This window comes from Aquipuribacter sp. SD81 (genome assembly GCF_037153975.1).
Taxonomy (GTDB): domain Bacteria; phylum Actinomycetota; class Actinomycetes; order Actinomycetales; family JBBAYJ01; genus Aquipuribacter.
This window is the reverse complement of record NZ_JBBAYJ010000017.1, coordinates 1-56745: the sequence shown is the minus strand read 5'-3', so window position 1 is coordinate 56745 and position 56745 is coordinate 1. Positions and strand designations below refer to the sequence as shown.

Annotated in this window: 53 protein-coding genes (1 of these 53 only partly in view); 23 read left to right on the top strand and 30 right to left on the bottom strand. The window is 76.6% G+C overall.

Annotation, left to right across the window (positions count from 1 at the left end; genetic code table 11):
* The 8 genes from WAA21_RS11595 to ychF form a co-directional block, all read right to left on the bottom strand.
* Nucleotides 1–530 carry the start of an HNH endonuclease signature motif containing protein gene (locus WAA21_RS11595; RefSeq protein ID WP_336922967.1) on the bottom strand. 874 nt of this gene lie to the left of the window's left edge, so 530 of the gene's 1404 nt are visible here — the first part of the coding sequence; the start codon lies at nt 528–530; its stop codon lies off the left edge, out of view.
* A gap of 255 nt (nt 531–785) precedes the next feature.
* Nucleotides 786–1841, bottom strand: coding sequence for an ABC transporter ATP-binding protein (locus tag WAA21_RS11590; RefSeq protein ID WP_442893272.1), 1056 nt, complete (start codon nt 1839–1841; stop codon nt 786–788).
* Nucleotides 1838–2989, bottom strand: a complete 1152-nt coding sequence (locus tag WAA21_RS11585; protein ID WP_336922966.1) for an ABC transporter ATP-binding protein — start codon at nt 2987–2989, stop codon at nt 1838–1840. The genes WAA21_RS11590 and WAA21_RS11585 overlap by 4 nt, the downstream gene beginning before the upstream one ends.
* Complete coding sequence (locus tag WAA21_RS11580; RefSeq protein ID WP_336922965.1) at nt 2986–4044, bottom strand: ABC transporter permease; 1059 nt, start codon at nt 4042–4044, stop codon at nt 2986–2988. The genes WAA21_RS11585 and WAA21_RS11580 overlap by 4 nt, the downstream gene beginning before the upstream one ends.
* 55 nt (nt 4045–4099) lie before the next feature.
* Nucleotides 4100–5626: an ABC transporter permease gene (locus tag WAA21_RS11575; RefSeq protein ID WP_336922964.1), complete on the bottom strand. Its 1527-nt coding sequence runs from the start codon at nt 5624–5626 to the stop codon at nt 4100–4102.
* Nucleotides 5627–5910: 284 nt separating this feature from the next.
* Nucleotides 5911–7686 (bottom strand): ABC transporter family substrate-binding protein, encoded by a 1776-nt coding sequence (locus tag WAA21_RS11570; protein WP_336922963.1) that lies wholly within the window; start codon nt 7684–7686, stop codon nt 5911–5913.
* 227 nt (nt 7687–7913) lie between these two features.
* Entirely contained in the window at nt 7914–8735 is an 822-nt protein-coding gene (locus WAA21_RS11565; protein WP_336922962.1) for a TSUP family transporter, read from the bottom strand.
* Between the two features lie 365 nt (nt 8736–9100).
* Nucleotides 9101–10198, bottom strand: coding sequence for a redox-regulated ATPase YchF (gene ychF / locus WAA21_RS11560; RefSeq protein ID WP_336922961.1), 1098 nt, complete (start codon nt 10196–10198; stop codon nt 9101–9103).
* A gap of 84 nt (nt 10199–10282) precedes the next feature.
* On the opposite strand from ychF, the gene WAA21_RS11555 reads away from it, so the two are divergent.
* The gene (locus WAA21_RS11555; protein WP_336922960.1) at nt 10283–11491 is read left to right on the top strand and encodes a DNA recombination protein RmuC; all 1209 of its coding nucleotides are present in this window, start codon (nt 10283–10285) and stop codon (nt 11489–11491) included.
* Between the two features lie 185 nt (nt 11492–11676).
* On the opposite strand, the gene WAA21_RS11550 is transcribed toward WAA21_RS11555, so the two are convergent.
* Together WAA21_RS11550 and WAA21_RS11545 are read right to left on the bottom strand one after the other, a co-directional pair.
* Nucleotides 11677–11928, bottom strand: coding sequence for a hypothetical protein (locus WAA21_RS11550; RefSeq protein ID WP_336922959.1), 252 nt, complete (start codon nt 11926–11928; stop codon nt 11677–11679).
* A 59-nt stretch (nt 11929–11987) separates the two neighbouring features.
* Nucleotides 11988–12971, bottom strand: a complete 984-nt coding sequence (locus WAA21_RS11545) for a 4-hydroxy-3-methylbut-2-enyl diphosphate reductase (protein WP_336922958.1) — start codon at nt 12969–12971, stop codon at nt 11988–11990.
* Between the two features lie 24 nt (nt 12972–12995).
* On the opposite strand from WAA21_RS11545, the gene xseA reads away from it, so the two are divergent.
* Nucleotides 12996–14294, top strand: a complete 1299-nt coding sequence (gene xseA, locus WAA21_RS11540; protein WP_336922957.1) for an exodeoxyribonuclease VII large subunit — start codon at nt 12996–12998, stop codon at nt 14292–14294.
* Nucleotides 14291–14632 carry an exodeoxyribonuclease VII small subunit gene (locus WAA21_RS11535; RefSeq protein WP_336922956.1) on the top strand — a complete coding sequence of 114 codons (342 nt, stop codon included), beginning with the start codon at nt 14291–14293 and terminating at the stop codon, nt 14630–14632. Before xseA ends, WAA21_RS11535 begins: the two co-directional genes overlap by 4 nt.
* Here the strand turns inward: WAA21_RS11535 and WAA21_RS11530 are convergent.
* On the bottom strand, nt 14560–15228 hold the full coding sequence (locus WAA21_RS11530; RefSeq protein WP_336922955.1) for a DUF4245 family protein: 669 nt from the start codon (nt 15226–15228) through the stop codon (nt 14560–14562). The two genes, WAA21_RS11535 and WAA21_RS11530, sit on opposite strands and share 73 nt — an antisense overlap.
* Nucleotides 15229–15373: 145 nt before the next feature.
* On the opposite strand from WAA21_RS11530, the gene WAA21_RS11525 reads away from it, so the two are divergent.
* Nucleotides 15374–16315: a carbohydrate kinase family protein gene (locus WAA21_RS11525; protein ID WP_336922954.1), complete on the top strand. Its 942-nt coding sequence runs from the start codon at nt 15374–15376 to the stop codon at nt 16313–16315.
* A 23-nt stretch (nt 16316–16338) separates the two neighbouring features.
* The gene (locus WAA21_RS11520; RefSeq protein ID WP_336922953.1) at nt 16339–16962 is read left to right on the top strand and encodes a carbonic anhydrase; all 624 of its coding nucleotides are present in this window, start codon (nt 16339–16341) and stop codon (nt 16960–16962) included.
* Nucleotides 16963–16970: 8 nt separating this feature from the next.
* Here WAA21_RS11520 and WAA21_RS11515 read toward each other — a convergent pair whose 3' ends face one another.
* Nucleotides 16971–17444 carry a methyltransferase family protein gene (locus tag WAA21_RS11515; protein ID WP_336922952.1) on the bottom strand — a complete coding sequence of 158 codons (474 nt, stop codon included), beginning with the start codon at nt 17442–17444 and terminating at the stop codon, nt 16971–16973.
* Between the two features lie 47 nt (nt 17445–17491).
* Here WAA21_RS11515 and WAA21_RS11510 point away from each other — a divergent pair, with 47 nt between their 5' ends.
* Nucleotides 17492–18958 (top strand): class II fumarate hydratase, encoded by a 1467-nt coding sequence (locus tag WAA21_RS11510; protein WP_336922951.1) that lies wholly within the window; start codon nt 17492–17494, stop codon nt 18956–18958.
* 136 nt (nt 18959–19094) lie between these two features.
* Here the strand turns inward: WAA21_RS11510 and WAA21_RS11505 are convergent, their stop codons facing one another.
* Nucleotides 19095–20003: a hypothetical protein gene (locus tag WAA21_RS11505; RefSeq protein WP_336922950.1), complete on the bottom strand. Its 909-nt coding sequence runs from the start codon at nt 20001–20003 to the stop codon at nt 19095–19097.
* Nucleotides 20004–20379: 376 nt separating this feature from the next.
* Between WAA21_RS11505 and WAA21_RS11500 the strand changes: the two genes are divergently transcribed.
* From WAA21_RS11500 to WAA21_RS11485, 4 genes are all read left to right on the top strand, one after another.
* Complete coding sequence (locus WAA21_RS11500) at nt 20380–21471, top strand: ABC transporter ATP-binding protein (protein ID WP_336922949.1); 1092 nt, start codon at nt 20380–20382, stop codon at nt 21469–21471.
* Nucleotides 21472–21476: 5 nt separating this feature from the next.
* Nucleotides 21477–23153 carry an ABC transporter permease gene (locus tag WAA21_RS11495; RefSeq protein WP_336922948.1) on the top strand — a complete coding sequence of 559 codons (1677 nt, stop codon included), beginning with the start codon at nt 21477–21479 and terminating at the stop codon, nt 23151–23153.
* On the top strand, nt 23150–24553 hold the full coding sequence (locus tag WAA21_RS11490; protein ID WP_336922947.1) for a protoporphyrinogen/coproporphyrinogen oxidase: 1404 nt from the start codon (nt 23150–23152) through the stop codon (nt 24551–24553). Before WAA21_RS11495 ends, WAA21_RS11490 begins: the two co-directional genes overlap by 4 nt.
* A gap of 75 nt (nt 24554–24628) precedes the next feature.
* Nucleotides 24629–24850 (top strand): hypothetical protein, encoded by a 222-nt coding sequence (locus WAA21_RS11485; RefSeq protein ID WP_336922946.1) that lies wholly within the window; start codon nt 24629–24631, stop codon nt 24848–24850.
* A gap of 55 nt (nt 24851–24905) precedes the next feature.
* Here WAA21_RS11485 and WAA21_RS11480 read toward each other — a convergent pair whose 3' ends face one another.
* Nucleotides 24906–26525, bottom strand: a complete 1620-nt coding sequence (locus WAA21_RS11480; RefSeq protein WP_336922945.1) for a glycosyltransferase family 2 protein — start codon at nt 26523–26525, stop codon at nt 24906–24908.
* Between the two features lie 42 nt (nt 26526–26567).
* On the opposite strand from WAA21_RS11480, the gene WAA21_RS11475 reads away from it, so the two are divergent.
* From WAA21_RS11475 to WAA21_RS11465, 3 genes are all read left to right on the top strand, one after another.
* Nucleotides 26568–27593, top strand: a complete 1026-nt coding sequence (locus WAA21_RS11475) for an NAD-dependent epimerase/dehydratase family protein (protein ID WP_336922944.1) — start codon at nt 26568–26570, stop codon at nt 27591–27593.
* A 77-nt stretch (nt 27594–27670) separates the two neighbouring features.
* The gene (locus WAA21_RS11470; RefSeq protein WP_336922943.1) at nt 27671–28699 is read left to right on the top strand and encodes an extracellular solute-binding protein; all 1029 of its coding nucleotides are present in this window, start codon (nt 27671–27673) and stop codon (nt 28697–28699) included.
* A gap of 5 nt (nt 28700–28704) precedes the next feature.
* Nucleotides 28705–30264 carry a hypothetical protein gene (locus WAA21_RS11465; protein WP_336922942.1) on the top strand — a complete coding sequence of 520 codons (1560 nt, stop codon included), beginning with the start codon at nt 28705–28707 and terminating at the stop codon, nt 30262–30264.
* Here the strand turns inward: WAA21_RS11465 and WAA21_RS11460 are convergent.
* From WAA21_RS11460 to WAA21_RS11415, 10 genes are all read right to left on the bottom strand, one after another.
* The gene (locus WAA21_RS11460) at nt 30224–30691 is read right to left on the bottom strand and encodes an NUDIX hydrolase (protein WP_336922941.1); all 468 of its coding nucleotides are present in this window, start codon (nt 30689–30691) and stop codon (nt 30224–30226) included. The two genes, WAA21_RS11465 and WAA21_RS11460, sit on opposite strands and share 41 nt — an antisense overlap.
* Nucleotides 30692–30713: 22 nt before the next feature.
* Nucleotides 30714–31760, bottom strand: a complete 1047-nt coding sequence (locus WAA21_RS11455) for an aminotransferase class I/II-fold pyridoxal phosphate-dependent enzyme (protein WP_336922940.1) — start codon at nt 31758–31760, stop codon at nt 30714–30716.
* Between the two features lie 5 nt (nt 31761–31765).
* Nucleotides 31766–32371 (bottom strand): cob(I)yrinic acid a,c-diamide adenosyltransferase, encoded by a 606-nt coding sequence (cobO, locus tag WAA21_RS11450; protein ID WP_336922939.1) that lies wholly within the window; start codon nt 32369–32371, stop codon nt 31766–31768.
* A complete protein-coding gene (locus WAA21_RS11445; protein WP_336922938.1) occupies nt 32368–33828 on the bottom strand; it encodes a cobyric acid synthase in 1461 nt (486 codons plus the stop codon). The genes cobO and WAA21_RS11445 overlap by 4 nt, the downstream gene beginning before the upstream one ends.
* On the bottom strand, nt 33825–34829 hold the full coding sequence (gene cbiB / locus WAA21_RS11440; RefSeq protein ID WP_336922937.1) for an adenosylcobinamide-phosphate synthase CbiB: 1005 nt from the start codon (nt 34827–34829) through the stop codon (nt 33825–33827). Before cbiB ends, WAA21_RS11445 begins: the two co-directional genes overlap by 4 nt.
* Complete coding sequence (locus WAA21_RS11435; RefSeq protein ID WP_336922936.1) at nt 34826–35692, bottom strand: ABC transporter ATP-binding protein; 867 nt, start codon at nt 35690–35692, stop codon at nt 34826–34828. Before WAA21_RS11435 ends, cbiB begins: the two co-directional genes overlap by 4 nt.
* A complete protein-coding gene (locus WAA21_RS11430; protein ID WP_336922935.1) occupies nt 35689–36774 on the bottom strand; it encodes a FecCD family ABC transporter permease in 1086 nt (361 codons plus the stop codon). The genes WAA21_RS11435 and WAA21_RS11430 overlap by 4 nt, the downstream gene beginning before the upstream one ends.
* A complete protein-coding gene (locus WAA21_RS11425) occupies nt 36771–37820 on the bottom strand; it encodes an ABC transporter substrate-binding protein (RefSeq protein WP_336922933.1) in 1050 nt (349 codons plus the stop codon). Before WAA21_RS11425 ends, WAA21_RS11430 begins: the two co-directional genes overlap by 4 nt.
* A gap of 288 nt (nt 37821–38108) precedes the next feature.
* A complete protein-coding gene (locus tag WAA21_RS11420) occupies nt 38109–38621 on the bottom strand; it encodes a hypothetical protein (protein WP_336922932.1) in 513 nt (170 codons plus the stop codon).
* 10 nt (nt 38622–38631) lie between these two features.
* On the bottom strand, nt 38632–39579 hold the full coding sequence (locus tag WAA21_RS11415; RefSeq protein WP_336922931.1) for a LysR family transcriptional regulator: 948 nt from the start codon (nt 39577–39579) through the stop codon (nt 38632–38634).
* Between the two features lie 160 nt (nt 39580–39739).
* Here WAA21_RS11415 and WAA21_RS11410 point away from each other — a divergent pair, with 160 nt between their 5' ends.
* Together WAA21_RS11410 and WAA21_RS11405 are read left to right on the top strand one after the other, a co-directional pair.
* Nucleotides 39740–40048 carry a hypothetical protein gene (locus WAA21_RS11410; protein WP_336922930.1) on the top strand — a complete coding sequence of 103 codons (309 nt, stop codon included), beginning with the start codon at nt 39740–39742 and terminating at the stop codon, nt 40046–40048.
* Nucleotides 40049–40145: 97 nt separating this feature from the next.
* Entirely contained in the window at nt 40146–40817 is a 672-nt protein-coding gene (locus WAA21_RS11405; RefSeq protein ID WP_336922929.1) for a GPP34 family phosphoprotein, read from the top strand.
* A 60-nt stretch (nt 40818–40877) separates the two neighbouring features.
* Here WAA21_RS11405 and WAA21_RS11400 read toward each other — a convergent pair whose 3' ends face one another.
* Nucleotides 40878–41693 (bottom strand): UbiA family prenyltransferase, encoded by an 816-nt coding sequence (locus tag WAA21_RS11400; protein WP_336922928.1) that lies wholly within the window; start codon nt 41691–41693, stop codon nt 40878–40880.
* A gap of 17 nt (nt 41694–41710) precedes the next feature.
* On the opposite strand from WAA21_RS11400, the gene WAA21_RS11395 reads away from it, so the two are divergent.
* The 3 genes from WAA21_RS11395 to WAA21_RS11385 are packed head-to-tail and all read left to right on the top strand — an operon-like array spanning nt 41711 to nt 44374.
* Nucleotides 41711–42784 (top strand): type III polyketide synthase, encoded by a 1074-nt coding sequence (locus tag WAA21_RS11395; protein ID WP_336922927.1) that lies wholly within the window; start codon nt 41711–41713, stop codon nt 42782–42784.
* Nucleotides 42785–42794: 10 nt separating this feature from the next.
* Entirely contained in the window at nt 42795–43328 is a 534-nt protein-coding gene (locus WAA21_RS11390) for an isoprenylcysteine carboxyl methyltransferase family protein (protein WP_336922926.1), read from the top strand.
* The gene (locus WAA21_RS11385; protein WP_336922925.1) at nt 43325–44374 is read left to right on the top strand and encodes an NAD(P)/FAD-dependent oxidoreductase; all 1050 of its coding nucleotides are present in this window, start codon (nt 43325–43327) and stop codon (nt 44372–44374) included. Before WAA21_RS11390 ends, WAA21_RS11385 begins: the two co-directional genes overlap by 4 nt.
* A 164-nt stretch (nt 44375–44538) precedes the next feature.
* Here WAA21_RS11385 and WAA21_RS11380 read toward each other — a convergent pair whose 3' ends face one another.
* The 4 genes from WAA21_RS11380 to WAA21_RS11365 form a co-directional block, all read right to left on the bottom strand.
* A complete protein-coding gene (locus WAA21_RS11380; RefSeq protein ID WP_336922924.1) occupies nt 44539–45804 on the bottom strand; it encodes an ROK family transcriptional regulator in 1266 nt (421 codons plus the stop codon).
* 67 nt (nt 45805–45871) lie between these two features.
* Nucleotides 45872–46921 carry an anti-sigma factor gene (locus WAA21_RS11375; protein WP_336922923.1) on the bottom strand — a complete coding sequence of 350 codons (1050 nt, stop codon included), beginning with the start codon at nt 46919–46921 and terminating at the stop codon, nt 45872–45874.
* On the bottom strand, nt 46918–47565 hold the full coding sequence (sigK, locus tag WAA21_RS11370; RefSeq protein WP_336922922.1) for an ECF RNA polymerase sigma factor SigK: 648 nt from the start codon (nt 47563–47565) through the stop codon (nt 46918–46920). The genes WAA21_RS11375 and sigK overlap by 4 nt, the downstream gene beginning before the upstream one ends.
* Nucleotides 47566–47718: 153 nt before the next feature.
* A complete protein-coding gene (locus WAA21_RS11365) occupies nt 47719–48720 on the bottom strand; it encodes a 2-hydroxyacid dehydrogenase (RefSeq protein WP_336922921.1) in 1002 nt (333 codons plus the stop codon).
* A 337-nt stretch (nt 48721–49057) separates the two neighbouring features.
* Here WAA21_RS11365 and WAA21_RS11360 point away from each other — a divergent pair, with 337 nt between their 5' ends.
* From WAA21_RS11360 to WAA21_RS11350, 3 genes are read left to right on the top strand one after another with little or no spacing between them, the layout of a single operon-like run.
* On the top strand, nt 49058–50317 hold the full coding sequence (locus WAA21_RS11360; protein WP_336922920.1) for a sensor domain-containing phosphodiesterase: 1260 nt from the start codon (nt 49058–49060) through the stop codon (nt 50315–50317).
* Between the two features lie 4 nt (nt 50318–50321).
* Nucleotides 50322–52022 carry a class I adenylate-forming enzyme family protein gene (locus tag WAA21_RS11355; RefSeq protein ID WP_336922919.1) on the top strand — a complete coding sequence of 567 codons (1701 nt, stop codon included), beginning with the start codon at nt 50322–50324 and terminating at the stop codon, nt 52020–52022.
* Complete coding sequence (locus WAA21_RS11350) at nt 52019–53776, top strand: DEAD/DEAH box helicase (protein WP_336922918.1); 1758 nt, start codon at nt 52019–52021, stop codon at nt 53774–53776. The genes WAA21_RS11355 and WAA21_RS11350 overlap by 4 nt, the downstream gene beginning before the upstream one ends.
* A 29-nt stretch (nt 53777–53805) precedes the next feature.
* Here WAA21_RS11350 and WAA21_RS11345 read toward each other — a convergent pair whose 3' ends face one another.
* A complete protein-coding gene (locus WAA21_RS11345; RefSeq protein ID WP_336922917.1) occupies nt 53806–54507 on the bottom strand; it encodes a hypothetical protein in 702 nt (233 codons plus the stop codon).
* Nucleotides 54508–54923: 416 nt separating this feature from the next.
* Here WAA21_RS11345 and WAA21_RS11340 point away from each other — a divergent pair, with 416 nt between their 5' ends.
* Together WAA21_RS11340 and WAA21_RS11335 are read left to right on the top strand one after the other, a co-directional pair.
* Nucleotides 54924–56069 carry an inositol-3-phosphate synthase gene (locus tag WAA21_RS11340; RefSeq protein WP_336922916.1) on the top strand — a complete coding sequence of 382 codons (1146 nt, stop codon included), beginning with the start codon at nt 54924–54926 and terminating at the stop codon, nt 56067–56069.
* Nucleotides 56066–56745, top strand: a 680-nt coding sequence (locus tag WAA21_RS11335; RefSeq protein ID WP_336922915.1) for an SCO3242 family prenyltransferase, incomplete at its 3' end; no start/stop codon positions are given. The genes WAA21_RS11340 and WAA21_RS11335, both read left to right, overlap by 4 nt.

Genomic DNA, 56745 nt, shown 5'->3' with positions numbered 1-56745 from the left:
TCGACCGCCCGCGCCGCCAGGCGCCGCAGCTCGGCCGGGGACACCTCCCGCGCCCGGGCGACCAGCCGTTGTTCCACCGCCGCACGGCGGTCCGCGGACAACCCCGGCGGCAGGTCCCGCATCGTCCGCGCGATCACCGCCGCGGACTCCCGCGGCACGTCCCCCTCACTCATCGCCTGCCGGGTCATGGGCAGGAACTCCGCCAGGTCCCGAGCCAGCGCCACGTCCGCGGCCGCCGCGGCGCCGCTCGTCTTCGAGCGGCCCGCCAGCCACGCCGACGTCCCCGACGCACCCGAGGACCCCGCGACGTCGGCGGTGTCCGCGGCCCGCACCAACGCCAGGCGCACCGCCTGCCAGCGCGTGATCAACCGGTCCACCTCACGCAACCGAGCGGCGACCTGCGGCACACCCGCACCAGCCGCCTGCACGTGCTCGATCTGCTCCACCAGCCCGTCCAACGCGGCCCCCGCCGACGCCAGGCGCACCGGCAGCGGGTCCCAGCGAGGGACCTCCACCACCAACGCCGCCATGCAGACACACTATTCGAACACGTGTTCGAACGCAAGGTATTCGGGCACACCAACTGCACCCGCCCATGGCTCCGGTGGCATGCGTCGACGCCGCCGAGCCGCCGAGCAGCCGCCGCCTGCCGGACATCGGTCACGCGCCCAGCTGACCCTTCACCGGCTCGGCACGCGCGGACGCCGAGAGGATACGCCGCGCCAGGACGCCCGAGCCCGCCTACGAGGCGCGCCCGACGCACCCCCGAGCGATCGAGCCGGCCCTCAGAACCCGGTCGGCCCGTCCTCGGGGAAGTGGCACGCCACCCGGTGCCCCGGTGCGACCTCCGCGAGCGGCGGGGTCTCCGTGGCGCAGACGTCCTGCGCCTTCCAGCAGCGCGTCCGGAACCGGCACCCGCTCGGCGGGTTGAGCGGGCTCGGCACGTCGCCGGTCAGCGTGATGCGCTCGCGCCCGCGCTCCCGCGACGGGTCGGCCACCGGCGCCGCCGACAGCAGCGCACGCGTGTACGGGTGCTTGCCGTAGCCGTACAGCCGGTCGCGCTCGGCGACCTCGACGATCCGGCCCAGGTACATGACGGCGACCCGGTCGGAGATGTGCCGGACCACCGACAGGTCGTGCGCGATGAACAGGTAGCCGAGGTTCATCCGCTCCTGGAGCTCCTCCAGGAGGTTGATGACGCCGGCCTGGACGGACACGTCGAGGGCCGAGACGGGCTCGTCGAGCACGAGCATCTTCGGCTCGAGCGCGAGCGCGCGGGCGATGCCGATGCGCTGGCGCTGCCCGCCGGAGAACTCGTGCGGGTAGCGGTTGCCGTGCTCGGGGCTCAGGCCCACGAGCCGGAGCAGCTCCGCGACGCGCTCGGGGCCGGACTGCCGACCCCACTCGCCGTGGATCTTCAGCGGCTCCCCGACGATGTCGTTGACCGGGAGCTTCGGGTTGAGCGAGGCGTACGGGTCCTGGAAGACGATCTGCAGGTCCTTGCGCACGGGGCGCAGCTGCCGGGTCGACATCGTCGTGAGCTCGCGGCCCTCGAAGCGCACCGAGCCCGACGTGGGCGTGTGCAGCTGCAGCACCGCGCGACCCGTCGTCGACTTGCCGCAGCCGGACTCACCGACGATGCCGAGGGTCTCCCCCGCGTCGACCGCGAAGGACACGCCGCTGACGGCCTGCACGTGCCCGACCGTCCGTCGCAGCAGCCCGCCGCCGCGGACGGGGAAGTTCATGACGAGGTCGTCGACCTCGAGCAGCTTCGTGCCCGGCCCGCCCGTCGCGGGGTCGGTGCCCGACGGGCTCGGCACCGGGCTGGTGGTCGTGCTCATGCGGGGGCGCTCCCTGTGGTGGCCGCGTCCGAGCGGAAGATCGCGGTCGCGTCCTCGTAGGTCGCGACCTCCTCCCACCGGTGGCACGCGGCGTGGTGGTCGCGTCGGTCGGTCTCGTACAGCGGCGGCTCGCTCGTGCGGCACTGCTCGACCGCGAGCGGGCAGCGGGGCCGGAACGGACAGCCCTCGGGCAGCTGGATGAGCGACGGCGGCGTGCCCTCGATGGGGCGCAGCCGCTCGCCGATCATGTCGGTGCGCGGCACGGAGCCGAGCAGGCCGGCGGTGTACGGCATGCGGGGCCGGGCGAAGACCTCCTCGACGCCCGCCGTCTCCACCGGCTTCCCCGCGTACATCACGAGGACGCGGTCGGCGATGCCGGCGATGACGCCGAGGTCGTGGGTGATGAACACGATGGCCGCGTCGACGGCGTCCTTGACCTCGAGGAGGGTGTCGAGGATCTGCGCCTGCACCGTCACGTCGAGCGCGGTCGTCGGCTCGTCGGCGAAGATCACGTCCGGCCGGTTGATGACGGCCATCGCGATCATGGCGCGCTGGCGCATGCCGCCGGAGAACTCGTGCGGGTACGACCGCAGCCGCGACTTCGCCTGCGGGATGCCGACGAGGTCGAGCATCTCCTGCGCGCGCGTGAGCGCCGTCGACATCGACACGTGCTCGTGGGACCGGACGGCCTCGGCGAGCTGGTACCCGACCGTCAGGACGGGGTTCATCGCCGTCATCGGGTCCTGGAAGATCATGCCGATCTTGCGCCCGCGCAGCCCGCGCTGCTCCTCCGGGCGCATGCGCAGCACGTCCTTGCCGCGGTAGAGGATGCGCCCGTCGATCTGCGCGCTCTTCGGCAGCAGCCCCATGACGGCCATGCTCGACACCGACTTGCCGGAGCCCGACTCCCCCACGATGCCGAGGACCTCGCGCGGGCGCAGCGCGTAGTCGACCCCGCGGACGGCCTTGACGACGCCGTCGTCGGTCGGGAAGCGGACGGTGAGGTCCTCCACCCGCAGCAGCTCGGTCTCGAGGTCCACCTCGGGCGCGACGACGTCGCCGTGGACCTCGCCCGCCGCCGAGCCGGACCGGTCGTCGGAGGGCGCGGCGGTCGCGCCGCCGGACCTGCGGTTCCTGCCGAGGATCATGCGCGCACCTTGTTCTGGCGCGGGTCGAACGCGTCGCGCAGACCGTCGCCGATGAAGTTGATGGTGAGGGCGATGCCGATGATGAACAGGCCGGGGAACCAGAACAGCCACGGCCGGGTCGCGAAGGCCGTCTGGTACGTGCTGATGAGGCGGCCGAGGCTCGTGTCGGGCGGCTGCACGCCGAACCCGAGGAAGCTGAGCGCCGTCTCCAGCAGGATCGCCGCGGCGATCGTCAGCGTGGCGTTCACGATGATCGTCGAGACGGTGTTGGGCAGGACGTGCCGGGTGATGATCCGGAACGGGCTCGCCCCCATCGCCCGGGCCGCCTCCACGAACTCGCGCTCCTTGAGCGAGAGCACCTCCCCGCGGATGAGTCGCGCGAGGCTCGTCCACACGACGATGCCGAGGAACAGCCCGAGGACGATGGCGGTGCCGTCGGTGCCGCGGGCGACCACGGCGGCGAGGACGAGCAGCGGGATGGCGATGATGACGTCGACGACGCGCATGAGGCCCGTCTCCGCGAGACCGCCGAAGTAGCCGGCGACGGCCCCGACCACCGTCCCGACGAAGGTGGAGACCAGCCCCACGAGCAGCGCGATCTGCAGCGACTGCTGCGCCCCGCGCATGGTGGTGGCGAAGTAGTCGCGACCGACGCTGTCCTGCCCGAACGGGTGCTCGCCCCAGGCGAGGCCGTCGCCGTCGACGAAGGCCGGCAGCACGTCGAGCGTGGGCCGCCCGCCGTCGACGACCGCGCCGGTCGTCAGGTACGACTTGTCCCACCAGCCGGGGATGGGTCCCGCGCCGATGCTCGACACGGCGAGCACCACGATCGCGACGAAGAGGAAGAGCGCGACCATCGCCGCGCGGTGGCGCAGGAAGCGGCGGAGCACCAGCTCGCGCTGCGTGCGGGCCTTGACGCTGAAGCCCTGCTCCTCCGAGCGCTGCGACGGGACGCCGGTGCCGGAGTGGTCGTCGACCTCCCGAGCCGACACGTCGTCCTTAAGCTCGGTCGCGTTCGGGTTGCGGTCCTCGTCGTTCGTGGGCGGGACGGTCATCGGTCCTCCTCCGGTCGCGGGCGGGGGCGGTCGTCGTCGGTCGGGCGCTGGACCGTCACGACAGCCGGATCCGGGGGTCGAGGTAGGCGTAGAGGATGTCCGCCACGAGGTTGAACAGGACGACGAGCACGGCCGTCACGACGAAGAAGCCCATGACCGGGTTCGGGTCGACGTTCCGCAGCCCCGTCACGAACAGCTGGCCCATGCCCGACCAGCCGAAGACCGTCTCGGTGATGACCGCGCCGCCGATGACGGCGCCGAAGTCGAAGGCCGCGAGCGTCGTGACGGGGATGAGCGCGTTGCGGAAGGCGTGCCGGACCGTGACCGTCCGCTCCGTCAGACCCTTGGCCCGGGCGGTCCGGACGTAGTCCATGTTGAGCACCTCGAGCATCGACGCGCGCGTGTAGCGGGTGTACGTCGCGAACGAGATGAGGATGAGGGCGGCGGTCGGCAGGACGAGCGAGGCGCTGCGGTCCAGCCACACCTCCCAGAAGGTGCCGGTGAAGTTCGGCGTGCCCGACCCGATCGTCTTGACGATGCGGCCGTTGACGCGGTCGGAGTAGCCCGAGAAGGCGACGAGCACGTAGTCGGTGAACACCGTCGCACCCGTCAGCAGGGCGGAGAACACCGCCGCGCGGACGGCCTGCGGCCGGTCCAGCCCGCCGAGCAGGACGCCGGCGACGACGCCGAGCGCGATGAGGCCCACGGTGCACAGTCCGATGAGCAGCCACGACGGGTCGCGCAGCGGCCCGGCCAGCAGCGTGGCCCCGATCAGGCCGCCGGCGGTCGCGGCCAGGCTCGCGTAGAGCACGCGCAGGTTGCGCAGGCCCGAGACGAGGAACGTGATGCCCAGCGCCCAGCCGAGGCTGATGAACACGACAAGCACGGGCCCGAGCGCAGGGCGCGCGAACCACTCGACGGCGTCGAGGTAGACGAGCACGCCCGCGGTCGCCGCGGCCGCGACCGCGGCCACCACGAGCCGTCGTCGCGCCGCCCCGCCGAGGACGGCCTGCCACACCGCCGCCGCGACCACGGCGAGCGCGACCGTCACCCACAGGGGGATGCCGGGGTCGGCCAGCCAGTCGTTGAGGCGGATGGCGCCGAACTCCTTGAGCAGCACCGCCACCCAGAAGATCGGCAGGGAGAAGAAGAGGAAGGCGAGGAAGGTGACGACGTAGTCGAAGCCCGTGTACTGCCGCAGCGCCGAGACGATGCCGACCGTGACGCCGAAGATGATCGCGAGGAACGTCGCGGCCGTCACGAGGCGGATGGTCGAGGCCATGGCCTGCGCGAGCAGCGTCGTGACCTCCTGCTGCTCGATGGACTGCCCGAGGTCGCACGCGCCGACCAGGCAGCCGGCGGCGCCGCTCAGCCAGCCGACGTAGCGCTGCAGGACGGGTTGGTCGAGGCCGAGCAGCTCGATGCGCCCCTCGATCGCCGCCTCGCGCTGGTCGGCGTTGGGGATCGGGTAGAGCTCCTCCAGCGGGTCACCGGAGTTCACGACGAGCAGGTAGACGACGAAGGTCGCCGCGAGCAGCGTGAAGATCGAGATGATGACGCGACGCACGACGAACACGCCCATCGCTGGCCTCCTGGTTGTCTCGGCCGGACCCGTCCTCGACCCTCTGGTGGGGGGCTCCTCGGGCGTGCCCGACGGTCTCGCGGCACGGGAGCCACGCCGTCGTGTGTCCCGGTCGTGACCGGGTCAGCCCCGTGCCGTCCGCCGCACCGAGCCTACGTCGTGCGTGCGGGTGCTCGGAACGCCTGAGGGCGTCCGGCACGGGGACGGGGCCCCGCCTGGTGGGCGGGGCCCCGTCCGTCGTGCTGCTGGTGCGGTGGTGCTGCTGCAGTGGCGTCAGACCGACGTCACTGCGCGGTGTTCGCCCACTCCCACGCGTTCCACGTGAGGTCGGCCTGGGTCGGGTTGTACACGACGCCCTCGACACCGGAGGTCGTGGCGAGCAGGCCGGGGAAGGTGAAGCCCGGGATCGTGGCGAGGTCCTCCCAGAGGATCGTCTCGATCTGCGTCACGAGCTCGGTCTGCGCGTCGGCGTCGGGCTCCTGCACGAGCTGATCGAGCAGGGCGTCGACCTCCTCGTTGCAGTAGTAGCCGTTGTTGTTGCCCTTGGGCTCACCCTCGGGGACGCACTCGAACGTCGAGACGGAGCCCGACTTGAGCGGGGAGCCCGCCCACGCGAACTGCGCGACGTCGAAGGCACCCGTGGCGAGCTCGCCGTCGGCCTCGAAGAAGTTCTCGTTGCCGATGTCCTGCACGTCGAAGCCGGCGCCGTTCGGGCCGCAGGCGTCGACGATGAGGGCGGCCTCCTGCTGACGACGCGGGTTCGCGTTGTGGCCGAGGCGCAGCGTGGTGCCCGTGAGGCCGTTCTCCTCGAGGAGCGCGGCGGCGGCCTCGATGTCCTGCTCGGACTGGCCGTCGTAGGCCGCGCCGACGATGGCCTCGTAGTCGGGCTCGAACGGGAAGCTGAAGCGCGCGTTCAGCACCTCGGCCTCGGGGTTGAGCGGGGCGATGAGGTTGTCGATCATGGTCTGGCGGGGGATGCAGAGGGCGAACGCCTCACGCAGCACCGGGTCCGCGAACTCGCCCTGGAAGTTGAAGTCCCAGTGCTCGTACGTGTACTGGTCCTGGCCGGCGACCTCGATGGAGTCGCCGATCGCCTCGAGCTGCGCGAGCAGGTCGGGGCTGGGCTGGGGCGCCATGGCCTGGATCTCGCCGTTCTGCAGCGCCTGGGCCTGGGCGTCCTGCGCGATGAAGCGCGTGACGATGGTGTCGCTGGCCGGCGGCGTGCCCCACCACTCGGGGTTGGCCGTGTAGGTGAGCGACTGGCCGGCCTCCCAGCTGTCGACCACGTACGGGCCGGAGGACAGCGCGGTCTCGGAGTTCCACTCGCCCGGCGCGAAGTTCCAGCCGGTGTTCCAGAACTCGGCGGCCGGGGAGAGGGCCTCGGCGTCGCCGGCGTCGACCGCGGCGATGATGTCCTCGACGCCGCTCTCGCGCTCGAGCACGTGGGCCGGCTTCATGGCGCCGTAGGTGGCCGCGTAGTCGGCGTACGGCGTGTCGTACGTGACGGTGAACGACTTGTCGCCGTCCTCGCAGTCGGGGCGCGCGTGCGACTCGTAGCCGGTGTTGCCGGCGGCGGAGAACTCGGGGAAGCCACCGTTCTGGGCCGCCCAGTACAGGACGGCGTCGTCGCAGTCGATCGGCTCGCCGTCGGACCAGACGGCCTCCTCGGCGAACGTGTAGTCGATCGTCAGCGGGTCCTCGCTCGTGACCTCGAACGTGCCGAACTCCTCGTCCGGCTCGACGGTGCCCTCGGGACCGAAGTACCAGAACCCGCGCAGGACGGGGTTGAGGGCGACTGCGTTCGCGGAGGCGTTGGTCTCGGCGGTGTCCGAGTTGTACGAGAAGATCTCCTGCTCGTAGGCCCACGTGAACGTGCCGCTGCCAGCGGCCTCGCCGGCGCTCGCGCCGGTGTCCGTGGGCTCCGCCGTCGCCGCGTCGCCGCCGCCGGCCGTGGCCTCGCCCTCCGCGGCACCGTCGTCCGACGTCGCGCAGGCGCTGAGGACGAGGGCGGAGCCGGCGAGCAGCGCGATGACCTTCGCGCTTGTCCGGGTGCTGATCACTGGGGATCCTCCATCAGGTTTCTGTCGCCGCACGGTTTCTGGCCGGAACGGCGGGTGACCGCCGAAACATGCCGCAGACCGGACGACGACCGCAAGAACGGAGGCCCCTCGTTACCGAGTCGCAACCGTCGTGCGCGTACCGTCGTCACCGCGCGGTAGCAGCACGGCACATTCGCGCACGCACCGTGACAAACCGGGCGGTGCCTGGGTAACGCCTGGGAGCGACCTCACGGCAGCAGCGCCTGCACGAGGAGGCCCGCACCGGCAGCCGCGGAGACGACGAGGACCGCCTGCCGCACCCGGACGGGGTCGACCCGGCGCCGCAGCGGAGCGGCGGCGAGGTACCCGACGACGACGGCCGGGACGAGGACCGCACCCTGGGCGAGGCTCGCCGTGCTCACCTCGCCGACCGCGAGGAGCGAGCCGAGGCTGAGCAGGGCGCCGACGAGGAAGAACGTCGCGAGCGTGGCCCGCAGCACCTGCCCGCCCGCGTTCCGGTACGCGATCGCCATCGGCGGCCCGCCGATGCCCGAGGTCGTGCCGCCGAGGCCGCTGAGGGCACCGGCGAGCGCGAGCGTGGCCCGGCGGGGCTGTCGTGCCGTCGCGCCGCCGGCGGGCGGGAGGACGGCAAGCTCGGGGTCAGGCCCGGCCAGCCCGTCTCGGCGGACCCGGCGGGGACTGTCGGCGTGGACCGCCGCACCGACGGCGGCGAGCACCGTGGCCGCCACGAGCAGCTGCAGTCCCCGCACCGGCAGCAGGGCGACGGCCGCGGCCCCGGCCAGCCCGCCGGGCACGCGCCCTACGAGCGCCCAGCCGAAGCCCCGGGCGTCGACGTGCGCACGCTCCCGGAGCGCCTGCAGCACGACCAGCGGCAGGACCGCCACGAGCACCCCGACGGGCACGAGCCCAGGGACGAGGAACACGAGCACCGGCACGGCAAGGAGCGCGAGGCCGAAGCCGAGCACCCCCTGCACGAGCGCCCCGAGCGCGACGACGACCAGGCACGCGCTGAGGGTGAGGGGGTCGAGCACGACGGCGTCGCTGGGCACCGTCACAGCCTGCCGTCCCGCGGCGGGACCGCCGGCCACCGGCCGTCCCGCCGGCCACCGGCCGTCCCGCCGGCCTCCGCAACGCGCGTCGGTCCGGTTCGCCGCCCGACCGGGCCGAGCCACAGGGTAGGTACCGCGACGCTCACGACGCGGGCTGGGTGGGAGGGGCCGACACGCCGGCCGAGCCGCCGCAGACCCAGCACTCGTCATGTTGCGACGAGTGCTGGCTCCTGCTGGTCGGGTCCGGCGTGTCGCGCCTTCCCAGCCAGCACCCGTCGCGAGCGCGCGACGACCCACCCCTGCCCGGGGGGCGGCGCGCAGCGGCTCGGCCGGGCGCGGCCCGGTCAGACGTCGAAGCGGAACCCTCAGACGTTGAAGCGGAACTCCACGACGTCGCCGTCGGCCATCACGTAGTCCTTGCCCTCCATGCGGACCTTGCCGCGGGACTTCGCCTCCGCCATGGAGCCCGCGTCCACGAGGTCGCCGTAGGACACGACCTCCGCCTTGATGAAGCCGCGCTGGAAGTCGGTGTGGATCACACCCGCGGCCTCCGGCGCCGTGGCCCCCTGCGGGATGGTCCAGGCGCGGGACTCCTTGGGGCCGGCCGTCAGGTAGGTCTGCAGGCCGAGGGTGGCGAAGCCGACGCGCGCGAGCTGGTGCAGACCGGGCTCGCTCTGGCCGGACTCCGCGAGCAGCTCGGCGGCGTCCTCCGGCTCCAGCCCTGCGAGGTCGGACTCCAGCTGCGCGTCGAGGAAGATGGCCTCGGCCGGCGCGACGAGGGCGGCCAGCTCCTGCCGTCGCGCGAGCGCCGCCTCGTCGTCGCCGAGGGTGGCCGCGTCGACGTTGAAGACGTAGAGGAACGGCTTGGTCGTCAGCAGGCCGAGCTCGCGCAGGTGCGCCGCCTCGAGCCGACCCGCCTTGACCGCGCTCGACAGCGGCACGCCGTCGGACAGCGTCGCCTCGGCCTGCTGCGCGGCGGCGAGGACGGCGGGGTCCGTCTTCTTGCCGCGGACCTCCTTCTCCAGGCGCGGCAGCGCGTTCTCGACCGTCTGCAGGTCGGCGAGGACGAGCTCGGTGTTGATGGTCTCGATGTCGGCCGCGGGGTCGACGCGACCGTCGACGTGCGTGACGTCGTCGTCGACGAAGGCGCGGATGACCTGGCAGATCGCGTCGGCCTCGCGGATGTTGGCCAGGAACTTGTTGCCGAGCCCCTGGCCCTCGCTCGCGCCGCGCACGATGCCGGCGATGTCGACGAACGACACCGTCGCGGGCACGGTCCGCTCGCTCGCGAAGATCTCCGCGAGCCGGTCGAGGCGCTCGTCCGGCAGCGGGACCACCCCGACGTTCGGCTCGATGGTCGCGAACGGGTAGTTCGCGGCCAGCACCTCGTTGGCGGTGAGCGCGTTGAACAGGGTCGACTTGCCCACGTTGGGCAGTCCCACGATGCCGATGGTCAGAGCCACGTGCGGGGAGTCTACGGGGGTGCCGGCGAGCCCCGGCGCGCGTCGCTGCCGGGTTGTGTCCGGGCCGCGGCGGACCATCGCCGTATGGACCCGCTCCCCCTCCTGCTCCTCGTGCTCGGCCTGCTGCTCGGCACCGCAGCCGGTGCGGCCGCCGCGACCACGCTGCTGCGCGCCCGGGCACGGGCGGAGCACGCCCAGGTGGTAGCGGAGCGCGACATGGTCCGCTCGCAGGCCGACGACCTCCGCCGCACGCTCGCCGAGCGCGACGGCACCGACCGTGCGCTCGCCCCCCTCACCTCGGCCCTCGCGCGGGTCGAGCGGCAGGTGTCGGTGCTCGAACGCGACCGCGTCGACCAGTACGCCGGCCTCCGCGAGCAGCTGAGCGGGCTCGCGAGCACGAACGAGGCCCTGCGCTCGCAGACCGAGGCGCTCGCGGGAGCGCTCCGCTCGCCCAACGTCCGCGGCGCATGGGGGGAGGTGCAGCTGCGCCGGGTCGTCGAGCACGCGGGCATGCTCGAGCGGGTCGACTTCACGGCGCAGGCGTCGGGGACCTCGCGCGCAGGCGCGGCGGTACGGCCGGACCTCGTGGTGCGTCTGCCCGGCGGCAAGCACGTCGTCGTCGACGCGAAGGCGCCACTCGCGGGTTTCCTCGAGCAGGACCACGCCGCCCACGCCGCCTCGCTGCGCCGCCACGTCGACGCGCTCGCGGCCAAGGAGTACTGGACGGCCTTCGAGCCGTCGCCGGAGCTGGTCGTGTGCTTCGTGCCCGGCGAGGCGTTCCTCGCCGCCGCGTGCGACGCGGACCCGGCGCTGCTGGAGGCCGCCATGGCGAAGCGGGTCGTGCTCGCCACGCCGACGACGCTCCTCGCGCTGCTGCGGACCGTCGCGCTCACCTGGCAGCAGGAGGCGCTCGCCGGCTCCGCGCGCGAGCTGTTCGAGGTGGGCCGCGAGCTCCACGCGCGGCTCGGCACGCTCGGGGGGCACGCGCAGCGCCTCGGCCGTGACCTGCACCGCTCGGTCGAGGCGTACAACACGATGGTCGGCTCGCTGGAGACCCGGGTGCTCGTCACGGCGCGGCGGATGCGCGACCTGGGCGTCGTCGACGACGGCCTCGCCGAGCTCGCGGCGCTCGACGCGGTGCCGCGGCCCCTCACGGCCCCGGAGCTGCTCGACGGCCTCGCCGACCCGGAGGGCCCGGACGGCCGACCGGGCTCCGTCGCTCCGCGGGGCCGGAGCCACCCCAAGCACGCCGGCGGCGCAGAGCTCGACGGCCCGCGGCGGTCTGCGTCCTGACGCCCCGGCCGTCGGCGAGCACGAGGTCGACCACCTCGGCGGTCCGCCCGAGCGAGCTCGGGTGCCCGCCGCTCAGCATCGCGTCGATCCCCGGGATGGGGTCGGCACCCACGTCGGCGACCACGTCGGCACCCACGTCGGCGCCCTCATCGGGTCGCTCGGCGGGTGTCACGGCTCGGCTGTGATCAGGCCCGGAACGACCGCCGGGCCTCGGCCACCACCCGGTCCGCCGCGAGCCGCACCTCGTCGGGGTCGTCCGGCCGGCTCTCCTCCGCCGTCTCCCCCGCCGGCTCACCCGCGTCGTCGGGACCGCCCGGCGCCGTGGCGGCCGCGACGAGCGCGGTGCGCGCCTGCTCCGGCGTCGACCCCGGCACGGCCTCGAGGACCGCGGGCACCAGCCAGTCGACGTCCAGCGTCCCGGTGGGCGGCGCGAACACCCGCTCCCCGCTCACCCAGTCGGTGGGCGGTCCGGAGCGGTCCCCGCGGGCCGGCACTGTCAGGCCCGGGCGGCCGCGGCCTGCTGCTTGGCCTGCTTGATGTCGCGGCGCAGCTCCTTCGGCAGCGAGAACAGCAGGTCCTCCTCCGCCGTCACGACCTCCTCGACCGAGCCGTAGCCGCGCCCGGCCAGCCAGTCGAGGACCTCGCGGACGAGGATCTCCGGCACCGACGCGCCGGACGTGACGCCGACCGTCGAGACGCCGTCCAGCCACGCCTCGTCGATCTCGCGCACGTTGTCCACCCGGTAGGAGGCGTCCGCGCCGTTCTCGAGCGCGACCTCCACGAGCCGGACGCTGTTGGAGGAGTTCGCCGAGCCGACCACGATGACGAGCTCGGCCTCGCGGGCGACCTTCTTCACCGCGACCTGGCGGTTCTGGGTCGCGTAGCAGATGTCGTCGCTCGGCGGGTCCTGCAGCTCGGGGAAGCGCTCGCGCAGCCGGCGGACCGTCTCCATCGTCTCGTCGACGCTCAGCGTGGTCTGCGACAGCCACACGACCCGTGAGGGGTCGCGCACGACGACGCCGTCGACGTCGTCGGGCCCGTCGACGAGCTGGATGCGCTCCGGCGCCTCGCCCGCGGTGCCCTCGACCTCCTCGTGGCCCTCGTGGCCGATGAGCAGGATGTCGAAGTCGTCGTCGGCGAAGCGGACCGCCTCGCGGTGCACCTTGGTCACGAGCGGGCACGTCGCGTCGATGGTCTGCAGCATGCGGCGGGCCGCCTCGGCGTGGACCTGCGGCGAGACGCCGTGCGCGCTGAACACGACCCGGGCGCCCTCCGGCACCTCATCGGTCTCGTCGACGAAGACGGCGCCGCGGGCCGCGAGGGTCTCCACGACGTGCTTGTTGTGCACGATCTGCTTGCGCACGTACACGGGCGGGCCGTAGAGCTCCAGCGCCTTCTCGACGGCCACCACGGCCCTGTCGACGCCGGCGCAGTAGCCGCGGGGAGCCGCCAGGAGGACACGCTTGGGGGAATCCGTCACGACCCCATCGTAGGTTTGCCCGCGATGGAACGCGTCCGCGCACTGCCCGAGCGGGCGAGCGACACCACGGCGGAGCAGCCGTGGCCGCTGCGGCTGCTCGCGCACAACATCGGCGTGTACGTCGACAGGATGCCGGCGCTGTGGGTCGAGGCCCAGCTCGTCTCGCTCGACCGGCGCCCGGGTTCGGGCCTCGCCTTCCTCCGGCTGCGCGACACCGACACCGACACGTCGATGCAGGCGGTGGCGCCGGTCCGCACCGTCGAGGCCGCGGGGCCGGGCGTCCGCGAGGGCGCCCGTGTCGTGCTGCGGGTGCAGGTCCGCTTCCACACCGGGCGCGGCAGCCTGTCGCTGTTCGTCGTGCTCGTGCGCCCCGTCGGCGAGGGCGAGCTGCTCGCCCGCCTCGAGCAGCTGCGCCGCACGCTCGCCGGCGAGGGCCTCTTCGACGCCTCCCGCAAGCGGCCGCTGCCGTTCCTGCCCGGCACGGTCGGGCTCGTCTGCGGGCGCGGCAGCGCCGCCGAGCGCGACGTCGTGGACAACGCCCGCCGACGCTGGCCCGCCGTCCGCGTGGAGGTGCGCGAGGTGGCGGTGCAGGGACCGCTCGCGGTGCAGCAGGTCAGCGACGCCGTCCGCGAGCTCGACGCCCACCCCGACGTCGACGTCGTCGTCGTGGCCCGCGGTGGGGGCTCGACCGAGGACCTGCTGCCCTTCAGCAACGAGTCGCTGCTGCGCGTGGTGGCCGCCTGCACGACGCCGGTGGTGTCGGCGATCGGCCACGAGGTCGACACCCCGCTGCTCGACCTCGTCGCCGACGTCCGCGCGTCGACCCCCACCGACGCCGCGCGCCGGGTCGTGCCGGACGCCGCCGCGGAGCGCGCCGTCGTCGGGCAGGCGCACGAGCGGGCCCGCGCCGTGGTGCGCCGGCGTGTCGAGCGGGAGCGGGCCGCGCTCGCGGACCTGCGGGCCCGGCCCGCCCTGCGCGACCTCAGGGGGCTCTTCGAGCAGCGCGTCGCAGCCCTCGCCGACCTCCGCACCCGCGGTCGGGCCGCCGCGCGGCGCGGCCTGGAACGACGGTCGGAGTCGCTCGCGGCGACCCTCGCCCACCTGCGGGCCCTGTCGCCGGGCGCGACCCTCGCGCGCGGGTACGCCGTCGTGCGCCGCGACGACGGCCACGTCGTGACGTCGTCCGCCCAGGCACCGCCCGGCAGCGGGCTCCGGGTCGACCTCGCTGACGGCCGGCTCGACGTCGTCGTCGCGGACGCCCCCGCACCGGGGACCGCCACCACCTCCCCCAGCACCGCACCGACCGCGAGGAGCGCCCCGTGAGCCGACCCGACCCGCACCCGACCGGATCACGGCCGACCCCGCCGGCGACCGGTCCGGACCCCGCGACCCTCCCCTACGAGGCGGCGCGCGACGAGCTGCTCGAGGTGGTCCGCCGCCTGGAGTCCGGCTCGGCCGACCTCGAGGAGTCCCTCGCGCTGTGGGAGCGCGGTGAGCGGCTGGCCGAGCGCTGCCAGGACGTGCTCGACGGGGCGCTGCAGCGCCTCGACGACGCCCAGCATGCGGGTCAGGACGCCCAGCAGGCGGGTCAGCCGGTCGGCTCCGCCGACGCGGGGGCCGACGCCGGGGCCGACAGCAGCTCGACCACCTCGACGAGGTAGGCCGCGTCGTCCGTCGCGCTGACGGACGTCGTGGTCCCGCCGTCCTCCCGGACGTAGGCGGTCCGACCGTCCCCGTGCCGGAGCCGCTGCCACTGCACGCCGGCGACCTCGAGCGGCTCGGCGGCGGCCACGACCTCCGCCGGCTCGCGGTCGGCCTCCTCGCCGGGGCGTGCGAGCCACGTGTCGTCGACCGCGTCGCTCGGGGCCTGCTCGACGGTCACCCGCCGGTCGCCGGGGGACAGCACCCCCTGGCGCCACGTGGCGACGTCCACGACCGGCTCCGTGCGCGCGTAGTCGAGCTGCCAGTCCTCGCCGAGGAAGCGGACGTCCACCGTCGCGTCGGCCCCGACGACCTCGCGCGGCGCGCCGCCGAGCACGAGGACCGGCGCCAGGCCGAGGTCCGCCGCCGCCGCGCTCGCCGCGCGCGCGCCGGCGCCGTCGTCGAGGGCCGGGAGCCGCTCCGGCGTCGGCTGCGGGGCGAGGAAGAAGACGACGACCGCGACGACGCCGAGCACGAGCGCGAGGCTCCGCACGAGGTCGAAGGCGCTGCCACGGCCACGGGACCGACGGCCCTCGGCGCCACCGGCGCCGCTCACCGCCCGCTCACCGCCCGATCACCGCTCCGATCACGACTCCGATCACGACTGCGATCACGAGGTCATGGTCGCAGGACGCCCGGCCGGATGTGTGCGGGGCCGGTGCGTCCGGGGCGGCACACCGCCGGTCCACTAGCCTGCGACGGTGGCACGGGCACTGGTGGTCGGAGAAGCGCTCGTCGACGTGGTCGTCGGCCACGACGGGGCCTCGCGGGGCCGGCACCCGGGCGGCAGCCCGGCCAACGTGGCCCTCGGCCTGTCCCGGCTCGGGCACCGCGCCGAGCTGCTCACGTGGCTCGGTGCCGACGAGGACGGCGACCTCGTCGCCCGCCACCTGGAGGACTCCGGCGTCCAGCTCGTGCCGGGCAGCCGTGAGGCGGCGAGGACCTCGACCGCGACCGCACGGCTCGACGGCACCGGGGTCGCGACGTACGACTTCGACCTCGACCCCGTCGTGCCGGCGGTCGACCTGCAGGCCGTCAGCGGGCCGGAGGGCTTCGACGTCGTCCACACCGGGTCGATCGCGGCCGTGCTCGGTCCCGGCAGCGCCGTGGCGGAGGCCCTGCTGTCGCGCACGCGGCACCGCTCGACGATCACCTACGACCCCAACACGCGGCCCGCGCTCATGGGCGAGCCCGACCTCGCCCTCGCGAAGGTCCTCGCGTACGTCGGCATCGCCGACGTCGTCAAGGTGAGCGACGAGGACCTCGCGTGGCTGCGGCCCGGGGTCGACCCGCTCGACGTCGCGGGCGCGTGGCTCACGCGCGGGCCCTCGCTCGTCGTCGTGACGCGGGGCGGGGAGGGCGCCGACGCCGTCGTGGCGGCCGGCGCGGTCCACGTCGACACCCCGCGCACGGACGTGGCCGACACCGTCGGGGCCGGTGACGCCTTCATGGCCGGCCTGCTCGACGCGCTCGCGTCCCGGTCGCTGCTCGGCGCCGACCGGCGCGCCGCGCTCGCGGCGCTCGACACCGGGACGCTCGCCGAGGTGCTGCGGCACGCGGCCCTCGTCGCCGCGCTGACGTGCGCGCGCCCGGGCGCCGACCCGCCGTGGCGTGAGGAGCTGGACGCCCGCGTGGCGGGCTGATCCCGACTGGCAGGCTGTACCCCGTGCACGAGGACGCATCGCTCCGGACCCCTGAGGCCGCGTGGCGCGCGCTGCGGGCCGGGAACGACCGCTTCGCGGCCGACCGCGCCGAGCGCCCCAACGCCGACCTCGCCCAGCGGCAGCGCGTCGCGGGCGGCCAGTCGCCGTTCGCGGCCGTGCTCGGGTGCAGCGACTCCCGCGTCGCCGCGGAGCTGGTCTTCGACCGCGGTCTGGGCGACCTGTTCGTCGTCCGGACCGCCGGCCACGTCCTGGACGCCACCGTCGTGGGGTCGCTCGAGTTCGCCGTCGACGCGCTCGGCGTGCCCCTGCTCGTCGTGCTCGGGCACGACTCGTGCGGCGCGGTCGCGGCCACGCTCGCGGCTCGGCGCGACGGCACCATGCCCGGCGGCTTCGTCCGCGACATCGTGGAGCGCGTCACGCCGAGCGTCCTGGTGGCCGAGCACGCGGGTCAGGACGCCGTCGACGACGTCGTGCGCACCCACGTCCGCTGCACCGCGGAGCAGGTCCTCGAGCGCTCGACGGCCCTGCGCCGGGCCGTCGACGACGGGCGCCTCGGCGTGGTCGGCGCCTCCTACGCCCTCACCGACGGTGTCGTCCGCGAGGAGTGGTCGACCGGGCTCTCCTGAGCCCGGCCTCAGGGCCGGCGACCCGGGACGCCGACCAGCCGAGGCACGCGGTCGGCCCAGGCCCGCCACGCCGGACCGAAGCGCTCGGCGAGCAGCCGGTCCTCCTCGCCCGCCTTGACGTGCAGGACGGTGGCCAGGACGGCAGCCGAGAGCGCCGTCGTGACCCTCCCGCGCACGAGGACCGCACCGGCCGAGGCGGCGAGCAGCCCGGCGTACAGCGGGTGCCGGGACAGCGCGTACGGCCCGTCGGTACGCAGCACGGCCCCGTCACGCGGCCGCGGGCGGGGCGTGAGGTCGCGACCGAGCTGCGTGGCCGAGGTCACCGCGACGCCGGTCCCGGCCACGAGGAGGGCGGCGCCCGCCAGCCGGGCCGGGCGTCGCCAGGCGGCGGGCAGCGGCAGGCGCGGTCCACCGGGCAGCGCGTGGCCGGCCGCGGCCACCAGCTGCACCGCGACGAGCACGTCGTGCGTGGCCGGTCTCACGGCCCCACCCTCGCGCCCGTGGGGCGGCGGCGCACCATGATGGGGGCATGGCGAACCCCCTCACCCCCGGCACCGCACCGGAGCCAGGACCCGAGCCCGCGTCCGACGCCGACGGCTACCGCGTCGAGCACGACACCATGGGCGAGGTGCGCGTCCCGGCGCGGGCGCTGTACCGGGCGCAGACCCAGCGCGCCGTCGAGAACTTCCCCATCAGCGGGGTCGGTCTGGAGCGGGCGCACGTCGTGGCCCTCGCACGGGTCAAGAAGGCCGCCGCCCAGGTCAACGCCGACCTCGGCGTGCTCGACGCGGACGTCGCGCAGGCCGTCGCCGACGCCGCGGACGAGGTCGTCGCGGGCGCCCCGGACGGTCGCTTCGACGCCGACTTCCCCGTCGACGTGTTCCAGACGGGCTCCGGCACGAGCAGCAACATGAACATGAACGAGGTCCTCGCGACGCTGGCGACCCGCCGGCTCGGCCGCGACGTGCACCCGAACGACCACGTCAACGCCTCGCAGTCCAGCAACGACGTGTTCCCCACGTCGGTGCACGTGGCGGCGACCGGCGCGCTCGCCCTCGACCTCGTCCCGGCGCTCGAGCACCTGGCCCAGGCGCTGGAGCGCAAGGCGGCCGAGCTCGCGGACGTCGTGACGTCGGGGCGCACGCACCTCATGGACGCCACGCCCGTCACGCTCGGGCAGGAGGTGGGCGGCTGGGCCGCGCAGGTCCGCCGCGGCGTCGAGCGCGTCCACGCCGTCCTCCCGCGCGTCGCGGAGGTGCCGCTCGGCGGCACGGCCGTCGGCACGGGCATCAACACCCCCGACGGCTTCGCGGCGGCGGTCGTGGAGCGCCTCGCGACGGAGACGGGCCTGCCGATCACGGAGGCGCGCGACCACTTCGAGGCGCAGGGTGCGCGCGACGGGCTCGTCGAGGCCTCCGGCGCGCTGCGGACGGTCGCGGTCGGCCTCGTCAAGGTGTGCAACGACCTGCGCTGGAAGTCGTCCGGCCCCACGACGGGGCTCGCCGAGCTCCGCCTGCCCGACCTGCAGCCGGGCAGCTCGATCATGCCGGGCAAGGTGAACCCGGTCCTGCCCGAGGCGATGCTCATGGTGTGCTCGCAGGTGGTGGGCAACGACGCCGCAGTCGCCTTCGCCGGGGCGTCGGGCACGTTCGAGCTCAACGTCCAGATCCCCGTCATGGCCCGCAACGTGCTGGAGTCGGCCCGGCTGCTCGCCAACGCGAGCCGGCTGCTGGCGGACCGCTGCGTCGACGGCATCGAGGCCGACGAGGAGCGCTGCCGCGCGTATGCGGAGTCCTCGCCGTCGATCGTGACGCCGCTCAACCGCGTCATCGGCTACGAGGCGGCGGCGAAGGTCGCGAAGCACGCGCTCGCGCGGCGCATCACGATCAAGGAGGCCGTCGTCGAGCTCGGCCACGTCGACGGCGAACGCCTCACCGAGGAGCAGCTCGACCGCTACCTCGACGTCACGACGATGACGGGGCCCGCGCGCCGCTGACGACCGGCTCCCGCGCCGGGTCGTGGGACCCCCCGCACCTCGCCGACGACGCGGCGGGTGCCGGGGGGTCCCACGACCGCGGGGGCGGTGGGGCCGGGCGGGCGGGCGAGCGGGCGGGCGGGCGGGCGGGCGGGGCTCAGTACCAGTTGTGGGACTGGCTGTGCTGCCACGCGGCGCACGGGCTGCCGTAGACGTCGGCGATGTACGACAGGCCCCAGCGGATCTGGGTGGCCGGGTTCGTCTCCCAGTCGGCGCCGTGCGACGACATCTTGCGGCCCGGGAGCGCCTGGGGGATGCCGTAGGCGCTGGAGGTCGGGTTGTCGGCCGTGTGGCTCCAGCCCGACTCCTTCTGCCACAGCGAGTCCAGGCACGACCACTGGTCGCCGGAGAACCCGGCCTCGTACATGAGCTGCTCGCCGAGGGCCCGGTTGGAGCCGGGGTCCGCGGCGCGGGCGGCGGCCTCGCGCTCGGCCGCGGCGGCGGCCTCAGCGGCCTCCTCCTCCGCGGCGAGACGGGCGGCCTCCTCCTCGGCGGCGACGCGGGCGGCCTCCTCCTCGGCGGCGACGCGGGCGGCCTCCTCCTCGGCGGCCTTCCGCTCGGCCTCCTCCTGCGCGGCGAGGCGGGCGGCCTCCTCCTCGGCGGCCTCGCGCTCGGCCTCGGCGGCGGCCTCGCGGGCCGCCTCGCGCTCGGCCTCCTCGGCGGCGAGCCGCGCGTGGAGCTGGGCGTCGTCGCGGGCCCACGCCTGCGCCTGCGAGGCGCTGGTGGGCAGGCCGCTGGCGGCCGTCCGCTCCTGCGAGCGGGAGGCCTGCTCGTCGGTGCGGGCGGCGACGGCCGCCTGCTCGGCGGCCCCTGCGGGCTCGCCCGCGAGCAGGTCGCCGACGGCGACGCGGTCGCCGTCCGTCGCGAGGGTCGGTGCGGTCGTGACGGCCCAGCCGCCGACGCCGAGCGCGAGCGCGGCCACGGTGAGGCCGGCGGTCGCGCCGGCCCGGTGCAGGCGCCGGGAGGGTCGGGGACGGTCGGGGAGGATCGTGAGGTGTCGGGTCATCAGGTCTCTGTCGTCGGGCCGCGCCTCGCACGGGCGCGGTCGGCGGCGCCCGGGCTCCGGTCCCTCGGTCCCGGGCTGCGCGGGGGAGCGCGTGGCCGGGTCCGTCCCGGCCTGGGGTGTCGACCGGTGTGCGCGAGGACCGTCCCACGGCACGAGGTCGTGACCTCGCGCCGGGGTCGTGGAGCGGGCGTGCTGTCCGGTCATGACGATGAGTCCCAGGTAACGATTTGGCAAATTCCGTGTCCGGAGGGTTTCGGCGGCCGGGGGCACGGAGGCGAGCCGCCACGCCGACGCTCACCCGGTTGCCCACCCCGCATCCCTCACGCCGCGACCGTCCGAGGGTCGGTTACCCTGCACTGATTCGGAAAGGTCGCCCATGCACAATTCGTCGCCCACCGGGCGCTTCCTCGTCGCGGACGGGGTGAGCCGACGCTTCGGCCGCACCGTCGCGCTCGACGGCGCGCACGTGGGCCTCGGCGAGGGCGAGAGCCTCGCGCTGCTCGGCCCGAGCGGCTGCGGCAAGACGACGCTGCTGCGCGTCCTGGCCGGGCTGGAGGTGCCGGACGCCGGCACCGTCACCGTGGCCGGGCAGGTCCTCACGGGGCCGGGCCGGCACGTGCCGGCCGAGCGCCGCCGGGTCGGCATGGTGTTCCAGGACGCCGCCCTGTTCCCCCACCTCACGGTCGCGCGCAACGTCGCGTACGGGCTCAGCCGCCACGAGGTCGCGGCAGGCCGGGTCGAGGAGACCCTCGACCTCGTCGACCTGCGGCACCTGGCCGGGCGCCGGCCGCACGAGCTGTCCGGCGGCCAGGCGCAGCGCGTCGCGCTCGCCCGCGCGCTGGCCCCGCGACCCCGCGTCCTGCTCTTCGACGAGGCGTTCACGGGCCTCGACAGCGGGCTGCGGGTGCGGGTGCGCGGCGAGATCGCCCAGCTGCTGCGCGAGGTCGGCATGACGTCGGTGTTCGTCACCCACGACCAGGAGGAGGCCTTCGTGCTCGGCGACCGGGTCGCGGTCATGCGCGACGGGGCCGTCCGCCAGGTCGGCACGCCCGCGGACGTCTACTCCTCCCCCGTCGACTCGTGGGTCGCGCGCTTCGTCGGCGAGGCGAACCTGCTGCCCGCGGCCGTGGCCGGCGCGGTCGCCGAGACCCCGCTCGGGCGCATCCCGGTGCGCGCCGCCGAGAGCCTCGGCCGCGGTCCGCGCGACGTGCTGGTGCGTCCCGAGCACCTCGACCTGCGTCCGGGTGAGGACGGCGAGGTCACCGACGTCGCGTTCTACGGACACGACTGCAGCTACGTCGTCCGCCTGCCCGCGCTCGAGGTGCGGGTCCGGGCCGCCGCGGGGCCGCGCTTCGCCGTCGGGGACCGCGTGGCCGTCCGCTTCGTGGGGCCCGCGGCCGCGCACTACCCGGTCGGTGGCACCGCGGCCGCCGCGCCGCGCCGCTCGTCGCAGCTCACCCCCGCGTAGGGCCCGTGAGCGCCACCCGCGGCCGGCTCACCACCGGCGTCGTCGTCGTCCTCGGCCTGTTCTTCGCCTTCCCGGCGCTGTTCCTCGCCGCCGAGAGCGTGCGGCTCGGCGGCGACCTCGTCGCGACCGTGGCCTCCCCCGCCGTGCTGGGGCCGCTGGCCGCGTCGCTGCTGCTCGCCTCGACGTGCGCGCTCGCCGCCATGGCGCTCGGGACGGGGCTCGCGGTCCTCGTCGCGCGCACCGACGTGCGCGGCCGGGAGGCGCTGCGGGTCGCGCTCGCGCTGCCGCTGGTGGTGCCGAGCTTCGTGGGCGCCACGGCGTGGCTCGCCGCGACCGGCCCGGGCGGTCTCGTGCCGTTCCTGCCGCGGCCGCAGGGCTTCACCGGCGCGGCGGTCGTGCTCACCCTGCTCACCTATCCCTACGTCTACCTCGTCGTGCTCGCGCGGCTGCGGATGGTGCCGCGCAGCCACGAGGAGGCGGCGCGCCTGCTCGGGGCGAGCCCGGTCCGCACGGTGCTCACCGTGCTGCTGCCGCAGCTGCGTCCCGCCACCGCCGCGGGCGGCCTGCTCGTGTTCCTCTACGTGCTGTCCGACTTCGGGGCGGTCGCGCTGCTGCGCTACGACACGATCACCCGCGCGCTGTACGCCAGCCGCCTGCTCGACCGCACGACGTCGGTGACGCTCGGGCTCTTCCTCGCCGTGCTCGCCGTCGGGGTCGCGCTGGCCGCCCGCTCGGCCGCAGCCGTGCCCGCGGGTCCCCGGCCCGCCCGGCCGCCGGCCGACATGCACCTCGGCCGGCTGCGCACCCTCGTCACGCTCGTGCCGGTGGCCGTGGTCCTCCTCGCCCTCGTCGCGCCGGTGGCGGTGCTCGCGCTGTGGGCGGCGCGCGGCAGCGTGACGACCGGGGTGGGCTGGTCGGGCTTCGGGGACCCGCTGGGGTTCCTCGTGGCGCCCGCGCTCGGCTCCGTCGCGGCCTCGGTCGCGGCGGCGGTCGCCGCGGTCGTGCTCGTGCTGCCGCTGGCCGTCGCCTCCGTGCGCCGGCCCGGCCCCGTCACCCGCGTCGTCGGCGCCGTCGTCACGAGCACGTTCGCCCTGCCCGGCCTGCTCGTCGCCCTCGCGCTCGTGTTCTTCGTCCTCCAGGCGCCCGGACCGCTCGCGGGGCTCTACCAGACCTTCCCGCTGCTCGTGCTCGGCTACGTCCTCCACTTCGGCGCGCAGGCGCTGCGCGCCTCGCAGACCGCGGTGGCCGCGGTCCCCGTCCGCCTCGGCGAGGCCGCCCGCACCCTGGGGGCCGGCCCGACGCGCCGGCTCGTGAGCGTCGACCTGCCGCTCGTGCTGCCGGGGCTGGTCGCCGGGGGCGGGCTCGTGCTGCTCAGCACGCTCAAGGAGCTGCCCGCCACGGCCCTGCTCGCCCCGACCGGCTTCGAGACGCTCGCGACGCGCATCTTCTTCGCCGCCCAGGACGGCTTCTTCGCCGAGGTCGGCATCACCTCGCTCGTGCTGCTCGCGATGTCGGCGGTCCTCACGTGGCTGCTGGTGCTCCGCCCGGAGCTGCGGGCCCCGACCGGCGGCGCGGGGGCGGGGCCCGGCGAGGACGGGGCGGACCCGGAGGCGGTGGGGGCGCCGGGGGCGGACCGGGCGAGCGGCGCACCCGCGACGACCGGCGGCGGGGCGGTCCCGTGAGCGGCCTGCCCCGCGGCGAGGTCGACGTCGCGGTGCTGGGCGCCGGGCCCGCCGGGCTCGGGGCCGGCCTGCGGCTGGCCGAGGCGGGCTCGTCGGTCGCGGTGCTCGAGCGCGAGGACCACGTCGGCGGGCTCACGGCCTCCCGGACCGTCGGGGGCGTGCGCGTCGACGTCGGCAGCCACCGGCTGCACCCGGCCACCGACCCGCACGTCATGGCGCTGCTGCGGCGGCTGCTGGGCGCGGAGCTGCAGACCCGGCGCCGCAACGGCCGGGTCCGCCTCGCCGGGCGCTGGGTCGGCTTCCCGCTGAGCCCACGCGACCTCGCGACGAGCCTGCCGCCGGGGTTCCTCGCGCGCGCCGGGCTCAGCAGCGCCCGGGCGGTGCTGCGACGCCGCGACACGTCGTCCTTCGCCTCGTACGTGACGAGCGGGCTCGGCACGGTCATGGGGCGGGAGTTCTACTTCCCGTACGCGCGCAAGGTGTGGGGCGCGGACCCGTCGGTGCTGAGCGGCGAGCAGGCGCGCCGGCGCATCAGCGCCGACTCCCCGTGGCGGCTCGCCGCCCGCGTGGCCGCGGGCGCGGACTCCGGCGGGCGCTGGTTCCACTACCCGGCCGGCGGCTTCGGCCGCATCAGCGAGGTGCTGGCCGACGCCGCCTCGGCCGCGGGCGCCGACGTCGTGACCGGTGCCGGGGTCAGCGCCCTCGCGCGCGAGGACGGCGGCTGGACCGTCTCGACCGAGCGAGGCGTGCTGCGCGCCCGGCAGGTGTGGTCGACGGTGCCCCTGCCGCTGCTCGCGCGGCTCGCGGGCCTCACCGCCCCCGACGGGGGACCGCTGCCGTCGCTGCCGAGCCGCGCGATGCTCGTCGTCCACCTCGTCGTGCCCCGTCCGGTGTCGCAGCCGTCGTGGACGACCTTCGACGCCCACTACCTCCCCGGGCCCGAGACGCCCGTCACCCGGCTGTCGGAGCCGCGCAACTACCGCGACGGGCCCGACCCGGACGACGTCACGGTCCTCACCGCCGAGGTGCCGTGCCAGGTCGGCGACGCGCTGTGGCGCAGCGGCGACGACGCCCTCGGCCGCCTCGTGCTCGACGGCGTGGCCGCGTGCGGGCTGCCGGTGCCGGACGTCGCCGCGGTCGACGTCCGGCGCGTGCCGTCGGCGTACCCGGTCCACCTGCTCGGCAGCGAGGGGGCGCTGGAGACCGTGCTCGCGGCCGTCGACGCCGTCCCCGGGCTGCTGACGTTCGGCCGGCAGGGGCTCCTCGCGCACGACAACACCCACCACACCCTCGCGATGGCCGAGGCCGCCGTCCGCTGCCGCCGGACCGACGGGACCCTCGACGAGGCCGCGTGGGCACGCGCGCGCGAGGGCTTCGCGGAGCACGTCGTCCAGGACTGACCCCCATCGGATAAGGTCACGCCAGCGTCACCAAATAGGGGGCGCCTCCCTCGTCGTCACACCGGAAGGGCACCCATGCGCCGCACGCTCGCCACCGCCGCCGTCCTCGTCGCGCTCGCCGGCGGGCTCAGCGCCTGCGCCGACGACGGCGCCGAGGTCCGCAACCTCGACGGCACCGGCTCGGAGGACGGCTCCGGCTCGGGCTCCGGCTCGGGGTCCGGCTCGGGCTCCGGCTCGGGGTCCGGCAGCGGGTCGGAGGTCGAGGAGACGGCCGGCAGCGAGGCCACGACGGGCTGAGCCCGCCGGGGCCCGCGCCCCCCGACGACCCACGGCCCGACGGGCACGTGACCGCTCAGGCGTTGAGCTCGCGGTGCACCGCCGGCACCACCGCACGCAGGTACCGGCCGAGCCGCACGAACGACGTCCCGCTCGTGCGGAAGCCGTAGCTGATCGGCACCTCGGCGTAGCGGTAGCCCTTGCCGAGCAGGTCGAGGGTGAGCACCTGCGCGTAGTTGTAGTCGTGGACGACCTCGGCGTCCGCCGCCGCCGCCCGGGACAGGGCCCGGTAGCCGGACTGCCCGTCCGTCACCGGGTGCCGCGTGAGCCAGCGCACCCACAGCGTGAGGACGCGGTTGCCGAGGCGCCGGTGCGGGAGCATGCGGTCGATGCGCCCGGCGAAGCGCGAGCCGACGACGTAGTCGGCCTCTCCCGCCAGCACGGGCCCCACGAGCGCCTCGAGCTCCTCGGGCGGGTACTCGCCGTCGGCGTCGGCGAAGGCCACCGCCGCCGCGCCCAGGCCGACCGCGTGCGCGAGGCCGGTGCGGACCGCGGCCCCGAGGCCGCGGTTGACGGGGTGCGCGACCACCTCGGCCCCCGCCTCGCGGGCCAGCGCCGCGGTCGCGTCGCGCGAGCCGTCGTCGACGACGACGACCCGCACGTCGCGGCCGAGCACGCGGTGCGGGGCGCGCGCCACGACCGCGGCCACGGTCGCGGCCTCGTCGTGCGCGGGCAGCACGAGCACGACGGGGGCGTCGGGGTCGGGCGCGGGCGCGACGGGGCGCTCGGGCCGCCGTCGCGGCAGCCGCAGCCGGCCGAGCAGGGTGGGGGCGGGGACGAGCACGGCGGAACCTCCGGCGACGAGGGCGTACAGCGTGGTGAGGGCACGGGTGACGAGGGCGGCGGCGAGACCGGCGGCGGGGTCGTGGCCGAGGAGCACGTAGCCGGCGACGGCGCCGGCCTCGTAGGTGCCGAGGCCGCCGGGGGCGACCGCGGCGACCTGGGCGAGCACGGCGGCGGCGGTCACGACGAGCGCGCCCGCCACCGACAGCTCCAGGCCGGTGGCGCGGGCCGCGACGAGGACGACGACGGCCTCCAGCGGCCACGCGAGGACCGTGAGCGCGACGGCGGCCGGACCAGGCGCCCGGACGTCGTGGCCGCGGGCCCGCAGCCGCAGGCCCCACCCCAGCCCGGCCGCGGTGACTGCGGCGGCGGCGACCGCGGTGACGGCGACGACCCGGCCGTCGACGTCGCGGGCGTCCAGGCCGAGCGCGAGGCCCGCCGCGGCCCCGACCGCGAGGAGGGCGACGGTGTCGGCCCCGCGCAGCGACAGCGTGGACGCGGTCGCCGCCCGCACCCCGACCCCGGGCGAGCGCCGCACGGCCGACAGCACGCGCAGCGGCTCACCGAGCCGCAGCGGCAGCAGGCGGTTGCCGAGCAGGGCCACGTGCACGCCCGCCCACGCCTGGCCGGGCGGCAGCGCCGGCAGGACCCGGGTCCACGCGAGCGCGCGCAGCACGAACGCGAGACCGAAGCACACGAGGCCCACGAGCGCGGGTCCCGGCGACGCGGCCAGCCGGGCCGCGGCCCTCGCGAGGTCACCGGGGTCGACCGTGGCCACGATGACGACGACGGCCGCGACGGTCACGACCGCGGCGACCGCGAGACCGCCTGCGAGGCCGAGGGACCGGTGCACCGCAGCAGCATCCCACCAATTACGGGAGTCCCCGCTGATGTAATGTCCGGGCTCGTGCGCATGGTGGTGACGGGCTCGTCCGGCTTCATCGGCTCCCGGCTCGTCGCCCGGGCGCTGCGCCGCGGCGACCACGTCGTCGCCCTCGACCGCCGGCCCGCGCCGGCCGAGGTGCTCGCGGCCGCCGCCGGCGCCCCGGGCGTCCTCGTGCCGCTGGCCGTCGACCTCGCCGACGTCGCCGACCCGGTCACCGCCGCCCTGCCCGACGTGTGCGGCGGCGCCGACGCGGTCGTGCACTGCGCGGCGCGCTCCGGGGTCCGCGCCCGAGCCGGCGCCGACCTCGTCGCGCTCGAGGCGGCCCGGGCTCGCGACATCCTCGGCACCGCGCAGGCCGTCCTGGCCGCCACCGCGCCGGACGTGCCGATCGTCGTCATGTCCTCCTCCGCCGTCTACGGCGGCTGCCTCGACGCCGCCGGCCGGCGCGCCCCCAGCCGCGAGACCGACCAGGTCCGCCCCCTCGGCTCCTACGCCGGGTGGAAGGTGCGGGTCGAGCAGGCGTGCGCGCGCCGCGCGGCGGCCGGGGGCGCGGTCGTCGTCGCCCGGCCCTTCACGGTCGTCGGCGAGGGGCAGCGGCCCGACATGGCGGTGGCGGCGTGGCTCGCGGCCGCCCGCGCCGGCCGGCCGCTGCGCGTGCTCGGCGGGCTCGAGCGGACGCGCGACCTCACCGACGTCGACGTCGTCGTGGCGGGCCTGCTGGCCGCGCTGGACCGCGGCGCCCCCGGGGTCGTCAACCTCGGCTCCGGTCGCCCCCGCCGGCTCGCGGAGGTCGTCGAGGCCGTGGCCGGCGCGGCGGCCACGGCCGGCTGGGACGCACCGCGGGTCGTGGTGGAGCGCGCCGCGCCCGAGGAGGTGCCGGCCTCGTGGGCCGCGACCGGGCGGCTGCGCGCGCTCGGCGTCGACCCCACCACCGACCTCGAGGCCGTCGTGGCGCGCCAGCTGCGGCACCTGCTCGCCCAGGCCCCGGCCGGGGCCGACGACACCGTCCCGGACCGCGCCACGGTCGCCGCCTGAGCGAGCCTCCGCGGACGACCGGAGCCCCCGCACGTCCCGCCCTGCCCGACCCGTCACCACGAGCACCGAGGAGTCCCATGCCGCCCGCCCGTCCCCGCCCCGTCGCGCGCCGCGCGGTCACCGCCGGCGCCGTGCTCGCCCTGGCCGCCGGCCTCGGCGCGTGCGGCACGGACCGCGAGGTCCTCACCGTGTACTCCGGGCGGACCGAGAACCTCGTGGGACCGCTGCTCACGACGTTCTCGGAGGAGAACGACATCGACATCGAGGTGCGCTACGGCGACTCCGCCGACCTCGCGCTGCTGCTGGAGCAGGAGGGGGACGCGAGCCCTGCGGACGTCGTCATCTCCCAGAGCCCGGGGGCGGTCGGCTACCTCGACGGGCTCGGCGCCCTCGCCCCGCTCGACCAGGCCGTGCTCGACCTCGTGGACCCGCAGTTCCGGGCCGACGACGGCAGCTGGGTCGGCATGTCGGGCCGGGTCCGCACCCTCGTCTACGACACCGAGGCCGTGGACCCGGCGGACCTGCCGAGGAGCGTCCTCGACGTCGCCTCCCCGGAGTACGCCGGGCAGGTCGCCGTCGCCCCGAGCAACGGCTCGTTCCAGGACTTCGTCACCGCGCTGCGCGAGACCGAGGGCGACGAGGTGGCCGAGGAGTGGCTGCAGGGCCTGGCGGACAACGGCGCCCCGACGTACGCCAACAACACGGCCATCGTGCAGGCCGTCGGCCGCGGCGAGGTGCCGATGGGGCTCGTCAACCACTACTACAACTACCGCGCGCTCGCGGAGGACCCCGGCATCGGGACCGAGAACTACTTCTTCGCCGACGGCGACATCGGCAACCTCCTCATCACCACGGGCGTCGCGAAGCTCGCGAGCAGCGACAGCCCCGACCTCGCCGACGAGTTCGTCGGGTTCATGCTGTCGGAGGAGGCGCAGACCTTCTTCTCCGAGGAGACCTTCGAGTACCCGCTCGCCGCGGGCGTGGAGCCGGCCGGCGACCTGCCGCCGCTGGACGGTCTCGGCGTCGCGACCTTCGACCTCGACGGCCTCGGCGGCGGGCTCGCCCGCACCCGCGAGCTCATCGCCGGCAGCGGGCTCGACGGCTGAGCCCGGTGGCGCCGGGGCGCGGGCCCGCAGCGGGGCCTGACGTCCGGCGCGGCCGGCCCGGCCGACCGGGCCGTCTCGCGCTGGCCTGCGTCGCGCTGGGCGTCGTCGTCGCGCTCCTCACGGCGCCGGGCGCGCTCGCCCGCGCGACGTACGGGGCGCAGGTGACGGCGGACGAGCCGCAGTACCTGCTGAGCGCGCTGTCGCTGGTGACCGACGGCGACCTCGACGTGTCCGACGAGCTCGCCGAGCAGCGCTGGCGGGCGTGGCACGCCGCGGACCTGCCGGAGCAGACCCGGCCGCGCCCCGACGGGTCCCGGCTCAGCCCCCACGACCCGCTGCTGCCGCTGCTGCTCGCGCCGGCCGTCGCCGCGGGCCCCGGGCTCGGGCTGCCGGGCTGGCTGCTCGCCAAGCTCGCGCTCGCGGGGCTCGCAGGGGTGACGGCGGCCGTGACGGCGTGGGTCTCGGTGCGCCGCCTGCGCGTGCCGGCCGTCCCGGCGCTCGTCACCGTGGCGGCGTTCGCGCTGTCGCCGCCGATCGCGGTGTACGCGACGCAGGTGTACCCGGAGCTGCCTGCCGCGCTCGCGGTCGTCCTCGCGCTCGGCTGCCTGCTCGGGCGGCCGGGCCGGGGCGCCGCGGTGGCACTGGGGCTCGCGGTCGTCGCCCTGCCGTGGCTCGCGGTCAAGTACGCGCTCGTCGCGCTCGTGCTCGCGGTCGCAGGGCTGGTGTGGCTGCGCCGCGACCGGCCCGCGCAGGTGACGTGGGCGCTCGGCCTCGGGCTCGCGGGCGCGCACTGGCTGTGGTTCCACCTGGTGGTGTACGGCGGCCTCACCTCCTACGCCTCGGGCGACTACTTCGAGGGAGGGTCGGTGTCCGCGACGGGCCCGGACCCGGACTACGCCGCCCGCAGCCAGCGCCTCGTGGGCCTGCTCGTCGACCGCGACTTCGGCCTGCTGGCGTGGGCGCCGGTCGTCGTCCTGCTGCCGGTGGCGATCGGCTGGGCGCTGGTACACCGCCGTCGCGGTGGGGCCCCGGCCGGCCCGCCCGCGGCCGCGCCCACGGTCCTGCTCGCGGTCCTCGCGGCCGGGTGGGTCGTGGCGACCTGGGTCGCGCAGACCATGCACGGCTGGTGGTGGCCGGGACGGCAGCTCGTCGTCGTGCTGCCCGCGGCCGTGCTCCTCGTGGCGGCGTGGGCGGGCGCGGCGTGGGGCGCGGGACGGGCGGGCGCGGGGCGGACGGCGCTCGTCGCGGTCCTCGGCCTCGCGGGCGCCGGCGCGTGGGCGGCCCTTGTCGCGGCGACGGCGAGCACGACGGCCCTCGACGGCCGCGACGACCCGGTGGCCCGGGAGGCGGGCCGGCACACCCTCGTCGTCGACCTCGCCCGCACGTCGTGGCCGGTGTACCGCGCGCTGCGGGCGGTGCTGCCGGACCTCACCACGCCCGGCCCGGCGACGGCCGCGCTCACCGTCGCGTGGACCGTCGTGCTCGTGGGCCTCGTCGTGCTGGGCGGGCGGGGCGCGGCGCGCGTCAGGCGCGGGGCGCGCCCACCCGTGCGTACCAGTCCCTGAGCGCGGGCACGACACCCTGCGGGTGGAACGGCAGCGGCCCGTCGAGCACGTCCTCGGCGGGCACCCAGTGCACGGTGCTGTCGGTGCCGGGGATGCGGCCGAGGTCGTCGGGCCCGGTCACGGCGGGGTCGTCGAGGACCGCCTCGCACACCGCGACTACCTCGTGGCCGGGCTTCCCGGCGAAGGTGAAGAGGTTCTCGTGCCACACGAGCACCTCGCCGACGCGGGCGCGGGTGCCGAGCTCCTCGTGCAGCTCACGGGCGAGTGCCTCCGCGGCGGTCTCGCCGAACTCGACGCCGCCCCCGACGAGACGGTGGAACGCACCGCCGGCCGGGTCGGTGCCGCGCTGCACGAGGAGGCGGCCGTCCTCGCGTCGCGCGGCGGCGAGGGCGAGCACGCGGACACGCTGCTTGGGGGTCGTCGGCACCGGGCCATCCTGCCCGGCCGCCTCAGCGGACGGCGGCGAGCCCGTCGAGCAGGCGGCGCCCGACGCTCGGGTCCGGGTGGACCGCGACGCGCACCCAGGAGCGGTCGAGGCCGGGGAAGGTGTCGCAGCGGCGGACGGCGACGCCGTGGGCGAGCAGCGTCTCCCGCAGGTCGAGCGACGGGTGGCGCAGCAGCACGTAGTTGACGGGGCCCGCGTGGACCTCGACGGGCGACCCGGGCAGGTCGCGCAGGCCGGCGAGCAGCGCGGCGCGGGCTGTGTCCACCGCCGCGACCCGGAGCCGCCGCTCCGCCTCCAGCCGCTCGGCGCCGTCGCCGAAGAGGTGCTCGACGACCGCGAGGGCGGCGACGTTGACCGGCCACGGCTGCAGCACGGCGGCGAGCCGGGCCACGACGTCCGGCTCGGCGAGCACGTAGCCGACCCGGAGCCCCGCGACGCCCCACACCTTCGTGAGGCTGCGGACCCGCACGAGCCCGGGCACGGCCGCCCGGTCGAGGCGGTCGAGCTCGAGCGGGTCGACGGCGTGCTCGGCGAACGCCTCGTCCACGACGAGCCGTCGCCCTGGCCGGGCGAGCCGCGCGAGCACGTCGGGCGGCGCCACGTGCCCGGTGGGGTTGTCGGGCCGGCCGAGCACGACGAGGTCGGCCCTGGCCGGCACCGTCGACGGGTCGAGGGCGAAGCCGTCCCGGGCGTCGCGCAGCACGCGCAGCACCGGCACGCCGGCGGCGCGCAGGGCCGCCTCGGGCGCGGTGAACGACGGGTGGACGCACGCCGCGAGCGACGGCCGCAGCCCGTGGGCGAGCGCGTGGAAGGCCTCCGCCGCCCCGTTGACGAGCAGCACGTGCTCGACCGGCACCCCGTGGCGCGCGGCGAGCAGCGCCCGCGCCCGGGCGCCGTCGGGGTAGGCGACGACGTCGAGGCGGGCGAGGCGCTCCGCGAGCCCGGGCGGGGGGTCGGGGTGCACGTTGACGGCGAGGTCGAGGGCGCCGGGCGGCACCTGGGTGTCGCCGTGGGACCGCAGGTCGGGCCCGGGCCCGGAGAGCGACGTCACGCCGCTCAGTAGTCGATGCCGCGGCGGGCGCGGACCCCGGTGGCGTACGCGTGCTTGACCTTGCGCACCTCGCTGACGGTGTCCGCGAGCTCGACGAGCGCGTCGGAGGCGTTGCGGCCCGTGCAGTACACGTACGTCCCCGGGGCGCGGTCGCGGATGGTCGCGAGGACCTCGTCGGCGTCGACCCAGCCGTACGTCATGGGGTAGGTGACCTCGTCGAGCACGACGAGCTGCCACTCGCCGGAGGCCAGGGCCTCGGCGGCGGCGCGCCACGCCTCGCGGGCGATCGCGGCCGAGCGGTCGAGGTCGTCGGACTCCCACGTGAAGCCGTCGCCGATCGTCCACCACTCCACCCCGAGGCGCCGGCAGACGGCCTCCTCCCCCACGTGCCACCGGCCCGACTTCATGAACTGCACGACGAGGACCCGCCAGTCGCGGGCCACGGCGCGCAGGACCGTGCCGAAGGCCGCGGTCGACTTCCCCTTGCCGTCGCCGGTGGAGACGAGGACGAGGGAGTCGACGTCGCGGCGCTCCGGCCGTGGCGGGCGCGTGCGAGCGGGGTCGGTCCGGTCCGCAGCAGCCGGCTCGCTCGGGTGGGTCGGGTCGCTCACAGCAGTCCTCCGGTCAGTCGGCGGAGCAGGTCGGTGTCGAGGTGCTCCTCGACCGCGTCGGCGAGCCCGTCGAGGGTCGCCTCGAGCGGGTCGGCGACGGGTCGGGTCCCGGGCAGGACGGCGGCGACGACGGCCGGGTCCTCGAGCAGCCCGTGGCACGCGACCCCGAGCACGCTCCCGGTCGCCCAGCCGGAGTCGGTGCCGAGCACCGGGGCCGCGCCGGGTGTCCCGTCACCGGAGGGCGCGGCGACGGTCCGGCCGTGCCGGATGTCGTAGCCGTCGACCGTCGTACCCGCGAGCCCGGCCCAGGGCGCGGGCAGCCGGTCGGCGAAGCGCTGCCTCACGCGCCGCGTCAGCTTGTCCGGGGCGTTGCGGGTGTGGACGGGCAGCAGCCCGAGCCCCGGCCGGTCGTCGACGGCCCGCCCGAGCACCTGCAGCCCGCCGCACACGCCGAGCACGCGCGCGCCGGCCTCCGCCCGGCGCACGACGGCGGCCCCGACGCCGCCCGCGTGCAGCCATGCGAGGTCGCCGGGCACGTCCTTGCTGCCGGGGAGGACGACCAGGTCGGCCCCGTCCAGGTCGGCGGCGGTGCGGGCCCAGCGCAGCCGCGCGGCGCCGGCGAGCACGAGCAGCTCGTCGAGGTTGCTCGCGGTCGGGTAGCGCACGACCGCGACCTCCGGGGCGCCGGGAGGGGCGAGGTCGGCGAGGTCGCGGGCGCCGTCCTCGTCGGGCAGGCGGTGGGCGAGCATCGGCAGCACGCCGGCGTGGGCCATCCCGGTGCGGGCCGTCAGGTCGCCCGGTGCGTCCCGCAGCAGCGTCGCGTCGCCGCGGAAGCGGTTGAGGACGAAGCCGTCCAGCCGCGCGCGGTCGGCGGGCGCGAGCAGCTGCCACGTGCCGAGCAGGTGCGCGAAGGCCCCGCCCCGGTCGATGTCGGCGACGAGCAGCGCCCGGGCGTCGGCGTGGTGCGCGACGCGCAGGTTGGCGAGGTCGGTGTCGCGGAGGTTGGTCTCGGCGGGGCTGCCCGCGCCCTCGGCGACGACGAGGTCCGGGCGCAGGCCGGGGTCGGCGGCGAGCTCGTCGTACACCGAGGCGATCACCGGCCACAGCCCGCCCGGCCGGGCGGCCCACGCGAGCGCCGACAGGGCGGGGTCGGCCCGCCCGAGCACCACCACCTGGCTGCCGTCGTGCTCGGGCTTGACGAGGACGGGGTTCATGCGGACGTCCGGGGTGACCCGGGCCGCGCGGGCCTGCAGCCACTGCGCGACCCCCATCTCGCCCGCGTCGGCCGACCCGGGCGCGGCCGCGACGACCCGGGCGTTGTTCGACATGTTCTGGCCCTTGAACGGCACGACCCGCAGGCCCTGCCGCACGTACCAGCGGCACAGGGCGGTCGCGACGAGGCTCTTGCCCGCCCAGCTCGTGCAGCCGAGCACCATGACGGCCCGCGCGCGGCTCACCTCGAGCCCCCGCCCGGGCGCGAAAGGACGGTGACCGGCCCGGCGGCGAGCCCGACGGCGACGACGGCGGCCAGGGCGGCCGCCACCAGTGCCGCATCGCGCACCAGCCGGAGCGCGCGGGCGGTGTCGGCGGCGTCCGGAGCGCGGCCGCCGGGGTGGAGGGCGTACACGCCGGGCTTGCGCAGCCGCACCCCCAGTCGCAGCGCGAGCGCGCCCATCGGCCACCCGCCGTTGGGCGACGGCGTGCGCGTCGCCTCGACCCGCAGCGCACGGAGCCGCACGCGCGAGGACGCGGGTCCGGCAGGTCGGCGCACGGGCGGCACGGGCGGCACGGGCAGCACGGCGAGCAGCAGCCCCGCCAGCCGGGCCGGCACGAGGTTGGCGACGTCGTCGGCGCGGGCGGCGACGAGCCCGAGGTGGACCCGTCGCTCGTCCCGGTGGCCCCACATCGCGTCGGCGGTGTTCGCGAACCGGTACGCGGCCGCAGCGGGCAGCCCGCCCACGGCGTGCGCGAGCAGCGGCGCGACGACCGAGTCGACGAGGTTCTCCGCGCACGACGACAGGGCCGCCTCGCGCACCTGCGCCGCGTCGAGCCCGGCGGTGGGGCGGCTCACGAGCCGCGCGACCGCGGTCCGACCCTCGGGCAGCGAGCGCGCGAGCGCGGTCTCGACGGCCGCCGTCTCGCGCAGCAGCAGCCGCAGCGACAGCAGCGGCCACAGCGCCGCCCCCTCGAGCGCCACCGCGACCGGCGCGGGCGCGCGCCGCACCACGTGCTGCACGGCGGTCCCGGCCGCCGCCCACCCGAGCGCCTGCCCCGTCCAGGCGGCGCCGCCGAGGGCGCGGGCCCGGCCGGCGGGCGCGCTCGGCAGCCGTCCCTCCAGCGCGGCGAGCCCGCGGCCCATCGCCACGACGGGGTGCGTCCGCTCCGGCGGCTCCCCGAGGAGCCCGTCGAGGGCGAGCGCCACGAGCAGCGCCGCCGCCCGCCGCGGGCCGTCCCTCACAGCCGGTCGCCGGTCCGCGGGGCCGGGTGGGGCACGAACCCCGACCCCGCCCGCACCGGGACGACGGCGGGGCCGCACGCGCCCGGGAGCACCTGCACGCGCGCGCCGTACACGCGGGCGAGCAGGTCCGCCTCCAGCACGTCGACGGGCGGGCCGTCGGCCGCGAGGCGGCCGGACTCCAGGAGCACGAGCCGGTCGCAGTACTGCGCGGCGAGGGTGAGGTCGTGCATGGCGGCGAGCACGGTGAGCCCGACCTCGCGCCGCAGCGAGTCGACGAGGTCGAGGACGGTCTGCTGGTGGCCGATGTCGAGCGCGCTCGTCGGCTCGTCCAGCAGCAGCACGCGCGGCTCCTGCGCGAGCGCGCGGGCGAGCACGACCCGCTGCAGCTCCCCGCCCGACAGCTCGGTGGCGGGCCGGGCGGCGACGTGGTCGAGGCAGAGCCGCTCGATGCACCGCTCGACGACCTCGTCGTCGTGCGCGCCGGTCGCGCCGAAGCGGGGCACGTGCGGGGTCCGGCCGAGACCGATCAGCTCGCGCACGCTCGTGCCCTCGGGCACGACGGGCCGCTGCGGCATGAGGCCGACGAGCCGGGCGAGCGCGCGCTCGCCGCTGCTCGCGGGGTCGGCCCCGGCGACGCGGATGCGCCCGGCGAACGGCAGCAGCCCGCCGACGGCGTGCAGCAGGGTCGTCTTGCCCGCCCCGTTGGGACCGACGAGCCCGACCCACTCCCCAGGGGTGACGTCGAGGTCGAGGTCGTGCACGACCGTCACCTGCCCGCGGGCGACCGACACCGCCCGGCAGGAGACGCCGTCGTCCGGCGCGCTGCCCGCCGCGAGGGCGGGTGGCCGCTGCGGCCCGCTCACCGCAGCCTCGCCCGCCGCAGGACGACGACGAAGAACGGGGCGCCGACGAGCGCGGTGACGACCCCGATCGGCAGCTCGGCCGGGCTCATGACGGTGCGGGCGAGCACGTCGGCGCCCACGAGGAACGCCGCCCCCAGCAGCATCGACACCGGCAGCAGCGTGCGGTGGGACGCCCCGAGCACGAGCCGGACCGCGTGCGGCACGACGATGCCGACGAAGCCGATGAGGCCGCTCACGCTCACGACGGCCGCGGTGCCGAGCGTCGCGGCGAGCACGAGGACGAGCCGGGTCCGGCCGGCGTCGACGCCGAGGCTGCGGGCCTCCGTGTCGCCGACCGACATGACGTCGAGCACGCGCCGGTGCAGGAGCACCACGACGCTCGCGAGCACGACGTACGGCAGCACGGTGAGCACCTCGGCCCACCCCTGCGTCGACAGCCGCCCGAGCAGCCACGAGTACACCGAGCGGAGCGTGTCGTCGTAGCGCTGCTGGACGAACGTCTGCACCGCGTTGAGGAACGCGGCGACCGCGACGCCCGCGAGCACGATGACGACCGAGGACCGGGCCCCGCCGCCGACGCTGCTGCCGAGCGCGTACGTGGCGGCCACCCCGACCAGCCCGCCGAGGAAGGCGACGACGGGCAGCCCGAGCCCGGCCAGGCTGCCGCCCGCGACGATCGCGAGGGTGGCGCCGAGGCCCGCGCCGCTCGACACCCCGAGCAGGTAGGGGTCGGCGAGCGGGTTGCGGAACACGCCCTGGTAGGCGGCGCCCGCGAGCGCGAGCATCGCGCCGACGAGCGCGCCGAGCACGACCCGGGGCAGCCGGATCTGCCAGAGGATCGCCTCCTGCTGGCTGCTGAGGCCGCTCGCGGCACCGGAGCCCGTCGCCGCGTGCCACAGCTCGAGCAGCACCGCCCGCGGGGTGAGGCCCGCCGGGCCGACGAGCACCCCGACGGCGAGGGCGAGCAGCAGCAGCCCCGCCGCCGCCGCGACCCACAGCGCGCGGCGCCCCGGCCGGGGGCGTGCGCCCCCGCCCGTCAGCGTCGCGGCCAGCGGGCGGCGCGCGGCGGCGGGGGTGCTCACCGGCCCGCGGGGACGGCGTCGACGAGCGCGTCCGCGACCGAGCGGGCGAACTCGTCGGTGCGCGGGCCCCACCGGCTGGCGGTGTCGGCGTCGACGACGACGACGTCGCCGTTCTCCACGGCCGTCACCTCGCCCCAGCCGGATCGGTCCGCGATCTCCTCGGGGCTCGCGGAGAAGTCGCCGGACGTCACGAAGACGAGGTCGGGGTCGGCCTCGACGACGAACTCCTGCGACAGCTGCGGGTACGCCTCGCCGGTCTCGTCGGCGATGTTCTCCAGCCCGAAGAGGCCGTACACCTCGCCGATGAACGTGTCGCCGCTCGCGGTGAAGAACGACGGGTCGAGCTCGTGGTAGTACGTCAGGCCCTCGCCCGCGTCGCCCGCGTCGGCGACGGCGGCGTCGATGTTCGCCTGCGTCTCGGCGACGACGTCCTCGGCGGCGTCGGCGTGGCCGGTGGCGGCGCCGACGCGGCGCACCTGGTCGTAGGACTCCTCGAGGTCGAGCGCCGAGGGCAGCAGCAGGGTGGGGACGCCCGCGGCGTCCAGGCCGCTCACGAGGTCGCCCGGGTCGCCGGAGGCGACGACGAGGTCAGGGTCGTAGCCGAGGATGGCCTCGAGGTTCGGCTCGAAGCCCGACAGGTCGGTGACGGGCGCCTCCTCGGGGTAGTACGAGAAGGCGTCGACCGCGACGACCTGCTCTCCCGCGCCGACCGCGAACAGCATCTCGGTCGCCGTCGGGCTGATGGACACGATCGAGGTGGGCCGCTCCTCGACGACCAGGTCGGTCGTGTCGGGCAGCTGGCCCGAGGCGACCGTGACGGGGAAGTCCCCGGCGGCGTCGCCCGTCGGGGCCGAGGCCGGGTCCGAGGGGGCCGCGGAGGTGTCCGCGGCGTCCGGGGCGGCCGCCTCGGAGGCGGCACCGCCGGAGGTCGTGGCGCCGTCGGCGGGCGTCGAGGTGGTGCCGTCCCCGCCGCACGCGGCGACGAGGAGGGCGGCGAGGGGCAGGCTCGCGACGGCGGCGAGCCGGCGCGTGGTGCGTGCGTTCACAGGTATCCCCTGAGGTGAGGGGACGAGCTGGGTCTCGGGTCGTCTCCCCACGGGGCGTCGACACGAACCGTCCTTCGTCCGAGGACCAGTACGTGACCACGCGCCCAGGCGACCTGGCTCGGGACCCTCGCGGGCCCTCCACAGTTGCGGGACAGCGCCGGTTTCGCACCGGACTTCGCTGGACCCGTGGTGCCCCGCCGTGCGGGGCGTGGAGAACCTAGCCGAGTCCCGTCCGGCCTGTCACACGGCGGCTCGCACGACGGCTCGCACGACGGCTCGCACCACGGCTCACACCGCGGGACCGGTGTCGCGCACCTTCTCCACCGCCGTCATGGCCGCCCGCAGCTCCTCGAGCCAGTCCCCGGAGTGCTGTCCGACGAGCCGCACGCACCACGCGAGGGCGTGCGCCCGCGACCGCGCGACCCCGGCCTCCACGAGCGTCTCGAGCACGATGCGCTCGGGCTGGCGCAGCCTCGTCATGACGGGCACGGCGAGGGTGGTGAAGAGCTCCTCGGTCTCCCCCGCGCGCACCCCCCACGCGACCTTGCGGCCGTAGCGGCGCTCGGCCTCGTCGGCGATGGTCATGCGTTCCGCCCGGCTGTCGGAGCGGAAGCGCTGGATGCGGCCGTCGAGCTCGTCGGCGTCGGGTGCGTCGCCGTCCGCGGGCAGGCCCGGCAGCCGCAGCACGACCACCACCTCCTCCCGGTCGACGGTCACGGTCGCCTCGTCGGGGTGCCACGCGTCCGGGAGCCGGCCGCGCAGCCAGCTCGTCACCTTGGTCGTCGTCGTGTCGCTTCGCATGCAAGCAGGATTACTCGCTTGCACTCGTTGCACCAGAGAGTTCGCCGACGGCGGAGGACGTCGCCGCCGCGACGGCGAGCTCGACGAAGCGGCGCGCGGCCGGCGACTGCGTCGCCCCGCGGCGCCACACGAGCTCGACGTCGCGCAGCGGCAACGCAGGGTCGGGGTCGAGGATGCGGACCTCGTCGTCGTCGGTGTCGACGGCGAGCTCGGGCATTACCGAGCCCCCGATGCCCGCGCGGACCATCGCCTGGACGGCCCCGTTGTCGTTGGTGCGGAACACGTACGCCGGGTCGACGCCCTCGGCCTGCAGGGTCGCGTCGATCCGGCGCTGGTAGGTGTCGAGGACGCTCTGCCCGATCATCGGCCGGCCGTTGAGGTCCGAGAGGGGGTACGACGTCGCACCGTCCGGGGCCCACGACAGCGGCACGACGACGCGCAGGGGGTCCTGACGGACCAGGACGTGCTCGACGCGCGGGTCCGTCACCGGCCCGACGACGAAGGCGAGGTCGAGGCGGTCGTCCGCGACCCGGTCGACGAGGTCGACGACCTCCTCCTCGAACAGCCGGACGTCGAGGTCGGGGACGTCCTCGCGCAGGCGGCCGAGGAGCCGCGGCAGCAGCTGGACCGAGACCGACTGGAACGTGCCGATGACGAGGCGCCCGCTACGCCCCAGCCGCAGCTGCTCGAGCTCCTCCGCCGCCTGGCCGAGGCGGTCGAGCACCGCGGTGGCGTGGCGCAGGAGCAGCCGGCCGGCCGGGGTGAGGGTCGGCGGCCGCGGCCCGCCCGGCCGGTCGAACACCGCCATGCCGACGGCTCGCTCGAGCCCCGCGACCTGCTGGCTCACCGCGGACTGGCTGAAGCCGAGCAGGTGCCCCGCACCGCGGAACGAGCCCTCCTCGGCGACGGCGACGAGGGCGTGGAGGTGGCGGACCTGGATGTCGTCGAGCAGTCCCATGGTGATAAGCGTAAGCGATCGGGATCATGATGAAGCATCGTTGGACGTGATGATGCGCAGTGCCTACCGTTACCTCAGCAGGTGCGGCGGAACCGCCCGTGACCTGCGGACACGTCCCCGCCAGCGCCGTCGGGCCCGACCCACCGAGAGGAGCACGACCATGGACCGCAGCACCCACGCCACCTCCGTCACCGCCTTCACCGGGACGGCCGTCACCGACCTCGCGGAGGCCGTCGAGCGCGACGGCCTGGACGCGCACGCCGCGACGCTCTTCGCTCTCGCGGACCGCGCGACCGCCGTCGGCGTCCGTCCCGTCGTGCTCGACGTCATGCTCGACGCCGGCGAGCCGGCTGTCGCCCGGCTCCGGGCCTTCACCCTCACCGCGGCCGCGGTCGCCCACCGGGCCGTGCGCGGCGTGGCCCGCGCCGGGTCCCTCCCGGCCCGCGCCGCCGAGCCCGCTCTCGCCTGAGGCAAGGCACGGGCCCTGCGGCGGGCGGGTGCCAGTCGCAGGGCCTGCGGACCGGACGGGCGGACGCGGCGGACCGGCGCGGCGTAGCGTCGTCGCCGTGTCCGTCGCCGGGGACCTGCTCCTGCTCGCCGTCGGGTCGCGCGCCCGGTACACGACCCGTGGCCCCGTCCGGCTGCCCGTCGCCGCCGCGTGCCTCGTGGACGACGTCCTGTCGGGCGGCCGGCTGCCGGCCGAGGAGGTCACCGGGCTCGCGCGCGTGGTCGAACGGCGGGCCCCGGCGGCCTTCGAGGTGACGGCCGCCGGGCTCGTCGCCGGCGGCGTCCTGGAGCCGCACCGGCACCTCGTGCTCGGCCTCGTGCCGCGGCACGGCCACGTCGTGACGGACTCCCGTCGCCGCCGTGCCGCCGAGGAACGCCTCCTGCGGGCGCTGGCCCCCGCCGGACCCGGCGGGAGCCGGCCCGCGCCCGCGGACGCCGCGCTGGCCGCGCTCGCGAGCGTCGCGGGGCTGTCCCGGCGTGTCGTGGACCTGCCCGACCAGCGGGCACGTCGGGCGCTGGCCACGCACCTCAACTCCCTGCCCGCCGCGATGGGTCCGGACGCGACCCGGGTCGTGCTCGCGCTGCGGCGCGCCCTGGGTCGGCTCGGCGGCGACGACGCCGGGGTGCCGGTGCTGGTGCCCGCCGAGGACCGGGACGGCTTCGGGGACCGCGGCGGCGCCGGGGACGGCTCGGGCGACGGCGACGGCGGCGACGGCGGCGGCGGCGACTGACGGCGGCGGGGGCTGACGGGGGGCGCGGGCCCGCGAGCCACTCCCCGCCCGTCGCGCCCGTCACCCGACGAGGACCGCGGCCACCACGAGCCCCGCGGCGCCCACCACGGCCCAGAAGACCGCTCGGCCCCGGCGGGCGCCGGGCCGCCGGGCCAGCACGACGACGCCGAGGCCCAGCGCGAGCGCGGCGACGAGCAGCGCGCGGGCCGTCGGGCCCGCCAGGCCGTCGACGAGCAGGGCCGCCGCGGCGACGGCGAGCGCGGCACCCGCAGCCACGAGGCTCGAGCGCGGACCCATGCGCTGAGGCAGGCCGCGGACCCCCGCGAGGCGGTCGCTCTCGGTGTCGGGGACGGTGTTCGCCAGGTGCGCGGCGACCCCGAGGGCGGCCGTGGCCACGAGCACGCCCGCGGCCGGCCACGTGCCGTCGACGGCGAGCGTCGCGACCGCGGGCAGCAGGCCGAACGCGACGGCGTACGGCAGCGGGCTGACGACAGTGCTCTTGAGGCCGAGGTCGTAGGCCCACGCGGCCGCGACGGCGAGCAGGTGGACGAGCCCCGCGGCGAGGCCGAGCGCGAGCGACAGCACCACGCACGCCCCGAGCGCGGCGAGCGCCGCCACCCCGACCGTCCGCCGGGTGACGAGCCCCGCGGCGACGGGCTTCTCCGTCCGCCCGACGGCGGTGTCCGCCGGTGCGTCGACCCAGTCGTTGCACCACCCGACCGAGAGCTGGCCGGCCAGCACGGCGGCGGCGACCAGCAGCGCCTGCCCCGCGGCGGCGCCGGCCCCCAGCAGGGCCCACGCGGCCGCGTAGGCGGTGACCGCCAGCGTCGGCCCGGGGTGGCAGGCGCGCGCGAGCCCGAGCGCGGTCCTCGCCATGCGCCTACCGTGCCGGTATGTCGGTGCTCCTCGCAGCCCGTGGCGTGCTGCCACCGCACACCTACCCGCAGCAGCGCATCACCGAGGAGCTCGCGGACGTGCTGCTCGGGCCCGACGCCGCCCCGGCCGACCACGCGCTGCTGCGCAAGGTGCACGCGTCGGCGGGCGTGCGCACCCGCCACCTCGTGCTCCCCGTCGAGGCCTACCGGGACCTCGGCGGCTTCACCGCCAGCAACGACGTGTTCGTCGAGGCGGCGCTCGACCTCGCCGAGCGGGCGGTGCGCGAGGCGGTCGCGGCGGCGGGGCTGCGCCTGCGCGACGTCGACGTCCTCATGTCGACGACCGTGACGGGGGTCGCGGTCCCGTCGCTGGACGCGCGCCTCGTGCACCGCCTCGGCCTGCGTGAGGACGTCCGCCGGCTGCCGGTGTTCGGGCTCGGCTGCGTCGCCGGCGCCGCGGGCGTCGCCCGGCTGCACGACACCGTCCGCGGCGAGCCCGGGGCGGTGGCCGTCCTCGTGGCCGTCGAGCTGTGCTCGCTGACGTTCCAGCGCGACGACACGTCGCGGGCCAACCTCGTCGCCAGCGGCCTGTTCGGCGACGGGGCGGCCGCCGTCGTGCTGCGCGGGTCCGGCGGTGACGACGACGCACCCCCGGGTGCGCCGCGCGTCCTCGCCACGCGCAGCCGCCTGTACCCGGACACCGAGCGCACGATGGGCTGGGACATCGGTGCGAGCGGCTTCCGGATCGTGCTCGACCCGGGCGTGCCGGACCTGGTGCGCGCGCACCTGGGGGCCGACGTCAAGGGCTTCCTCGCCGACCACGACCTCGACGTCGCGGACGTCTCGACGTACGTCGCGCACCCGGGCGGGCCGAAGGTGCTCCTCGCGGTGCAGGAGGCGCTCGGCCTCGACGACGACGCCCTGGCCCTCACGTGGCGCTCGCTCGCCCAGGTCGGCAACCTGTCGAGCGTCTCGGTGCTGCAGGTCCTCGAGGCGACGCTCGCCGAGCGCACGCCCCCGCCCGGCAGCACCGGGCTGCTGCTCGCGATGGGACCGGGGTTCTGCGCCGAGCTCGTCCTGCTGCGCTGGTGACGGGCGCGTCGTGACCAGCCAGGGGTGGTTCCTCGTCCTCGTCGGCGCCGTCGTCGTCGCGCGGCTCGTGGAGCTCGCCGTCGCGGCGCGCCACCTGCGCTGGGCCCAGGAGCGCGGCGGGGTCGAGCGCGGCGCCGGCCACTACCCGGTCATGGTGGCCCTGCACGTCGCGCTGCTCGTGGGCGCGCCGCTGGAGGTGTGGCTGCTGGACCGCCCGTTCGTGCCGGTGCTCGGCTGGTCGGCGCTCGCGCTGCTCGTCGCCTCCCACGCCCTGCGCTGGTGGTGCATCACGACGCTGGGCCCGCAGTGGAACACCCGCGTCGTCGTCGTCCCGGGCCTGCCGCTCGTCACGGGCGGGCCGTACCGGTGGCTGCGGCACCCGAACTACGTGGCGGTGGTGCTGGAGGGCGTCGCCCTGCCCCTCGTGCACTCGGCGTGGCTCACCGCGGTCGTCTTCACCGTCGCCGACCTCGTGCTGCTGCGGCACCGGGTGCGGGTCGAGGAGCAGGCGCTCACGGAGCTGGCGTCGAGGACCCCTGGGTGAGCGGGCACGACGCCGACGTCGTGGTCGTGGGCGGCGGACCCGTCGGGCTGGCCTCGGCGGTCGGCGCGGCCGCGGCGGGCCTGACGGTCGCCGTCGTCGAGCCCCGCGACGGCCCCGTCGACAAGGCGTGCGGCGAGGGCCTCATGCCGGGCGCGGTCGACCGGCTCAACCGCCTCGGCGTCGACCTGGCGGCCGCGGGCGGTGGCCACCCCTTCCGCGGCATCCGGTACCTCGCGCCCGGCCACGCCGTCACGGCCGACTTCCGGGCCGGTCCCGGCCTCGGGGTGCGGCGTACGGTCCTGTCCCACGCCCTCGCCGAGCGCGCCCGCGAGCTCGGCGTCCGGGTGGTGCGGGCGCGCGCCGGCACCCCGGTGCAGGACCCGGCCGGGGTGACGGTCGCGGGCGTCCGCGCGCGCTGGTGCCTCGCGGCCGACGGCCTGCACTCCCCCGTCCGGCGCGCGCTCGGTCTCGCGCGGCCGAGCGCCCCGGGCGCGCCCGCGCGCTTCGGGCTCCGCCGGCACGTGCGCACGGCGCCGTGGTCGCCGTGGGTCGACGTGCTCTGGGCCGAGGACGTCGAGGCGTACGTGACGCCCGTCGCGCCGGACCTCGTGGGTGTGGCGGTGCTGTCGTCGCGGCGGCGCTCCTTCGACGCGCACCTGCAGCGGCTGCCGCAGCTCGCCGCGCGCCTGGCGTCGGCCGAGCCGGCCTCGCCGGTGCTCGGCGCCGGTCCGCTGCGGCAGCGCGTCCGGCGCCGACGGCAGGGGCGGGTGCTGCTGGTGGGCGACGCCGCGGGCTACGTGGACGCGCTCACCGGCGAGGGTCTGCGGGTGGGCCTCGCGGCGGCCGAGGAGGCCGTCGCGTGCGTGCTGGCCGACGACGCCCGCGACTACGAGCGCAGGCTCGCGCGCGTCGAGCGCCGCCCGCGGGTGCTCACCGAGGGGCTGCTGGCCGTGACGTCCGTGCCGCTCGCGCGCCGCGCGCTCGTGCCGGCGGCGCAGCGCCTGCCCGGCGTCTTCTCCGCCGCGGTCGACGCGCTGGCCCGCTGAGGCCGGGGGGGCAGGAGAGCCGGTCCGGACCCACCCGGGGCCGCGAGCGGGGTTGTGTCCGGGGTGCTCCCTAGCGTCCCGGCCATGGTGCTGACCGCCCTCGCGCTCCCCGTCGTCCTCGCCGTGATCTGGCTGCTGTTCCTCCTGGGCGACCCGGTCCCGCCTCAGCCGGCGGTGGTCCCCGCCACGCGGGTCGGGTCGGCGAAGACCTCCTGCAGGGCGACCACGGCGCCGCCCCGGCTCGCGGCCGCGAAGCCGAACGTGGAGGCCCGCACGTCCACCCCGCCGCCGTCCGGGGCCACCACCCGCTCGAGCAGGGTGTCGACCACGTAGCCGCGCAGCAGCGGCGCCAGCAGGGCGAAGTACCCACCGAGCACGAGCACCCGGGGGTTCACGATGTTGACGAGCACGCTCGCGCCGAGCCCGAGGGCGATGCCGACCCGCTCGAGCGTCGCGCAGGTGCGCTCGTCCTCGGCCGCGGCACGCTGCCTCACGACCGCGAGCCGTCCGTCGATGTCCGTCTCGGGGTCGAGGAGCACGTCGTCGGGGCCGTGCGCGCAGCCGGTGAGGAGCACCCCCAGTCCCACCTGCGTCTCCCAGCAGCCCACGCGGCCGCACCCGCAGCGGTCGAGGCGCGGGTTGAGCGGTGCGTGGCCGATCTCGCCCGTGAACCCGGTCGCCCCGCGCACGAGCTCGCCGTCGACCACCACGCCGCAGCCGACACCCACCTCACCGGCGAGGTACACGAGGTCGTCGACGTCCCGGCCGACGCCGACCGCGTGCTCGGCGATGGCCCCGAGGTTCGCGTCGTTGTCCACCATGACGGGGACCTCGGCGGCCGCGCCGAAGGCGGGGTGGCCGCGGGTCGCCTCCGTGAGGAGGGGGCCGATCGGGCAGTCGGACCAGCCGAGGTTCGGCGCGATCGCGATGCGGCCGAGGCGGGAGTCGACGAGGGCGGGCACCGCCACCGTGATCCCGACGACGGTGCAGCCGGCGGCGACGAGCGCGTCGAGGGCCGAGCGCAGGCAGTCGGTGAGCAGGCCGATCCCGCCCTGCTCGCCGAGGGCGCGCATGTCCGCGGCGGTCCGCTCGGACAGCACGACCCCGTGCGTGAGGTCGAGGGCCGTGACGTCGACGAAGTCGGCGTTCACCTCCAGGCCCACCCCCACCACGGTGCTCGCGGCGAGCTCCACCATGAGCCCGGGGCGGCCCACGCTGCCGATGCGCTGCACGTCGCCCTCGCGCACGAGCCCGCGCTCGATGAGCTCGGCGACGAGGCTGGACACCGTCGCCTTGTTGAGGCCGGTGTCGGCCGCCACCCGGGCGCGCGAGCGCGGACCGGCGTCCCGCAGGTGCGTGAGCACCAGGCTCAGGTTCGAGCGCCGGACCGTCAGCTGGTCGGCCGGGGCGGCGGTGCTACGGGTCGACATCGTCGTCTCCCGTCGTCTCGGAGGGCTTTTGGTCGGGTCACCCCGCGCAATCCTAGGCCCACCCCGTTCAGGCGATGGGGACCACGAGCACCGGGTCGGTCGTCGGCGCGTCGGAGCCGCCCGACGGCTCCAGGCTGACCGCGACCGCCTCGACGCCCGACACCCCGCCCGCGAGGGCCACCGCCTCGCCGCCGCGCGTGTCGAAGAGCCCGGCCGGTACCGGCTCGCCGCCCTCGACCGTCCAGGCCTGCCACGTCGACCCGTCGGGTGCGGCGGGCAGCCCGGCCGGCAGCAGCAGGGCCGCGTCGGCCTCCTGGCTCACGAGCACGTACACCTCGTCGCCCTGGACGCCCTCGCCGAGCTGCGGGCGCCCGCTGAACGACGTCACGTCGTCGGCGGCGAGCACCTGCTGCACGGCGGCCTGCTGCGCGCGGACGTCGTCGAGCCGGTTCGCGGTCCCCACGCCCCACACGCCGAGGCCGATGGCCGCCACGGCGAGCACCGAGGCGGCGAGGGCGAGCAGCGAGCGCCCCGCCCGGGGCCCTCCGGTCCGGCCCGGTGCCGGCGACGGCTCGGTCGGCTGCTCGCGCACGTCCTCGGCCGCGCGGGTACCGGGCACGCCCGGCGAGCCGGCCGGCGCGCCGGCGGTCGTCGCCTGACTCGTGGCCTGACTCGTGGCGGGGGTCGCCGCGGGGGTCGCGGCGGGGGTCGTGGCAGGAGCCGCCGCCGCGGTGGCCGCGGTGCGGTCCTCGCTGCGGTCCTCGCTGCGGTCCTCGCTGCGGTCCTCGCCGCGGTCCTCGCTGCGGTCCTCGCCGCGGTCCTCACGCTCCCCGCGGTGCTCGCTACGGTGCTCGGTGCTGTCGGCGGAGACGCCGGCCGGCTCGAGCGGCGGCAGCTGCGGCGTCGTGCGGACGCGGGCGAGGACGGAGGCCCGCAACCGCGCCGGCGGCGCCTCGGCGGTCGCCGCCGCGAGCGTCGCGAGCGTCTCCCGGTGCTCGAGCAGGTCCTCGCGACACACCTCGCACTCCGCGAGGTGGGCCTCGACGTCTGCGTCCTCCGCCGCGTCGAGGGCGTCGACCGCGTATGCGGCGACCAGTGCGTGCGCGTCCGACCTCACCGGGCCACCTCCGTCCGCCCGGTGCGCCCGAGCCCTGCGGCCGGACGCAGGTCGTCCGGCTCCAGCTGCGTCCGCAGGCGGGCGAGCCCGTCGCGGATGCGTGTCTTGACCGTGCCGAGGGGCACGCCCAGCAGCGCGGACACCTCGCGGTGCGTGTGCCCGCCGTAGAAGGCGAGCCGGACCGACTCGCGCTGCACGTCGCTCAGCGACGCCATGGCCCGGCGCACCCGGCGGCCCTCCAGGGCCGAGACCGCGGCCTCGGCGACCTCGTCGACCGCGGGTGGCTCCGGCAGCGCCGTCGCCTCCTCCCGCGCCCGCCGTCGCTCGCGCGAGCGGACACGGTCCACGGCCCGCGAGTGCGCGACGGTCACCGCCCAGGAGCGCACCCCGCCGCGGCCGGGGTCGTAGCGCGTCGCGGTCCGCCACAGCTCCAGCAGCACCTCCTGCGCCACCTCCTCGGCCTCCGCGGGGTCGCGCAGCACGCGGCGGCAGACGCCGAAGACGGTCGCGGCGAGCGCGTCGTACAGCTCCTCGAACGCCGCCTCGTCCCCGCGCGCGGTCAGCTGGACGAGCCCGCGCAGCCGGGCCTGCTCGGCCTGGCGGGCGTGCTCCTCGCCGTCTCCCGGGTCCTCGGGTCCTGCCACCGTTCCTCCGTCGCCTGCTCGTGGACCGCTGTCGGTCCGACCACCGGCTCTCGATCACAGGTACGCCGCGGCGGCGCCGACCGGATGGGGTGACGGGCCGAGGTCACCCACCCGGCCGGTGCGGGGCAGGCGGCCCGGGCGGGCACCGGGACGTCACCCTAACCGCCGCCGCACCGGCGTCGGCGGCTCCTCCCCGGCCAGCAGGGCCAGGCAGTTGCGCACCGCGAGACCGGTCATGGCGGCGCGCGTCTGCTCGCTCGCGGAGCCGACGTGCGGCAACACGACGAGGCCAGGGGTCCGCAGCACCGGGTCGTCCGGGTCCCGTCGCGGCTCGCCCTCGAACACGTCGAGCCCGGCCGAGTGCAGCCGCCCGGAGCGCAGCGCGGCGAGGAGGTCGGCCTCCACGACGAGCGGCCCGCGACCGACGTTGACCAGGGTGGCCGTCGGGCGCATCCGAGCCAGCGCGGCCGCGTCGAGGAGCCCGCGCGTGCCGGTCGGCCCGTCGGTGAGGGGCAGGGCGACCACGAGGACGTCGCTGCCCGTCAGCAGCTCGTCGAAGCCGACCGCCGTCGACACGTCGTCGGAGGGGGCGGAGGCGCGGCGCAGGTGCTGCACCCGCATGCCGAGGCCACGGCCGCGGCGTGCGACCGCCCGGCCGATCCCGCCGTAGCCGAGGACCCCGAGCACCGCACCGTGCACGTCGAGCCCGAGCCAGCCGTCCATGGCGAAGCCCTCCCACCGCCCCGCCCGCATGTCGTCGGTGGCCTCCACGAGACGCCGCCGGGCCATGAGCACGAGCGCGAGCGCCGTGTCGGCCACGGTCTCGGCGAGCACCCCGGGCGTGTTCGTCACGACGACGCCCGCGCGGGCCGCAGCGTCGAGGTCGACGTTGTCGTGGCCCGCGGCGGCAAGGGCCACGCCGCGCAGCCCGCTGCCGGCGACGCCGTCGAAGAAGGCCGCGTCCAGCGGGTCGACGCCGAGCGCGAGCACGGCCCCGGCGCCGCAGCCGGTCACCCGGCGGGCCAGCGCGGCGCCGTCCGGGTCGGCCCCCGGCGCCCGGACGATGCGGGTGCCGGCCGCCGCGGCGGCGCCCAGCGCGTCGTCCCCCGGCAGCGAGGGACGGGTGAGCAGCAGCACCGGTGACGTCGGGCCCACCCGGGGAGCGTGCCACGCCCACGCCGCCGCGACCGGTGGCGCAGCCGCCGCCACCCGCACGGCCCGGCTGCGGACCGGCCCCGGCGCCCGAGGACACGAGGACACGAGGACACACGAGGACACGAGGACACGAGGACACGAGGACACGAGGACACGACCAGGCGTGACGCGCGCCCCGTCGGGTAGGGAGGAACCCGGCCGGGGTGGCGGAGGGATGCCGTCGCCCCGGCCGGGCCGTACGTTGCGCCACCAGATGTAACTTGCTGCGACCGGAGGCCCGCGTCCGGTTCACTGGGGGCGGGGGAAGGACGAGGACCGGGGGGTCCGCATTGGGGAGGTGGCACCCGAGGTGACGCACGACGGGACCGGGTCGGGCACGTCGACGATCGACCTGCTGGGCCTGCTGCAGGTCGCGGACGACCTCGCGGCCGGGCGTCGGCAGGACACCGACAGCACGCTGCAGCTCGTCGTCGCCGGGCTGCGGGAGCACCTCGGCATGGACGTCGCCTTCGTCGGCGTGTTCGAGGGCGGCCAGCGCCGTATCCGGACGGTCGCCGAGCGGCTCGACGGGCCGCCCGTCCTGCCGGTCGGCACGTGCGACCCGCTCGAGGAGTCGTACTGCGCCCGCGTGGCGGACGGCCGCACCCCGGAGTTCGTCCCGGACGCCCGGCACGAGCCGTCCGTCGCCGACCTGCCCGGCACGACGCAGCTGCCCGTCGGCACCCACCTCAGCGTGCCCATCCGGCTGAGCGACGGGTCGGTGTACGGGACGTTGTGCGGCTTCACGCGCGAGCCGGACCCGCAGCTGCAGGCCCGCGAGCTCGGCGTCCTCCGCCTCGTCGCGCGCCTGCTCGCCACCCACCTGGAGCGGGAGGCCAGGCCCGGCGACGAGCTCGCCCGAGACCGCACCCGTGTGCAGGGCGCGCTCGACGAGCGCCCGCCCGAGATCGCGCTGCAGCCCGTCCTCGCGCTGGAGGACCTGCGCGTCGTCGGGTTCGAGGCGCTCGCCCGCTTCCCCGACGGGCGCGCGCCGGACGGGTGGTTCGCGCTCGCCGCCACCGTCGGCCTCGGGGTGGAGCTCGAGCTCGTCGCGGTCCGGGCCGCGCTGCGGCGCCTGCCCGACCTGCCTCCCGGCGCCTACCTCGCGGTCAACGCCTCCGCCGCCGCCGTCTGCTCGGAGTCGATGGGCGATCTGGTCGACGGCCTCGACGACTCCGTGCTCGCCCGGCTCGTCGTCGAGCTCACCGAGCAGACCGGCGTGCCGGACTACGACGTGCTGCGCGAGCGGCTGTCCGCGCTGCGCGGGCGCGGGGCGCGGGTCGCCGTCGACGACGCGGGCACCGGGTACGCGGGGCTGCACCGCATCCTCGAGCTGTCGCCCGACCTCATCAAGCTCGACCGCCTGCTCGTCGACGGGGTCGCGGGCGACGAGGTGCGGCAGTCCCTCGTGTCGGCCCTCACGTGGTTCGCGCGCAGAAGCGGCGCGCAGATCGTGGCGGAGGGCATCGAGCGGGAGGCCGACGCGCGCGTGCTGCGCCGGCTCGGCGTGCCGTTCGGGCAGGGGCACCTGCTCGGCGAGCCGGTCCTCGCCCGCTGACGGCGTGGGCGCGGGCTGGGAACGGGACGCCGTCGAGGTCGTCCGCGAGCCGTGGTGCGGCGGCGAGGTGCTGTCGTACCGGCCGCGCCCCCGGGACGTCCTGGACGTGCTCGACCTCGCGGTGCGCCGTGACCCGGACGCGGTCGCGGTCGTCGACGCCCGAGACGGCACCACGCGGACCGCGCACCGGCTCGCCCTCGACGTCGTCGCGACCGCGCGCGCCTGGGCGACGGCGGGGCTGCAGCCCGGCGACGGGGTCGGCATCGCGGCCGCGAACAGCGGCGACCACCTCGTCGCGCTGCTCGCGTGCGCGGCGACCGGGGCGGTCGCGGTCGGGCTGTCGCCGCGGCTGGCCGTCGACCAGTGGCGCTACCAGCTGACGCGCTCACGGTGCCGGTGGCTGCTGCACGAGCCCGACGACGACACGCACGCGACGCTCGCCCGCGACGCGGTCCGCGACCTGCCGGGCGTCCGGCGGGTCCCGGCGCTGGGTTCCGTCGGCGACCCCCGGACCGAGGACTGGCAGCGCTTCCAGGCCACGCGGACCCCCGCGCGGCCCGAGCAGGCGTACCAGGTCGTCTACACGTCCGGCACGACCGGCCGACCCAAGGCGAGCCAGGTCGTGCACCGGGCGTCGGTGCACTCCGGCCTGGCCTACGACCGCCTCCTGCGCCTGGCGCCCGGGGAGTCCACCGGGGTCCTGTTCTCCCTCGGCTACATCAGCGCGATGCACGCCCACGTGCTGCCGGCCCTGCTGTCCGGCGCGCGCCTCGTCATGCTCCCGACGGGCTCGCCTCGGACGTGGGTCGAGCAGCTGGCGGCGTTCGACGTCGCGTGGGCGTACGCGGTCCCGTCGTGGTGGCTGCTCGCGCTGCGCGAGCCGGGCCTGGCCGCCTCGGCGCTGCCGCGCCTGCGACTGGCCGGGGCGGGGGGCTCGCCGTTCCCCGACCGGCTGCGCGACGGCCTCGCCGAGCGGCTGCCACGCACGGAGCTGCTCAACGTCTACGGCCTGAGCGAGACCCACTCCCCCGCCACGGTGCTGCGGGGACGTGAGCTGTGGGAGCACCCGGGCGCGGCGGGACGTCCGCTGGAGGTCGTCGAGGTGACGACGCGCGACGAGGACGGCCGGGTGCTGCCGGACGGCGAGGCCGGCGAAGTGTGGCTGCGCTCCTCGCTCGTGACGACCGGCTACGCCGACGACGCCGGGGCGACCGCGGCCGCCGTGCGGGCGGGCGCGTTCCGCACCGGGGACGTCGGCGTGGTGCGCCGCGACGGGGCGGGCCCCGTGCTCACGCTGCTGGACCGGGTCAAGGACATGGTGAACCGCGCCGGCACCAAGGTCTTCGCCGCGGAGGTCGAGCGGGTGCTCGACGCCCACCCCGCCGTCGCGGAGAGCGCGTGCGTGGCCGTGCCCGACGACCGGGCCGGGGAGACCGTCGCGGTGGTCCTCGTCGCGCGCGGCGACGACCCCGACGACGGCCGCGACGACGGCCCCGACGACGGCCGCGCGATCCGCGCCCTGACCCGCCCGTCCGACGCCGAGCTGCGCGCGTGGGTGCGCGCACGCCTCGGCGACGCGGCCGCCCCCAGCGTCGTCCGGTGGGTCGACGCGCTGCCCCGCGGCGGCACCGGCAAGACCGACAAGTCGGCCCTGCGGGCGGCCCTGCGCGGGGCACCCCCCGCAGGCGGGACACTGGAGGCATGACCTTCGACTCCCTCGGCCTGCGCGCTGAGCTGCTCGACGCGCTCGCGGACCTCGGGTACGAGGAGCCGACGCCCATCCAGACCGAGGCGGTCCCCGTCCTGCTGACCGGGTCGGACCTGCTCGGGCAGGCCGCGACCGGCACGGGCAAGACCGCCGCCTTCGCCCTGCCGCTGCTGCAGCAGGTCGCCGACGCCCGCGACGACGACACCCCCGCCCGCAGCGGCGGCGCGCCGGCCGCGCTCGTGCTCGTGCCGACCCGCGAGCTGTGCGTCCAGGTGTCGCAGGCCCTGCTGCGCTACGGCCGCACCCTCGGCGTGCGGACGCTGCCGGTCTACGGCGGGCAGCCCGTCGTGCGGCAGGTCAAGGAGCTGCAGCGCGGCGTCGACGTCGTGGTCGCGACGCCGGGGCGGGCCGTCGACCTGCTGGACCGGCGCTCGCTCGACCTGTCGCACGTGCGGACCGTCGTCCTCGACGAGGCCGACGAGATGCTCGACATGGGCTTCGCGGAGGAGCTCGAGCAGGTCCTCGACGCGACCCCCTCCGCCCGGCAGACGGTGCTGTTCTCCGCGACCATGCCGCGGCGGCTGGAGACCATCGCCCGCACGCACCTGCGGGACCCGGAGCGCATCCGCATCGAGCGGGAGGTGCCCGCCGAGGGCGAGGCGCCCCGCGTCCGCGAGGTGGCGTACCTCGTCGACCGCGCCCACAAGCCGGCCGCGCTCGGCCGCCTGCTCGACATCGAGCAGCCCGTCGCCACGATCGTGTTCTGCCGCACCCGCGACGAGGTCGAGCAGGTGACGGAGACCCTGGGGGCGCGCGGGTACCGCGCGGAGGCGCTGCACGGCGGCATGAGCCAGGAGCAGCGCGACCGGGTCATGGGGCGCGTGCGCTCGCAGGCCGCGGAGCTGCTCGTCGCGACCGACGTCGCCGCGCGCGGGCTCGACATCGACCACCTCACCCACGTCGTGAACTACGACGTGCCCTCGGCCCCGGAGTCCTACGTGCACCGCACCGGGCGCGTGGGGCGCGGCGGCCGGGAGGGCGTCGCCCTCACCCTCGCCACGCCGCGCGAGCGCCGCCAGATCCAGGCCGTCGAGCGGGTCACGGGCCGGCAGGTGCCGCTGCTCCCGCTGCCGAGCGTCGCGGACCTGCGCGCGCGCCGGCTCGACGACACCGCCGCCGCGCTGCGGGAGGCGGTGGGCCGCGACGACCTCGAGGAGCTCGTCGCGGTCCGCGACACGGTGCTCGCCGACCTGCCGGCCGGCTCCGGCACCGACGACCTGCTGCTCGCGGCGGTCGCGCTCGTCGCCGACTCCCGCCGCGGCTCGCAGGACGAGGAGGAGATCCCGCAGGTGCCGATCCGGGCGTGGCGGGAGGAGGGCCCCTCGCGCGGCGGCCGGGACGGCTCCGACGGGGTCCGGCCGCGCGCCGACCGCGAGGGTCCGGCGCCGGGCAAGGCGCGGCTGTTCGTCAGCGTCGGCAAGGCGGGCGGCATGCGGCCGCAGGACATCGTCGGGGCCATCGCGGGTGAGTCCCGGCTGTCCGGCCGCGACATCGGCCCGGTCGTAATCACCGAGCGCTTCACGCTCGTCGACGTCCCCGACGCGGCCGCCACCGAGGTCATCCACGCGCTGCAGGCCTCGCGGGTCAAGGGCCGCAAGGTGCAGGTGCGCCGCGACCGGGGCACCACCGACGGCTCGCCCCGACAGGTGCGGCCCGGCCGGCCCGGCCGCCCGCGTCACCGCACGGGCTGACGGGCCGGCCCCCCGGTGCGCCGGACCCGTCAGGGGCGCGGCTTCGGGCAGGGCGTGTAGTTGACCTTCGTGTAGCGCGGGGCGAGCGTGCCGGCCGTGCGCACGCACGGGCCGTGGTCGAACTTGAGGACCTCGTGACCGTCCCACCACGAGGTGCGCTTCATGGCGCCGTCCCACGTGAGCGAGATGTGGACGTGGTCGGTGTGGGGGCTCGCACCCCTGTAGGCGATCCAGCGCTTGTCCCACGTGGACCACTGCCGCTTGTTCCAGATGACGTACTGCACGCCGAGGCGCTGCGCGTTGCCGCCGCGGTAGCCGTTGCGGTCCGGCCCGGTGAGCCACGCGAGGAACGCGTCGGCCATCGCCTTGTCCGACGCGCGGTTGGCGTCGAGCATCCAGTCGTAGGCGCGCCCCTCCTTGTGCTCGCTGCGCCCGCCGGTCGAGCACGAGCGGACGATGCCGCCGCTGTTGGCCTTGCCGTAGGTGGCGCGCAGCAGCGACCGCAGCGCCACGGTGCCGGGGCGCTCCTTCGGGTCGCACGTCACCTGGCCCTGGTAGCCGGGGGCCCTGTCGGGCGTCACGTGGGCGAAGCGGACCGTCGGACGGGGCGTGGCGAGGGCCTGCGCGGCGCCGCTCCCGGTCACGACCAGGACGGCGGTGAGGAGCGCGAGCAGGAGGACCGAGCCGGGGCGCCGGTCGGGACGGGACGGGGTGCTGGGCGTCTGTCGCATGTCGGGTTCGTCTCTCGTGTCGGGTTCGCGTCGAGTGCGGGTTCCGCCCCGGCTCATCGGCGGTACGGTCGGGTCGCTCAAGTGCCCGCGGCCCCGGCCGGGGGCCGGGCGGGGCCGGCGCGGCCGCGGCCCCGCGGGTCCCCGCAGGTCACGACGCGGTAACGACCGGCCGGCCGCATTGATGTGGTCCTCGTCACACGGCGGCTTGACACGAGCTCGTGACCAGGTACTTCTGGTGGCAACGACCAGAAGATATTGACGAACGAGTCAAAAGGTGGTTCGTTTGGTCGGTGGACGAAGTGGTTCGCGAGACGGACGTGCCCCGGACCGGAGACGGCCCTTCCGACGAGGCCGCGAGAGCGGCCGACCGCAGCAGCGTAGGAGTCCCTGAGGCGTCCGGCGAGGGCCGCGTCGGCGTGTGGCTCGTCGGTGGACGCGGGTCGGTCGCGACGACCGCCGTCCTCGGCGCCCTCGCCGTGCGCGCGCGGCTCGCGCCCACGACCGGTCTGGTCAGCGAGCTGCCCGACGTCGCGGTCGCGGGCCTCGTGCCGCTGGACCGGCTTGTCGTCGGCGGGCACGACACCTCCCAGGTGCCGCTGCGCAAGCGGGCCGAGGAGCTGGCCGCGCAGGGCGTCGTGCCCGGCGACCTCGTCGCCGCGCTCGGCGAGGAGCTGGAGGCCGTCGACGCCGCCGTGCTGCCGGCCCCCTCCCCCGGTCCCGACCAGCGGGCGCGGGTCGAGGCGCTCGTCGCCGACCTGCGCGGCTTCGTGGCCGAGCACTCGCTCGCCCGGCTCGTGGTCGTCGACGTGTCGAGCACGCAGCCCCCCGTCCCCGCGGAGCACGCCGCCGACCTCGCCACGCCGGACACGGTGCGCGCCGCCTGGGACGCGGGCCGCTCCCCGCTGCCGCCCGCCGCGGAGTACGCGTGGGCGGCCTTCGAGGTGGGCGCGTCCGTCGTGGCGTTCACGCCCAGCCCCGGGGTGGACGTCCCCGCCGTCGCCGCGCTCGGCCGCGAGCGCGGTGCCGTCTGGGCCGGCAGCGACGGCAAGACCGGCGAGACGCTGCTGAAGTCGACCCTGGCCCCCATGTTCGTGCAGCGGGCGCTGGAGCTCACGTCGTGGTCGTCGTTCAACGTGCTGGGCGGCGGCGACGGCCGCGCCCTGTCGGACCCGCACGCCGCGCTCAGCAAGACCACGACCAAGGCCGCGGGCCTCGAGGCGATGGTCGGTCGGCAGGTGTCCGGCCCCGTCCGCATCGACTACGTCGCGGAGCTCGGCGACTGGAAGACCGCGATGAACCTCGTCACGTTCTCCGGCTTCCTCGGGACGCGGATGACGCTGCAGTTCACGTGGAACGGCTGCGACTCCGCGCTGGCCGCCCCCCTCGTGCTCGACCTCGTGCGGCTGCTGGCCGCGTGCGACGAGGCCGGGCGGACCGGACCGGTCGCGGAGCTCGGCTTCTTCTTCAAGAACCCCCTCGGCTCCGACGAGCACGCCCTGGCCCCGCAGTGGGTCGCGCTCACCGGGCTCGCGCAGGACCTCGCCGGTCGGGAGCGTCGTTGAGCCCTGCCCTGCGGGACCTCGCCGAGCTGGTGCGCCTGCCCGCCGCGGTGACGGTCCCCGGCGACACGCTCGTCGGCCTCGCCGCGGGCGGCGGTCCCGCCGCCCCGCGCGCGTGGCTGCTGCCCGCCTCGTCGCTGTGCCTGTACTGGGCCGGCATGGCGCTCAACGACTGGGGCGACCGCGAGCTCGACGCGCTGGAACGCCCCGAGCGACCGGTGCCGAGCGGTCGGGTCCGGCCGGAGGAGGCGCTCGCCCTGGCGGGCGGCCTCACCGCGGCCGGCGTCGCCGTCGCGGGTCTCGCCGGCGGGCGCCGGGCGGTCGGCGTCGCCGGGCTGCTCGCCGCCGCGGTGTGGACGTACGACCTCGCCGGCAAGCGCGGTCCGCTCGCGCCGGTCAGCATGTCGCTGACCCGCGCGCTCGACGTGCTGCTGGGCGCCACCGCGAGCCGCGGCGGCACGGCGCGCGGGCTCGTGCCGGCCCTCGTCGTCGGCGTGCACACCCTCGGCGTCACCGACCTCAGCCGCGACGAGGTGCACGGGTCGAGCGGCTCGGCGCCCGTGCGCGCGCAGGCCGCGACCGCCTCGGCGACGGTCGGCGCCCTGGCCGCGGCGGCCGTCACGGCGGCGGGTGCCCCCGGCCGCGACGCCCGCGGCGTCCCGCCCGTCGTGCCCGCGCT

What these genes read in the sequence shown, in the direction of transcription:
- xseA (WP_336922957.1), top strand. Translation starts at nt 12,996, where the DNA reads ATGGAACGCGTCCGCGCACTGCCCGAGCGGGCGAGCGACACCACGGCG.
- WAA21_RS11505 (WP_336922950.1), bottom strand. Translation starts at nt 20,003, where the DNA reads ATGACCCGACACCTCACGATCCTCCCCGACCGTCCCCGACCCTCCCGG.
- WAA21_RS11470 (WP_336922943.1), top strand. Translation starts at nt 27,671, where the DNA reads ATGCCGCCCGCCCGTCCCCGCCCCGTCGCGCGCCGCGCGGTCACCGCC.
- WAA21_RS11500 (WP_336922949.1), top strand. Translation starts at nt 20,380, where the DNA reads ATGCACAATTCGTCGCCCACCGGGCGCTTCCTCGTCGCGGACGGGGTG.
- WAA21_RS11400 (WP_336922928.1), bottom strand. Translation starts at nt 41,693, where the DNA reads ATGGCGAGGACCGCGCTCGGGCTCGCGCGCGCCTGCCACCCCGGGCCG.
- WAA21_RS11410 (WP_336922930.1), top strand. Translation starts at nt 39,740, where the DNA reads ATGGACCGCAGCACCCACGCCACCTCCGTCACCGCCTTCACCGGGACG.
- WAA21_RS11555 (WP_336922960.1), top strand. Translation starts at nt 10,283, where the DNA reads ATGGACCCGCTCCCCCTCCTGCTCCTCGTGCTCGGCCTGCTGCTCGGC.
- WAA21_RS11510 (WP_336922951.1), top strand. Translation starts at nt 17,492, where the DNA reads ATGGCGAACCCCCTCACCCCCGGCACCGCACCGGAGCCAGGACCCGAG.
- WAA21_RS11580 (WP_336922965.1), bottom strand. Translation starts at nt 4,044, where the DNA reads ATGACCGTCCCGCCCACGAACGACGAGGACCGCAACCCGAACGCGACC.
- WAA21_RS11590 (WP_442893272.1), bottom strand. Translation starts at nt 1,841, where the DNA reads ATGAGCACGACCACCAGCCCGGTGCCGAGCCCGTCGGGCACCGACCCC.
- WAA21_RS11420 (WP_336922932.1), bottom strand. Translation starts at nt 38,621, where the DNA reads ATGCGAAGCGACACGACGACGACCAAGGTGACGAGCTGGCTGCGCGGC.
- WAA21_RS11345 (WP_336922917.1), bottom strand. Translation starts at nt 54,507, where the DNA reads ATGCGACAGACGCCCAGCACCCCGTCCCGTCCCGACCGGCGCCCCGGC.
- WAA21_RS11575 (WP_336922964.1), bottom strand. Translation starts at nt 5,626, where the DNA reads ATGGGCGTGTTCGTCGTGCGTCGCGTCATCATCTCGATCTTCACGCTG.
- WAA21_RS11585 (WP_336922966.1), bottom strand. Translation starts at nt 2,989, where the DNA reads ATGATCCTCGGCAGGAACCGCAGGTCCGGCGGCGCGACCGCCGCGCCC.
- WAA21_RS11475 (WP_336922944.1), top strand. Translation starts at nt 26,568, where the DNA reads ATGTCCGGGCTCGTGCGCATGGTGGTGACGGGCTCGTCCGGCTTCATC.
- WAA21_RS11350 (WP_336922918.1), top strand. Translation starts at nt 52,019, where the DNA reads ATGACCTTCGACTCCCTCGGCCTGCGCGCTGAGCTGCTCGACGCGCTC.
- WAA21_RS11485 (WP_336922946.1), top strand. Translation starts at nt 24,629, where the DNA reads ATGCGCCGCACGCTCGCCACCGCCGCCGTCCTCGTCGCGCTCGCCGGC.
- WAA21_RS11395 (WP_336922927.1), top strand. Translation starts at nt 41,711, where the DNA reads ATGTCGGTGCTCCTCGCAGCCCGTGGCGTGCTGCCACCGCACACCTAC.
- WAA21_RS11415 (WP_336922931.1), bottom strand. Translation starts at nt 39,579, where the DNA reads ATGGGACTGCTCGACGACATCCAGGTCCGCCACCTCCACGCCCTCGTC.
- WAA21_RS11380 (WP_336922924.1), bottom strand. Translation starts at nt 45,804, where the DNA reads ATGTCGACCCGTAGCACCGCCGCCCCGGCCGACCAGCTGACGGTCCGG.